This window comes from Plastoroseomonas hellenica, from assembly GCF_018129085.1.
Taxonomy (GTDB): domain Bacteria; phylum Pseudomonadota; class Alphaproteobacteria; order Acetobacterales; family Acetobacteraceae; genus Plastoroseomonas; species Plastoroseomonas hellenica.
In genome coordinates this window covers 167467-221784 of the sequence record NZ_JAAGBB010000003.1, presented here as the reverse complement: position 1 = coordinate 221784, position 54318 = coordinate 167467, and the positions used below count along the sequence as shown (strand labels likewise).

Below are 54318 nucleotides of genomic sequence, written 5' to 3'. Positions count from 1 at the left end.
AACACCAATGTCCACAAGGGCCTCGGCGTGCTGGGCTGCGTCACCTCCGGCTCGATCCGTGACCTCGACATGATCGCGCCGGGCTTCCAGCTCATCGCCGGCAGCATCAACCCGAGCCACGCGCATGTGCATGTTGTGGAGTTCGGCAAGCCGGTTACCATCCACGGCATGGCGACTGCCCATGACGACGTGGTGCATGCCGACCGTCACGGCGCTGTGGTGATCCCGGCGGCTTCGGTGAAGAAGATCCCGGCGGCGATCGAGCTGCTGACCCGCAAGGAGGCGGTGATCTTGGAGATGGCGAAGAAACCTGGCTTCAACGTGGAGATCCTGAAGGACGCGCTGCGCCGCGCCGACGACATCCACTGATGGGACGGCGCGGTGCCGTCCTTGTCCTCCTGCTGCTCGCGGCCCCGGCCCGGGCACAGGAGGACTGGACGGCGCTGCTGCCGGAGGCGGCGCGCGAATTGCGCGGCTGCCTGCTCGCGGAACGCGATGGTGCCATGGTGCTCGACCTGAAGCGGGACGGCCCGCTCTACGAAGCGCTGGTGCGCCGGGCGGATGGCAGCTTCACGCGCTGCCGGATTGCGCCCGGCGATGCCGCGCCGCGCACCAGGCTGCCGCTGGAAGGGGAGGCTCCGCCGCCCGGACCACGGGCCTTCGCCCTGGAGCGTGGCTGCGCCGATGCTCGGCGGATCGATGCGCCCGATGGGGCGCCGCTCGGCTGGCTCTCCTATCCGGATTGTCGGTGAGCGCTTCCCGGCGGCCATGCTGCGCGGCACAATCGGGGCCATGACCGACCTGACGCTCCTGACCCATGTGAAGCCCGAATGGGTCGACCACTACGGGCACATGAACCTCGCCTATTATCTCGTCGCCTTCGACATGGCGACCGATGTGCTCTGGCCGAAGCTCGGGCTCGGTCGCGCCTTCCGGGAACGCGGACTAGGTACCTTCGCTGCCGAATCCTGGCAGGGCTACACGCGGGAAGTGCTGGAGGGTGCGCCGCTCGCCGCCACCAGCGAAGTGCTGGCCCATGACGCGAAGCGCCTGCTCGCGCGTCATGTCCTGCTGCATGCCGAGGAAGGCTGGCAGGTCGCGGAGAACGAGGTGCTCTATCTCTGCATCGACCTGAACGCCCGACGCGTCACGGGCTGGCCGGAAGATGTCGCGGCGCTGATGGCCGCCGCTGCGACCGGCACGCCCGCCAAGCGCCTGGCGATCAGGTCGCGCGCACCGGCCGGTTGAGCAGCCAGATCCCGGCCGCCACCAGCGCCAGCGCAGCACCGAACACCGGCGTCACCGGGTCGCCCAGCAGCCATGCCCCAAAGCCCACACCGAAGACCGGCGTCAGGAAGGTGAAACCCGAAAGGCGGGAGGCGGCATAGCGCCGCACCAGCCCGAACCAGGCGAAGTAGCTGAGGAAGGTGACGATCACGATCTGGAAGGCGAGCGAACCTAGTGCGATCGGCCCGGGCGCGATCCGCCAATCCTCGCCGAGCGCCAGCGAGCCGAGCGGTATCAGCAGCGCCGACACTCCGATCTGCCAGAGCATGGTCTTCTCGGTGCGCGCCCGGGCGAGGGCGGTGCTGCCCTTGATGCAGAGCGTCGTCGCCGCCCAGAGTATCGCCGCCGCCAGGCAGAGCAGGTCGCCTGTGAGCTCCGTGCGCGAAGGCAGGCGCAGGCTGTCGAGGAAAGCGAGCAGCAGCCCCGCGAAGGCCGCCGCCAGGCCGAAGGCCTTGGCCCGCGTCATCCGGTCGCCGGGCAGCCAGAGATGCGCGCCGAGTGCCACGAAGACCGGCGTGGTGTAGAGGAAGACCACGCCGCGCGCGGCGGTGGTACGCGCCATGCCCTCATACAGCAGCATGAACTCCACGCTGAAGATCACGCCGACCAGCAGCCCGGCGCCGAGCGTGCCGTCCCGCGCCAGCAGCGGCACCCGCCTCCAGACGCACCAGCCGAGCAGCAGAAGCCCCCCGCCGATCGAGCGCAGCCCGGTCTGCAGCACCGGCGGGAAGCCGTCATTGCCGAGCTTGATCGCCACCTGATTGAGCGCCCAGACAGCGCAGAGCAGCACCATCATCACCGCTGCGCGCGGCGGCAGCGTGTCCTGTCGGGTGGCGGAGGTCATGGGGCGGTCGGGGTCAGCCCAGCCGGTCGCGAATCCGGGCGATGCCGGCCTCGGCGCATTGGTCATCGAGCAGCCCGCCCGGCGAGCCGTCCACGCCGATCGCGCCCACCACCTCGTCCCCGGTCCGGATCGGCAGCCCACCACCGACCACCAGGAAGCCTTCGACATCGGGCACGCGCGAAGCGCCGGGGTTGCTGCGCACCGTCTCCAGAAGCTGGGTGGTGCCGGTGCGGGTGGAGGCCGCCGTATAGGCTTTGGCGCGTGCGGCCGCAGCACTGTGCGGCCCGGCGCCGTCGGCCCGCAGCGCCGCCTTCAGGACGCCGGCGCGATCCACGACCACCGCCGTAACCCGATGCCCGCGCCCGGCACAGGCTTCGACGGCCGCGGCCACCGCCTCGGCTGCCAGGCCCGCGGTGATGCTGCGCTCCGTGTAGAGCCCGGCCGGCGGTGGCGGGGGCGTGGGGGTGGAGGTTGGCGCCGGCGGCGCGGCGGCCGGGGCAGGGGGTGCCGGCGCGGCCGGTTGCTGCTGTGCAAAAGCAGCGGTGCCCGCCAGGAAGGAGGCGGCAAGAAGCAGGGCGGCGCGGGGCATCGCGCGATCTCCGGCGGTGATGTCGCCGCAGGCTGCGGCGCCGATGGGCTTGGCGGGGCGCATCATGCGGCGGCGCGGCAGGGCGGGGAAAGGGGGCATGCGCGGAAATCGCGCAGGCTTTGCCCAGCGCTGCGGCGTGCCGCGCCTGCCCTGCCCGGACATTGTGCGTCAAGCAGTTGACGCGCTGCGACCCGCGGCGGAGCATCCGCCCCAGGAACATCCACCATCCCCGCAACATGATGGGAGCCCGCTTGCCATGAACATGCCCGTGCCGCAGGCCATCCGGGCCGGCATTTCGGAGGAGGAGTGGCAGGTCCGCTGCGAACTGGCCGCGCTCTATCGCCTGGTCGCGCATTTCCGGATGACCGACCTGATCTACACCCACATCAGCGCGCGGGTGCCGGGGCCGGAACACCACTTTCTCATCAATCGCTACGGCGTGCTGTTTCACGAGATGCGCGCCTCCGACCTCGTGAAGATCGACCTCGACGGCAATGTGGTCGAGGAGGCGCATTCATCGAAGCGCGTGAACGCCGCCGGCTTCACCATCCATTCCGCGATCCACATGGCGCGCGAGGACGCGATGGTGGTGGTCCATACCCATACCGCCGCCGGTATCGCCGTCTCCGCCCAGCGCCAGGGCCTGCTGCCGATCAGCCAGCACGCGCTCAAGTTCTATGGCCACCTCGCCTACCATGATTATGAGGGGATCGCGCTCGACCTCGATGAACGGGACCGGCTGGTGCGTGACCTCGGCACCCACAACGCCATGATCCTGCGCAACCACGGCCTGCTGGTCTGCGGCGCCTCACCGGCCCAGGCCTTCGATCAGATCTATTACCTGGAGCGTGCCTGCCAGGCGCAGATCGCCGCGCAATCCGGCGGTGCCGAGCTGGTGCTGCCGCCGGAATCGGTCCGCGTCCACACCGCCGCCCAGTTCAACCGGCCGAAGGCCAATCCCGGCTACAACCTCGCCTGGGAAGCCAGCCTGCGGCTGATCGAGAACGACAAGCCGGACTATCGCTCGTGACGGCTGCGCCGCTGCTCATTGCCGGCGGGCGCGTCTTCCGCGGGCTCGCCGGCGGCTTCGCCGAAGCGCTGCTCATCGCCGATGGCCGCATCGCTGTGGTCGGCACGGCGGCGGAGGTGGCGGCGGCGACGCCGGCCGGAACGCGGCGCCTCGATCTCGAGGGCCGTGTCGCCATCCCGGCTTTCAACGAAGCCCATATGCATCTGCTGCCCTATGGGCTCGGCCTCGCGCAGGTGAACCTGCGCGCGGAGGAAGTGACGACGCTGGACGAGGTGCTGCGCCGCATCGGCGCGGCCGCCGCGGCGGCGCCGAAAGGCAGTTGGATCCTGGGGCGCGGCTACGACCACGGCGCGCTCGATGTCGGGCGGCACCCGACGGCGGCGGAGCTGGATGCGGCGGCGCCCGACAACCCGGTCTTCATCGTGCGCACCTGCGGCCATATGGGCGTCGCGAACGGCGCGGCGCTGCGGCTCTGCGGCGTCGGGCACAACACGCCGGATCCTGAAGGCGGCGTGATCGAGCGGCGTGGCGGCAGCCTGACCGGGCTGTTCCAGGAACGCGCTATGCGCCTGATCCGGGACCATATCCCGCAGCCAGACCAGGCGCGGATGGTCGATGCGATCGAGGCCGCCTGCCTCGACCTCGCGGCGCGGGGCTTCGCCAGCGCCACCGACATGAATGTCGGCATGACCGCAGGGCTCGCCGAGATCGATGCCTACCGCGTGGCGCAGAAGGCGGGGCGCCTGCCGCTCCGCATGTGGCAGGTGCTGGCCGGCAATCCCGAGGGTATCGCCCAGGCCGCCTGGGATTCCGGCATGCGCCCGGGCGAGGGGGATGACGGGCTGCGGTGGGGTGCGGTGAAGGTCTTCGCCGACGGCTCTGCCGGCGGCCTGACCGCGGCCTTCTTCGAGCCCTATCTGATCGGGAACACGACAGGCGTCTTCACCTTCCCCGAGGAGAAGATTCACGCGCTGCTGAAGCTCTATCACGAGCAGGGCTGGCAGCTCGACATCCACGCCATCGGCGACGCGGCGATCGAGCAGGTGCTGCAGGGCATGGAAGCCGCTGATAGCGAGGCGCATCCCTTCGCCGGCCGCCGCCACCGCATCGAACATTGCGGCTTCCTGACACGCGACCAGCGCCGACGCATGAAGGCCCGCGGCATCCTGCCGGTGCCGCAGCCGGTGTTCATGTATGAGTTCGGCGATCTCTACGTGAAGAATCTCGGCCTGCCGCGCAGCGAGTTCGCCTATCCGATGAAGACATGGCTGGATGAGGGGCACCATCCGGCGGCGTCCTCGGATTGCCCGGTCTCGACCGTCGATCCCTTCATCAATCTCTACACCATGGTCACGCGCGCCACGAACAAGGGCACGGTGCTTGGCGCGTCGGAAGCGCTGACGGTCGCCGAGGCGGTGCATTGCTACACCTGGTGCGGCGCCTATACCCAGTTCGCGGAGGACCGGCGCGGCACGCTGGAGCCCGGCATGCTGGCCGATGTCGCCGTGCTGTCTGAGGACATCTTCGCCATCGAGCCCGGCACATTGCGCGGGGTGCAGGCCGACCTGACGCTGCGCGAGGGGACGCCGATCTTCGATCGCCACGCGGAGCTCGCCTGAGCCATGCTGCGCTACCTGATCCAGCGGCTGCTGCTGGCGATTCCCGTGATGCTCGGCGTGCTGCTGATCGGCTTCCTGCTGATGCAGGTGGTGCCGACCGATCCGGCGACGGTGCGCGCCGGACCTTCCGCCACCGCCGAGGTGGTGGCGGAGATCCGCCGCGACCTCGGTCTCGACCAGCCATTGACGACACAGTTCGGGCTCTATCTGTGGCGGCTGGCGCAGGGTGACCTCGGCGTCTCCATCATCAACAACGTGCCGGTGGTGCAGGAGCTCGGTGCCACCATTGGCCCGACATTGGAGCTGATGCTGTCGAGCCTCGTCTGGTCGATCCCGCTCGGCATCCTGCTCGGCACGCTCGGCGCCTATTACCGGGGGTCCCTGATCGATCGCGGCGTGATGGCGATCTCGGTCGCCGGCGTCTCGGTGCCGGTCTTCTTCCTCGGCCTGATCCTGATCTGGTTCGTCGGCTTCAAGTGGCAGTGGCTCCCCTTTACCGGCCGCGGCGGACCGCTCTGGACGCTGGAAGGGCTGCAATCCATCGCCTTGCCGGCGATCACGCTCGGCGGCGTCTTCGTCGGCCCCGTCGCGCGCATGACCCGGACCGCGGTGCTGGACGTGCTCTCCGCGGACCACGTCCGCACAGCCCGCGCCAAAGGCCTTTCGGAGCGGCTGGTCGTGCTGCGCCATGCGCTGCGCAACGCCATGGTACCGGTGGTGACACTGATCGGGCTGCAGATCGGCTTCCTGCTCGGCGGCGCGGTGGTGACCGAGACGGTCTTCACCTGGCCGGGCGTCGGTCGGCTGGCCGTGGGCGCCATCACCTCCTCCGACTTCCCGATGGCGCAGGGGACCATCATCGTGCTGTCGCTCGGCTTCATCATCGTGAACCTGATCGTCGATATGCTCTATGCGGCGCTCGATCCGCGGATGCGCGCGGCATGAGCGCGACCACGGCACCCGTCATCATCGCGCCGCCGCGCCCCGGCCTGCTGCGCCGCCTGACCCGCGATCCCGCGGCCGCGGCGGCCCTGGCTTTCGTGGTGCTGGTCATCCTGGCGGCGATCTTCGCGCCGCTGCTGGCGCCGACCGATCCCTTCGACAACGACCTATCCAGCGCCATGAAGCCGCCGGGCAGCGAAGGACTGCCGCTCGGCGCGGATGCGCAGGGGCGGGACCTGATCACCCGGCTGCTCTACGGCATGCGCATGTCGCTGCTGATGGGCTTCGCGGCGGTGATCCTGGGCGGCGGCATCGGCGCGATCCTCGGCTTCCTGGCCGCCTTCTACCAGCGCTGGCTGGATGCACCGATCATGCGGCTGGTCGACATCATGCTGTCCTTCCCGGCGATCCTGTTCGGCCTGGCGATCGCCGCCATCCTGGGCCCGGGGATCCTCGCCGTGGTGTTGGCGCTTTCGGTCGCGACGGTGCCGCTGATGGCGCGCATCGTGCGCGGCTCTGCACTGGTGGTGATGCGGCAGGACTATATCGAGGCGGCGCGCGCCACCGGCATGTCCGACCTCCGCCTCATCTGGCGGCATTTGGCGCCGAATTGCCTCTCCGCGATCTTCGTCTTCGCGACGCTGCGCTTCGGGCAGGTGATCCTGCTCGGCTCCGCGCTCTCCTTCCTCGGCCTCGGTGCCCAGCCGCCGATCCCGGAGCTGGGTGCGATGGCGAGCGAGGGTCGCACCTTCCTCTTTTTCGCGCCGCACATCGCGGTCATACCCTCGGTCGCCATCTTCCTGGTGGTGCTGGCTTTCAATCTGCTGGGGGACGCGCTGCGCGATGCGCTGGATCCAAGGCTGCGCGTATGACAGGGAACCGGGGGAGATCAGGAATATGAAGAAGCTGCTCGCGGGCGCGATGCTCGCATTGGCGGCCGCGTTGCCGGCCGGCGATGCGCTGGCCCAGGCGGCGCCGCGCAACACGCTGGTCGTGTTGCGTGAGATTGATGCCGACAACTACGACCCGATTCGCTCGACCGCGCGGGGCGCCGGCGAAGTCGTCTATATGATGTCCGATACGCTCGTCTCCCTCGACTGGGACATGCGCACCGTCCGCCCCGGCCTCGCCGAGCGCTGGGAGATCAGCCCGGACGGCAAGACCTATACCTTCCACCTGCGCCGCGACGTCACCTTCTGCGACGGCCGCCCGATGACCGCGCAGGACGTCGCCTATTCGATCATGCGCTGGGTCGACCCCGCGAACCGCAGCCCGGTGCGCTGGCGCGCCGGCCCGGTGCGGGAAGTGCGCGCGATCGACGACCACACCGTCGAGTACGAGCTCACCGAACCTTTCGGCGAGCTGCTCTATCAGCTCACCCTGTTCTTCGCCTCGATCGTCGATCGCAGCACGGTCGAGCGGCTGGGCCAGAATTTTGGCAGCCAGGGCTTCAACGGCACCGGTCCTTATTGCTGGGTGAGCTGGACGCCGCGGCAGGAGATGGTGCTGCAGCGCCATCCCAACTACACCTGGGGGCCGCCGATCTATCAGAACCGCTCGCCCCAGGTGGATCGCGTGATCTGGCGCGTGATCCCGGAGGCGAACACGCGCCTCGCCGCGCTGCAGACCGGGCAGGGCGACGTCACCCAGTACATCCCGAACATCGCGATCCAGCAGCTCCGCAACGTGCCGACCATCCGCATGACACGCCAGGAGAACTACTTCTGGGACTACTTCATGGGTTTCAAGGTCGACAAGCCGGTGGTCAGCGACCCGGCGGTCCGGCGTGCCATCAACTTGGCGGTGAACCGGGCGGCGATCGTACAGGCGGTGTGGTTCGGCAACGCCTCCCCTGCCACTGCCTATCTGAACCCGAACACCGCCGGCTACAGCGAAGAGGCTGCGCGGCTGGTGCCGCAATTCGATCCCGCCGCAGCCCGTCGGGTGCTGGACGAGGCCGGCTGGCGCGTCGGCCCCGACGGCGTCCGGGTAAAGGACGGGCAGCGCGCCAGCTTCCTGCTCTATGGGCTGCAGACCACGGAATCGCGCCAGTTCACCGAAGCGATCCAGGCCGATCTCCGCCGCGTCGGCATCGAGATGCGCATCCAGCTTTGGGATGCGACCGTCGGCTGGGGGCGGCTCGCCACCCAGGAATTCGATGCCTTCGTGATGTCCTACCCCTATATCTCTGCGACCGATGGCTTCGCGCTCTATTTCGACAGCCGCAACCGGCCGACGCCGAACCGGATGAACTGGTCGGATCCGCGCACCGACGCGGCGCTGAACACGGCAAAGACCGCGCTGGATGCGGCAACGCGTCAGGCAGCCATCGCCGAAGCACAGCGCATCATCGCGGAGAACAATGTCTGGCTGCCGATCGCGCGCGAGAATCTCTGGCTCGCCGCCAGCCAACGTACCGAGGGCGTCCGCGCGCATGGCATCTATGGTGTCGGGCTGTACAAGGGCCTCGACATCCGCCTGACACGCTGAAGCAATCATGGATGGCGCCGTCCGGGCCTGCTTCCGGAGGGCGCCACCGAGGGGAGGCACTGGGTATCATGACCACCACGCTGATCCGCAACGCCGACCTGGCGATCGCATGGGACGCAGCCGCGAAGGAACACGTCTATCTCTCGGATGCCGACGTCGCTTTTCGCGACGGCGTCCTCACCTTCGTCGGCCGCGGCTATGACGGTGCCGCCGATGCGGTGATCGATGGCAAGGGCCTGATGATCATGCCCGGCCTCGTGAACATCCATTCCCATCCGTCGAGCGAGCCCATGAACAAGGGCTTCACCGATGAGGTGGGGACGCCAGGCCTCTACAACTCCTCCCTTTACGAATACCTGCCGATCTTCCGCGCCGATGCCGACGCCGTGCCCTCCTGCGTCCGCGTCGCGATGAGCGAATTGCTGCTCTCCGGCGTCACCACCGTCGCCGACCTATCCATGGCCCATCCCGGCTGGCTCGACCTCCTGGCCGAAGCCGGCATGCGGGTCTGCATCGCGCCGATGTTCCGCTCCGCCCGCTGGTTCACGAAGAACGGCCATGTCGTCGAATATGAATGGGACGAGAAGGCCGGCGAGAAGGCGATGGCCGAGGCGCTGACCCTGATCGAGCGCGCCGAACAGCATGAATGCGGCCGCCTCTTCGGCATGGTCGTGCCGGCGCAAATCGACACATGTTCCGAAACGCTCCTGCGCGAGAGCCGGCAGGAGGCCAAGGCACGCGGCGTCTCCTGGCAGATCCACGCGGCGCAGTCGGTGGTCGAGTTCCATGAGATCACCCGCCGTCATGGCTATACCCCGATCGGTTGGCTCGACAGCATGGGTCTGCTGTCGGAGCGGGCGATCATCGGGCATGGCATCTTCCTCGACGATCACCCCTCCACGCCCTGGCACACCCGCACCGATCTGAACCGCCTGGCCGAGACCGGCACCACCGTCGCGCATTGTCCGACGGTCTTCGCGCGACGCGGCATCGCGCTGAAGGATATCGGCCGCTATCGGCGGGCGGGGGTGAATCTCGGCCTCGGCACCGACACCTACCCGCACAACATGCTGGATGAGATGCGGCTGGCGGCCTATATCGCCCGCACCCAGGCGACCGATCCGCGCACGCTCACCTCGGCGGACCTGTTCCATGCCGCGACCATCGGCGGTGCCGTGGCGCTCGGACGCGACGATATCGGCCGTCTCGCCGCCGGCTGCCGGGCCGATTTCTCCCTGGTGGACGTCACCCATCCGCGCATGCGCCCTGCCCGCGATCCGCTGCGGAGCCTGATCTATGCGGCGGGCGACGACGCGTTGAAAGCCGTCTATGTCGACGGCCGCAAGGTGGTCGAGAATGGTGAGGTGCTGACCATGGATTATCGCGCCGCGGCCGCGCATCTGCATGAGGCGCAGAAGCGCATCGAAGGCCAGGTGCCGCAGCGCGACTGGGCGCACCGCAGCGCCGAGCAGATCGCACCGACGACCTTCCGCTGGGCATGACGGAAGCGCTTCTGAGCATCGAGGGGCTGCGGACGGTCTTCCGCAGCGGCATGGGCGAGATCGCGGCGGTGGACGGCGTCTCGCTGTCGGTCCCGCGCGGCCGCACCCTCGGCATCGTGGGCGAGAGCGGCTGCGGCAAGTCGATGCTCTCACTCTCCGTCATGCGGCTGGTGCCGCCGCCCGGCCGCGTCGCCGCCGGGCGTGTGCTGCTGGAAGGGCGTGACCTGCTGACGCTGCCCAAGGCCGAGATGCGCGACGTGCGGGGCAGGGAGGTCGCGATGATCTTCCAGGAGCCGATGACCAGCCTCAATCCCGTGCACAGCATCGGCGACCAGATCATGGAAGCGATGCGCGCGCATGAGCCGCGCGCCGGCGCCGCCGAGCTGCGCGACCGCGCCATCGCGGCCCTGGCCCGGGTACGGATTCCGGCACCGGAGCGCCGCTTCACCGAATATCCGCACCAGCTCTCCGGCGGCATGCGCCAGCGTGTCATGATCGCGATGGCGCTTGCCTGCAGCCCGAAGCTGCTGATCGCGGATGAGCCGACGACGGCTCTCGACGTCACCGTGCAGGCCCAGATCCTCGACCTGCTGCGGGAATTGCAGTCCGAGACGGGGATGAGCATCATCCTCATCACCCACGACCTCGGCGTGGTCGCGGAAATGGCCGACGAGGTCGCGGTCATGTATGCCGGCCGCGTGGCGGAGCGCGGCCCGGCGCGCGCGATCTTCGAGGATCCGCAGCACCCCTATACGCTCGGCCTGCTCGGCTCCATCCCGCGCCTCGATGAGGAGCGGGAGACCTTGCTGGCCATCGAAGGCAGCGTGCCACCGCCCTTCGCGCTGCCGCCGGGCTGCCGCTTCGCGCCGCGCTGCCCTTTCGCCATCAGCCCCTGCAATGCCGCGCCGCCGCCGCTGCGCGACATCGCCGATGCGCATGAGGCCGCCTGCATTCGCGCGCCGATCGAGGCCTCCCTCGCGCTGGGCAATGCCGCATGACGCCGCTGCTGGAAGTCCGCGATCTCGCGAAGCATTACCCGGTGAAGAGCGGCATCGTCGTCGCCCGCCAGGTGGGAACGGTGCGCGCCGTCGACGGTGTCTCCTTCGCCGTGAACCGGGGCGAGACCCTGGCGCTGGTGGGCGAGTCCGGCTGCGGCAAATCCACCACGGCGCGGCTGGCGCTGCGTCTGATCGAGCCCTCCGCCGGATCGATCCACTTCGACGGCCGGGATGTCACGCGGATCGGCGGCGCGGCGCTGCGGGCGCTCCGCCGCCGCGCGCAGATCGTCTTCCAGGACCCCTATGCCAGCCTCAACCCGCGCCTGAATGTCGGCGACGCGATCGCGGAGCCCATGGCGGTACACGGCATCGGCAACGCCGCGTCCCGCCGTGCCCGGGTGGAGGAATTGCTGGGCCTGGTCGGCTTAGCGCCCTTCCACGCGGCGCGCTTCCCGCATGAGTTCAGCGGCGGGCAGCGCCAGCGCATCGGCATCGCCCGCGCGCTCAGCATGCAGCCGGAGCTGATCGTCTGCGACGAGCCTGTCTCGGCGCTCGACGTCTCGATCCAGGCGCAGGTGGTGAACCTGCTGAAGGATCTGCAGCGTCGCTTTGGGCTGGCCTACCTCTTCATCGCGCATGATCTGGCCGTGGTGAAGCACGTCGCAGACCGGGTCGCCGTGATGTATCTCGGCCGCATCTTGGAGGTGGCGTCGAAGCGCGCCCTCTTTGCCGCGCCGCGCCATCCCTATACGCGGGCGCTGCTGGCCGCGATCCCGCATCCCGATCCGCAGCGGCGCGGCCGCGTAACCCCGCTCGGCGGTGACGTGCCGAGCCCGATGGCGATCCCGCCCGGCTGCCGCTTCCATACCCGGTGTCCTGCCGCCCAGGCGATCTGCCGGGAACAGGACCCGGCGCTACGCCCCTTGGCGGATGGCCATCAGGTCGCCTGCCATCTGGCGGAGACCCTGCCGGAAGCGATCAGCGACACCGGTGCGGGCTTCGCACCGGCGGCGGCACGGCGCCTCGCGCTCTTTGCGAAGGCACGGGCGGCGGTGTAATCCGGCGGCGGAGGAGAACGCCCATGATCACCAGCTTCCAGTCCCCGCGCCTGCTGCTGATCGGTGGCGGTGCCGTCGCCAAGGCCGCGGAGGTGCTGGCGCAGTTCGGCCTCTCGCGCCCGCTCGTGGTCACCGACCCCTTCATGGTCTCTTCCGGCACTGTGGAGCGCGCGCTGGCGGCGCCGCTGCGCGCCGCGGGCATCGACCCGGTTCTCTTCTCCGACACGGTGCCGGATCCGACCGACACGGTGATCGAAGCCGGCGTCGCGATCCTGAAATCGGGCACATTCGACTGCCTGCTGGGCTTCGGCGGTGGCAGCCCGATGGACACCGCCAAGGCCATGGCGATCCTGGCCGCGGCACCCGCCGGCGCGAAGATGCGCGACTTCAAGGTGCCGGCGCAGGCCAATGCGGCGGCACTGCCGGTGATCTGCGTGCCGACCACGGCCGGGACGGGCAGCGAGGCGACGCGCTTCACCGTCATCACCGACACCGAGCGCGACGAGAAGATGCTGATCGCAGGGCTGGGGGCGCTGCCGCTCGCGGCCATCGTCGATTATGAGCTGACCTTCAGCGTACCGCCGCGCACCACGGCCGATACCGGCATCGACAGCCTGACCCATGCGCTGGAAGCCTTCGTCAGCAAGCGCGCCAATGACGAGAGCGACGAATACGCACTGCGCGCCATGCGCCTGATCGCGCCCAACCTGCGCACCGTCTATGCCGAGCCGCGCAACGCCATGGCACGGGCCACGATGATGAAGGGCGCGACCTTCGCGGGCCTCGCCTTCTCCAACAGCTCTGTCGCGCTGGTGCATGGCATGTCGCGGCCGATCGGGGCGCATTTCCATGTGCCGCACGGCCTCTCCAACGCCATGCTGCTGCCCGCCGTCACCGCCTTCGGCCTCAATGACGCGCTGCCGCGCTACGCCGAGGCCGCGCGTGCGATGGGTGTTGCCAGCGCCGCCGAGGGCGATCAGGCAGCCGGCGCCAAGCTGGTGGAAGAGCTGACCGCGCTCAACCGCGACCTGGCGGTGCCGACGCCGGAGCGTCACGGCATCGATGCCGCCAAATGGGATGGCCTGATCCCGACCATGGCGCAGCAGGCATTGGCCTCCGGCAGCCCGGCCAACAACCCGCGGGTGCCGGATGCGGCGGAGATCGAGGCGCTCTACCGCAAGGTCTACCGGTAGTCCGCCGACCACGCCCTATTGCGGCGGCCAGCGATAGGCGATCGGCTCGTAGCGAGCGGACGGGAAATTCGCGAATTTCACCTTGTCGTTCTGGCTACCGCCGAGCAACCGCACCTTGCTGGACTGCACCGAAGTCAGGAAGCCGACATGGAAGCCCGCGCCGCTGCCCGGCGCGGTGCGCAGCACTGTGACGGCACCGTAGCGCGGCTCGCAGGCCATGCCCCAACCGATCCAGCTCCGCGCTTCGGCGCTGCCGGTCCCGATATGGCCCGCCTTGCGTAGCACCCAGTTCACGAAGGCGGAGGACCATTCGGCCCCGTCGCCGCGTCCGGCCGCCTGGCGATAGGCTTCGATCTGCGCCGCATGGCTGCCCCTGCCGGTGGCTTCCGAGACCCCGATCTCGCCTTCCGCGATCGCCATCCAAACATGCGGCCCGCCGGCCTCCAGGGTTTCCTGGCTTCCCGGGGCCTCGTCCCAGCCGTCGGGGGCGCCGCTCCAGACATGGTCGCGGTGGAGGTGGGCATCGATCAGCGCGCCGTCGGTGCCCACGCGGGCACGGACCTCCTCATAGCGCTGCAAAGCCTCGCGGGTCTGTGGACCCATGACGCCGTCGAGAGCAAGATTCGGCGACGGCTGCAGCTTGCCGTTCAGGAATCGCTGAAGACTGACGATACTGTCGCTTCCGAAGGTCATGGGTCCTCGGCCGGGTCGCTCAGCCGAGGCGATGATACGCCAACGGAACCATGGCCGCTACTGGGGTTCGCGCGCCGGCGCTACCCGGCATCCGTCCGCTCAAGCCAGGCGATATGCCGTTCCATGGAGCGCGCGACGGCGGCCTCGCCGTCTTGTGTGATTACCCGGTCCCAGAAGGCGCCGTGGATGGCATCGTAGCGGAAGGGGGCTAGGCGGGCCGCCATGCCACGCAGCGCCGCAGCGCCGAGCGGGATCAGGTTGGGATAGGACCGCATGAAGCCGAGATGCCGGCGATCCGGCATGACCTGCAGCAGGTCGCCGCTCAGCAGCGCCCCCTTGCCGCCGGCGCCGGCTTCCCAATGCAGCACGGCGCCGCCCGGATAATGGCCGCCGGCCCGGACCAGGGTCACGCCCGGCGCCAGGGCCTTGCTGTCGCCTTCCCAGAGCACGACGCAGGGATCGGGCCACATGATCCATTCCCGGTCCGCCGCGTGCAGGTGCACGGGCACGCCGCCGAAGCGGCGGCTCCATTCCACCATCGTCGTGTAGTAGTGGGGGTGGGAGATCGCGATGGCGGCGAGGCCGCCGAGGCCCTGGATGATCGCGACCATGGCGTCATCGATCAAGCTGACGCAGTCCCACAGGATATTGCCCTGCGGCGTCCGCACCAGCAGCGCCCGCTGGCCGATGCCGAAATGCGGTGCCATGCCGATGCCGAGCAAGCCTGCCTCCTGCCGGAAGGTCGCCATGTGGCTGCGGCCCAGGCGGGCGAGGGTGGTCCAGCCCTGGCCAGAAGGCGGCACATATTGCCGCTCGTCCTCGCAGATGGCGCAGGCGGCCGGCGGCACCTCGCTCGGCGCGTGCTGGGTGCCGCAGGCGGTGCAGATGAAAGCATCCATGGCAGGCATCCTATGCGGTATCGCGCCCGATGCGGAACGCCGCGCGGTTCAGGCCGGCGTGAGGCCTAGCCGCTCGTCCCGCCGGCGCAGCCAATGGATCAGCGGCAGCGCCGCCAGCACCATCCAGGCCTTGCCGACGACCTGGCCCGGCAGATAGGCGAGGCTGGCGAAGGCCAACGTCAGGAAGACGATGCTGTCCACCACCAGCCCGGCGACGGAGGAGGCGAGGACCGCCAGCACCAGCCCACGCCGCTGCAAGGGGGTATAAACCGCGAGATCCGCGGTCTCGCTCACCAGGAAGGCGGCGGCGGAAGCCAGCACCAGCGCCGGCGGCGCCAGCAGTGCAGAGAGCGCGGTGCCGGCCACGACCGCCGCGAAAGCGAAGCGCAGCCCGAGCCGGCGCTGCACCAGGTCCCGCAGCACCAGTGCGAGCCCGATCATCAGCACGCCGGACGGCGCCACCAGCCCCGGTGCCACCGGGATCAGGCAGGGTCCGCCGGGCACGCAGACCGTGCCGGCATGCCCGATCAGCCAATTGGCGGCGGGGATGCAGAGCCCGAAGGCGATCAGGAAGAGCGCGCCTTCGCGGCGGCGGCGGTCATCCAGCATGGGCGGCCTTCCAGTTCTCCCAGCCCTTGCGCCTGAGATCGCAGGCCGGGCAGGTGGCGCAGCCATAGCCCCAGGGATGGCGGGTGCTGCGGTCGCCCAGGTAGCAGCTATGGGTATGCTCTTCCACCAGTGCGGTGAGGGTGCGCCCACCAAGGGCATCGGCCAGCACCCAGGTCGCCGGCTTGTCGCGCCACATCAGCGGTGTGTGCAGCAGCAGGCGGGATTCCATCCCGAGATTCAGCGCCACTTGCAGCGCTTTGATGGTGTCGTCGCGGCAATCGGGATAGCCGGAGTAATCGGTCTCGCAGACGCCCGCGACGATGTGCTTCAGCCCGCGGCGATAAGCCAGCGCCGCCGCGAAGGTCAGGAACAGCAGGTTGCGCCCGGGAACGAAGGTGTTGGGCAGCCCATTCGTCTGCATGGTGATCGCGGTGTCGCGGGTCAGCGCCGTGTCGGAGATCGCGCGCAGCGCATCGAGCGCCAGCACATGATCCTCACCGAGCTTCGCCGCCCAGCGAGGGAAGGCGTGGAGCAACTCGGCACGGAACGCATCGCGCACCGCGAGTTCCACCACGTGCCGCTGGCCGTAGTCGAAGCCGATAGTCTCGACCCGTGCGAAGCGGTCGAGCGCCCAGGCGAGGCAGGTCGCGCTGTCCTGGCCGCCGGAGAAGAGGACCAATGCGCCGTCACTCATGCAGGCAACCTTTCGACGGCCCAACGCGCGGCCTCCGCGACCACCGGATCGGGATCCTCGCACAGCGCCTGGGCATGCGGCCGCAATGCGGGAGAGGCAGAATTGCCGATCGCGATCATCACGTTGCGCAGGAAGCGGTCGCGCCCGATGCGCTTGATCGGGCTGCCGGAGAACAGCGCCCGGAAGCCCGCATCGTCCAATGCCGCGAAATCGGCCAGCAGCGGCGCGGTCAGGGTCGCGCGCGGCGCAAAATCCGGCTCCGCATGGGCCTGGGCGAACTTGTTCCAGGGGCAGACGGCCAGGCAGTCGTCGCAGCCATAGATGCGGTTGCCCATCGGCGCTCGGAACTCCTCCGGGATCGGATCACGGCTCTCGATGGTCAGGTAGGAGATGCAGCGCCGTGCATCCAGCCGGTAGGGTGCCGGAAAGGCCGCGGTCGGGCAGACATCGAGGCAGCGCCGGCAGGACCCGCAGTGATCCGTCTCCGCCGCGGCGGGCGTCAGCGCCAAGGTTGTGAAGATCTCGCCCAGGAACAGCCAGGACCCGTGCTCGCGGTTCACCAGGTTGGTGTGCTTGCCCTGCCAGCCGATGCCCGCCTGCTGCGCCAACGGCTTCTCCATCACCGGCGCGGTATCGACGAAGACCTTCACGCTGTCGTCGAGCCAGGTCTCGACGATCCAGCGCGCCAGCGCCTTCAGCCGCTTCTTCACGGTATCATGGTAGTCGCGATGGCGGGCATAGACGCTGATCGTCGCGCGGTCGCGCATCGGCAGGGAGGCGAGGGGATCGTCCTCCGGTGCATAGGACATGCCGAGCGAGATCACGCTCGCCGCGTCCGGCCAGAGCGCACGCGGGTCGCCGCGCTGCTCGCTGCGCGCCTCCATCCAGCCCATGCTGCCGTGCATGCCCTCGGCCAGGAAGCGCGCCAGGCGCTCCCGTGTCGCGTCGGACAGCGTCGCGCGGGCAAAGCCCACGGCATCGAAGCCGAGGGCGAGCGCCTTTTCCCGGATCCGCTCAGCCGCGTCCACGATAGGGTTCGACCTTCTGATCGGGGATCCAGACACCATCCGGCGCCGCGCCGCTCTGCCAGAAGACGTCGATCGGGATGCCGCCGCGCGGATACCAATAGCCGCCGATGCGCAGCCATTGCGGTGCCAGCAGCCCGACCAGGCGTTGGGCGATATCCAGCGTGCAGGCCTCATGGAAGGCGCCGTGGTTGCGGAAGGAAGCGAGGTAGAGCTTCAGCGACTTGCTCTCGACGATCCAGGCATCGGGCACGTAGTCGATCATCAGATGCGCGAAATCCGGCTGCCCCGTCAGCGGGCAGAGGCTGGTGAATTCGGGCGCCGTGAAGCGGATGCAATAGCGCAGTGAGGCATGCGGGTTCGCCACGCGTTCCAGCACCGCCTGGTCTGGGGAGGCGGGGAGGCGGCTCGGCTGGCCGAGCTGGGTCAGGCCGGAGACGTCGTGGGTCATTCTTCCTCCGTCATCGCCCAGCCGGCCTCGATGGCGGCGGCTTCTTCTTCGAAGCGGCCCTCGAGGATGGCGGAGCGCAGGCGCGCCATCAGGTCCTGATAGTACTGGATATTGTGCCAGGTGAGCAGCATCGGGCCGAGCATCTCGCCAGCTTTGAACAGATGGTGCAGATAGGCGCGGCTATGGCTGCGGCAGGCCGGGCAGGAGCATTCGGCGTCGAGCGGCCGCAGATCCTCGGCATGCCCTGCGTTGCGGATGTTGAGCACGCCGCGCCCCGTATAGGCCCGGCCGGTGCGGCCGGAGCGGGTCGGGATCACGCAATCGAACATGTCGATGCCGCGCCGGATGGCGCCGATGATGTCGGCCGGCGTGCCGACGCCCATCAGGTAGCGCGGGCGATCCGCCGGCAGCAGCGGCAAGGTTGCGTCGAGGGTCGCGAACATCGCCTCCTGCCCTTCGCCGACCGCGAGGCCGCCGATCGCATAGCCCTCGAAGCCGATGCCGATCAGCGCCGCGACACTCTCGGCACGGAGCTCCGGGAAGGTGCTGCCCTGCACGATGCCGAACAGCCCATGGCCGTCGCGCGGCAGGAAGGCCTCCCGGCAGCGCGCCGCCCAGCGCATGGAAAGCCGCATGGAGGCGGCCGCCTGCGCCTCGGTCGCCGGGAAGGGCGTGCATTCGTCGAAGCACATGGTGACGTCGGCGCCGAGCAGGCGCTGGATCTCGACGCTGCGTTCCGGCGTCAGGCGGTGCTTGGAGCCGTCGATATGGCTCTGGAAGGTGACGCCATCGGCATCCATCTTCCTGAGCGCCGCCAGCGACATCACCTGGAAGCCGCCGGAATCGGTCAGGATCGGACCGCGCCAATCGGCGAGGCGATGCAGTCCGCCGAGCCGCGCCACGCGCTCCGCTCCCGGCCGCAGCATCAGATGGTAGGTATTCCCCAGGATCATCCGTGCGCCGGTCGCGCGCACCGCATCGGCGGTCATCGCCTTCACAGTGCCGGCGGTGCCGACCGGCATGAAGACCGGCGTCGGCACCTCGCCATGCGCGGTGCGCAGCGTGCCGGCGCGGGCGGCGCCGTCACGGCCACTCGGTGTCCAGTGCAACGTCATGCGGCGCGTTCCAGCAGGGAGGCATCGCCATAGGAGTAGAAGCGGTAGCGCTCCGCGATGGCATGCGTATAGGCGGCCTGCATCCGCGCCATGCCGGCAAAGGCCGCGACCAGCATGAAGAGCGTGCTGCGCGGCAGGTGGAAATTGGTCATCAGCAGATCCGCGCTGCGGAAGCGGTGGCCCGGCAGGATGTAGATATCGGTCAACCCCTTGAACGGCGCGATGCCGGCATCGGTCGCGGCGCTCTCCAGCAGCCGCAATGCCGTGGTGCCGATGGCGATGACGCGCCCGCCTGCTGTGCGTGCGGCATTGATGGCGGCGGCGGCCTCCGCACTTACCTCACCCCATTCGGCATGCATGCGGTGCGCGCGCACATCGTCATCCCGCAAGGGCAGGAAGGTGCCGGCACCGACATGCAGCGTCACCGTCGCGCGCGTGACGCCCCGGGCCGCGACGGCGTCCAGGAGTGCCGGCGTGAAATGCAGGCTCGCGGTCGGTGCGGCGACAGCGCCGGGCCGCTTGGCAAAAATGGTCTGGTAGTCCTGCCGGTCCGCATCGCTCGGCCCTTCCGGGCGCGCGATATAGGGCGGCAGCGGCACTTCCCCGGCGCGGTCGAGCGCGGTGGCGAGCAGGCCCTGGTCCGGTCCGAAATCCAGCAGCACCGCGCCGCCCTCCAGCCGTTCCAGCACCCGGCAGGGCAGTTCCGGTGCGCCGTCGATGGCCAGGGCGTCGCCGGCGCGCAGCCGCCGCGCGTTGCGGGCCAGCGCGTGCCACAGCCCGCCGCCCTCGGCCCGGTTCAGCATCAGCTCGACCGCCGCCTCGCCGCGATGGGCCCGCAGCCGCGCCGGAATGACCCGTGTATCGTTCACGACCATGATGTCGCCGGGCCGGAACAGCGCCGGCAGGTCGCGCACCGCCCGGTCCACCAGCCCCTTCCGCCCGACATGCAGCAGGCGCGCGGCATCGCGCGGCCTCGCCGGGGCCTGGGCGATCAGGCCGTCGGGCAACGCGAAGTCGAAATCCTCGATGCGGAGGGGGGGCGGGGTCTCGGCCACGCGGGGCGGGTAGCGCCTGCGCCGCGGCGGCGCAAGCCTTCACGGGCCTGCGGTAGCAAGCGCCGTCATGCCAGGCTAGCCGGTCCGGCGATGGAGGCCCCGAGATGCGATCCCTGCTCTGCCTGTTCCTGCTGCTGGCGCCGGCCGCCGCCCGTGCCGAAGCCTTCGAGTTCCTGGCCTTCGGCGACATGCCGTATTGCAGCCAGAACGAGACGCCTTGTGCGGACGAGCAGCGTCTCAACGTCCTGATAGACCGTATGAATGCCGCCCAGCCGGCCTTTTCGGTCTTCGTCGGCGACACCAAGGCGGGGGCCGAGCATTGCACCGATGCCGTGGTGGCGGACCGCACGCGCCGCTGGTTCGCCCGCTTCGAGCATCCGCTGATCTACACCCCCGGCGACAATGAATGGACGGATTGCTGGCAGGACCGCGCCGGCCGCTTCGATCCGCGGGAGCGGCTGGCGCTGCTCCGCCGCGAATTCTTCCCCGGCCCCGAGAGCCTCGGCCGCGTGACCCTGCCGCTGGAGCGCCAGGCCGACCTCGACCCCGGCCGGCGCGATTTCGTGGAGAATGCCCGCTGGACCTACCAGGGCGTCGTCTTCGCGACTGTCCATGCGGTAGGGTCCGACAACAACCGCCCGCCCCTGCAGGGGCCGCAGCCGCCTGGCGCCGCGCAGGAGTTCCCGCCGCGGGATGCCGCCAATACCGTCTGGATCGAGGCCGCCTTCGCCGAGGCCGAGCGCAACCGGGCGCCCGCCCTGGTTTTCCTCTTCCAGGCCGACATCTTCTTCCGCGACCGCTGCGGCTTCGGCGAGTACGAGGGCCATGTTGCGACCCGCGCCGCGCTGCTCGAAGGCGCCCGGCGCTATGGTCGCCCGGTGCTGCTGATCCATGGCGACAGCCATTTCTTCCTGGTCGACCTGCCGCTCCGCGGCCCGGACGACCGCACCCTCGGCAACGTCACCCGCATGATGGTGCCGGGTGCGGAGGACATCCGGGCGGTCCGGGTGCGGGTCGACCCGGAGGCCGACCAGCCCTTCGGCTTCGCGCTGCTGGGCGATCCCGCGCGGGCGCGCGGCCCTTCCTGCCCCTGAACAGGCAGTATTGCTGTTCCGGACGGCAGAATCGGTGCCAAGCCATCGGCTTGGCCAGCGATGCCCGATTGCGTGTCCCGGGCTGCCCATGCAGCATTGCCGCCATATGAAGGGGGCTTCAAGAATGCTGCGTCCGATCACCCTGGCGCTCGGGCTGGCCCTGGCCGCGCCCGCCGTCGCCCAGATGCCCGCGAGCCTGCCTGCCGGGCCGCGCGTTCCGATCGTCGCCGTTACCCAGCCTTTGCCGACCCAGCCGCAATACACCCGCGTCGATGTGCCCTACCTGCGGGAGATGATGGCGAGCCGCACCGGCGGCCGCATCGAGGTCAACCTCTCGACCCATGCCGAACGGAACTTGGGGGGCGCCGAGATCGTCCGCCTCGTCCGCTCCGGCCAGGCCGATATCGGCGGCGGCACGCTGACGACGCTGTCGGGCGATGTGCCGATCCTGGACGGCATCGACCTGGCCGGCCTCGCCCCTGACATGGCCGTGGCGCGCCAGATCGCCGAAGCGGTGATGCCGGTCGCCAATCGCGACCTGGAGCGCTTCGGTGCGCGCCTGGTGCTGATCTACCCCTTCCCAGCACAGGTGCTGTTCTGCCGCCAGCCGTTCACCAGCCTCGCAGATCTTCGTGGGCGCCGGATCCGCACCTTCGGCAATTCCCTGGTGGACATGGTCGGCGCGATCGGCGGCCAGCCGGTCTCGATCGGCTTCCCCGAGGTCTATTCGGCGTTGGAGCGCGGCGTTGTCGACTGCGCCATCACCGGCACCGGCAGCGGCGCCTCCGCCCGCTGGCCGGAGGTCTCGACCCATATCTCCGACCTGCCGCTTTCCTGGGCGGTCGCCGGCTATCTCGTGAACGTCGCCTGGTGGAACCGGCTCGATCCGCAGGTACGCGCCTTCCTCGAGGGCACGTTCCGGGAGATGCAGGACAAGCTCTGGGAACTCGGTGCCGCCGCGACCCGCGATGGCATCGACTGCAATATCGGCCGCGCCGAGCTTTGCCGCATCCATAATGTCGCGGCACGCCCGATGACCGAGGTGCGCGCGACCGAGGCCGATCGCACGCAGATCCGCCAGATCTTCGAGCAGACGGTGCTGCCCGGCTGGGTGCGCCGCTGCGGCGCGCGCTGCGGGGAGATCTACAACCAGGTGATCGCGCCGCTCTCCGGCATCCGCTTCGGCGGGTGAGGGCGCTCACGGCCGCCCGCCGGGGCGCCGCCGCCCTGGCGGCGCTGATGGCGTATGTCGCAGGCTGGAACTACATCCTCTGCGCGCTATTCATCACCTTCGACGTGGTGGCGCGCAGCCTCTTCGGCTTCTCCTCCCAGGCGACGGTGGAGATGACGGGCTACATGCTGGCGGCCGGCATCGCCTGGGCGCTGGCCCATACCCTGGCCGCGCGTGCGCATATCCGGGTCGACGTGCTGGTGAACCGCCTGGCGCCCCGCCGCCGCGCCTGGCTGCACCTGCTGTCGCTCACGCTGCTGCTCGGCCTCGGCGCCTTCATCGCCTGGGCGGCCTGGGAGCTGGTGGATGAGAGTGCGCTGTTCCAGGCGCATGACAACTCCGCCTGGCATGTCGCGATGGTGGTGCCGCAGGGCATCTGGGCCTTCGGCATCTGCACCTTCGTCGTGATGGCAGCCTTGCTGCTGGCCGAGGGCACGCTCGCCGCGCTGACCGGCCAGCCCGAACTGGTGGACGGGCTGCTCGGTGCCCGCACGATCGAGGACGAGACCGCGGAGGCGCTGGAAGCCGTCGCCATGGCGCATGAAGGTGAGCCCGTACAGTGATCGCCATCGCCTTCCTGCTGATCCTGCTTGCGGCCTCGATCATCGGCGCCGCGGCCACCGGGCAGTCGCTGCCGGTCGCCGAGATCACCGCCCTGGTCGCGGTCTTCCTCGTGTTCTTCGGTGCCGGCGTCTATATCGCGGCCGTGCTCGGCGTGCTCGCGGTGCTGACCGGGCTGATGTTTTCCGACCGACCCTGGTGGGCCTTCGCCGGCCAGACGCTCTGGGCGCCGTCGAGCAACTTCGTCCTGGTCGCGGTGCCGCTCTTCCTGCTGATGGGGGAGATCCTGCTGCGCGCCGGCCTGTCGGAGCGGCTGTTCCGCGCGCTCAATGTCTGGCTGAACCGGTTGCCGGGCGGGCTGCTGCATACCAACATCGCGAGCTGCGCCGTCTTCTCCGCGATCAGCGGCAGCAGCGTCGCGACCGCGGCGACCATGGGCTCGGTCGCGCTGCCCTTCTTCGCGGGCACGAAATACAGCCCGCGCATGGTGCTGGGCTCGCTTGCCGCCGGCGGCGCGCTCGGAAACCTCATTCCGCCGGGCATCACCTTCATCATCTACGGCCTGATCACGGAGACCAGCGTCGGCGCCCTCTATGTCGCGGCGATTCTGCCCTCGCTCCTGGTCACCGGCCTGTTCCTGCTGGTCATCGTCCTGCACGGGCTGCGGAGCCCCATGGAGAAGCCGCCGGCGGTGCCGCTCGGCGAGAAGCTGCGCGCCTTGCTCGACCTGATCCCGACCATGCTGCTGATCCTGCTGGTGCTGGGCTCGATCTATGGCGGCCTGGCGACGCCGACCGAGGCGGCGGCGCTCGGTGTGGTCGGCGCCGGCTTCTTCGCCGCCGTCGAAGGCAAGCTTACCTTTCGTATGCTGAATGCCTCCGCCGAGGCGACGGCGCGCAACACCGCGCTGCTCGGGCTGATCCTGTTCGGCGCCTATCTGCTGAACTACCTGCTGACCACGATCAATGTGCCGCAGACGCTCTCCGCCTTCATTGCCGGGCTGCCGCTGCCGCCCTGGGCGATCATGCTGGCGATCATCGGCCTCTATGTCGCGCTCGGCACCTTCATGGAGGGCTTCTCCATGATCATCACCACCGTGCCCGTGATCTTCCCGATCGTCATCGCCCTCGGCTACGACCCGATCTGGTTCGGGGTGATCGTCACCATGCTGGTGGAGATCGCCCAGATCAGCCCGCCGGACGGCACGGTGATGTATGTGCTGCAGGGGATGCGGCGCGACCGCGGCCCGATCACCGATGTCTTCGCGGGCGTCATGCCCTTTCTGGCGGCCTATCTCCTGGCCGTCGCCCTGCTCATGGTCTTCCCCGGCATCGCGCTTTGGCTGCCGAAGGTCATGGGCTGAGGCATGATGCGCTCGCGTTCGTTCGCGATCATGCTTCAGCGATTTCGTTTGATCGCATGATTCGGGCTTTTCGGCTACTTCAGCCTCAAATCATCATGCTCTGACAGGATCCCGCCGCGTGGCCGAGAAGCCCATCCGCATCGCCGTCGATATCGGCGGCACCTTCACCGACCTGCAGATCCTGGATGCCCGCGATGGCGCGGTGCATGCCTGGAAGACGCCGACGACGCCGGACGATCCCTCGATCGGCCTGCTGACCGGCGTGACCGAGGCGGCCGCGCGCTTCGGCTTCGCCTTGGCCGAGGTCGGGCTGCTGCTGCACGGCACCACCATCGCGACCAATGCGGTGCTGGAGCGGAAGCTCGCCCGCGCCGCGCTGATCACCACCGCCGGCTTCGAGGATGTGCTGGAGATCAACCGGCATGTCCGCCGCGACATCTACGGTCTCGCGCCCGATCCCAATCCGGTGCTGGTGCCGCGCGATGCCCGCCTTGGCATCGCCGAGCGGATGCGTGCCGATGGCAGCGTCGAGACGCCGCTGGACGAGGCCGCGATCCCGGCGCTTCTGGCGCGCATCGATGCACTTGGCGCTGAATGCGTGGCGGTCACGCTGCTCAACAGCTACGCCAATCCGGCGCATGAGCGGCGCATCGCGGCACTGATCGCGGCGGCGCGCCCGGGCCTTCCGGTCTCGCTCTCCTGCGAGATCAGCCCGGAGATCCGCGAATACGAACGCACCTCCACGACCGTCCTGAACGCGGTGCTGGTGCCGGTGGTGAAGGCCTATCTCGACCGGCTGGAGCACCGGCTGGGCGAGGGCGGCTTCCACCCGCTGGTCTTCCTCGTGCAGTCGAATGGCGGCGTCTGTTCGCTGCGGCTGGCGGCCGAGCAGCCGGCACGGCTGCTGCTCTCCGGCCCCTCCGGCGGCGCGCTCGCTGCCGGGCGGCTGGCGCAGCTCCTGTCGCGACCGAACCTGGTCGCCGTCGACATGGGCGGCACCAGCTTCGATGTCTCCGTGGTGCAGGGTGGCCGCGTCTCGGTCATCACCCAGGGCGAGATCGATCGCCTGCCGGTGCGCCTGCCGATGGTCGAGATGCGCACCATCGGCGCCGGCGGTGGCTCCATCGCTGCGGTCGATGCCGGCGGCCGGCTGACCGTCGGCCCGCGCAGCGCCGGTGCCAAGCCCGGCCCCGTCGCCTATGGCCGCGGCGGCGTGGAGCCGACAGTGACCGATGCCAATCTCACCCTCGGCCGCCTCGACCCGGATTTCTTCCTGGGCGGCCTCATGAAGCTCGACATGCCCGCGACGAAGCGCGCCATGGAGACGCGCATCGGCGCCCCGCTCGGCCTCACGGCGGAGCAGGCGGCGGAGGGCATCCTGACCGTCACCAATGCCAATCTCGGGGCCGCGATCCGGCTTTCCCTGTTCGAGAAGGGGCTCGATCCGCGCGATTTCTGCCTGCTTTCCTTTGGCGGCGCCGGCGGATTGCACGCGATCGACGTCGCGGCCGAGATCGGCATGGCAGAGGTCGCGTTGCCGCGGGAGCCCGGTACGCTCTCCGCCTACGGCATCCTCTTCTCCGACCTCGTGCAGGACATGGCGCGCAGCGTCGTGCTCCGCGTGGAGGCGGCGTCGCTGCCGCGTCTCGGCGAAGCCATCGCCGCGCTCCGCGCCGATGCGGATGCGCGGCTCGCCGCCGATGGCGTGCCCGAGGCCGCGCGGCGCATCGAGATCGCGGCCGATATGCGCTACCAGGGCCAGGCCTTCGAGCTGCTGATCCCTTGGGGCGAAGTCACGGCGCCGGATGCCGCAGCACTGGCCGCACTGGAAGCAGGGTTCCACGCCACCCACCGGCAGCGCTTCAGCTACGCCAATCCCGGCGATCCCGTGGAGATCGTGACCTTGCGCGCCATCGCGACGGGGCTGCTGCCGAAGCCCGCGGTCGGCGACCCGATCCCCGCCGCGCGCCCGGCCCGCAAGGGCGCCCGCCGTGTCTTCACCAGCGGCGCCTGGCAGGAGGTCGCGGTCTGGGACCGCGAAGCGCTGACGCCCGCTGACATCATCGAAGGTCCAGCCCTGCTGGAAGAAGCCTTCTCCACCCACTGGATCGCCGATGGCTGGACCGCGCGCCTCGGTGCCGCCGGCGCGGTGATCGCCGTGAGGACCGCCCCATGACGCTTGGACCCATCGAGATCGAGGTCATCCGCAACGCGCTGACCGCCGCCGCCGCCGAGATGGACGTCACCATCTGGCGCACCAGCCGCAGCACCGTGGTGCGGGAGCTGCTGGACTACTCCACGGCGGTCTTCGATGCCGAGGGCAACAACCTCGCGCAATCGGCGCGCATCCCGCAGCACCTGAACAGCATGGGGGCGGCGCTGCGAACCCTGCTCGATCGCTTCGTCGATGCCGCCACCTGGGCGGAAGACGATGTCGTCGTCACCAATGACCCCTATTGCGGCGCCCAGCATCTGAACGACGTCCTGGTCTTCAAGCCGGTCTTCCATGATGGCGTGCGCATCGCCTATGTCGGCGCACTCTGCCACCATATCGACATGGGCGGCATGGCCCCCGGCAGTTACGCCGCGACCGCGACCGAGGTGTTCCAGGAAGGCGTGCGCATTCCGCCGCTGAAGCTGATCGAGAAGGGCGTCCTCAACCAGGCGGTCTGGGCGATGATCGGCCAGAACGTGCGCAAGCCCGTGCTCATGCTGGGCGACCTGCAGAGCCAGCTCGCCAGCCTCGATGTCGCCGCCGTTTCCATCAAGCGCCTCGCTGCCCGCTACGGGTCCGCCGGCATCCTGGAGGCGAGCGCCCGCATCCTCGACATGAGCGAGGCCGCGATGCGCGCCGCCATTCGGGCCATGCCCGACGGACGCTACGAGTTCGAGGATTTCCTCGACGAGGACGGGGTCAGCGGCGAGCCGGTGCGGCTGCATGCGGCGCTGACCATCGCCGGCGATGAGATCAGCGTCGATCTCACCGGCTGCGCCGATCAGCAGCGCGGGCCGATCAACTGCACCCCGGCGATGTCCAACTGCGCCGTCTTCTACTCGGTGATCGCCGCGACCGACGGCGCCATGCCGGCCAATGCCGGCTGCTACCGCCCGATCAGCATCATCCATCGCGAGGGCAGCGTCACCAATTGCCAGGCGCCGGCCTCCGTCGCGCATCGGGTCGCAGTCTCCCATCGGCTGGCCAACGTCATGTTCGGCTGCCTGCACCAAGCAGTTCCGGACCGCATGCCGGCGGCCTATTACGGTGGCAGCTATGTCGCGACCTTCCAGACCATCGCGGAGGACAACCATCGGGAGGTACTGGTCGAGATCGAGATCGGCGGCACCGGTGCAGCGCCGGCGAAGGATGGCGTCAATGCCTGGTCCTTCGGCATGCACAACAACAGCAACATCCCCGTCGAGATGATCGAGAGCGGCATGCCGCTGACGATCACCCGCTACGGCCTGATCCCCGGTTCCGGTGGGGCAGGGCGGTATCGTGGCGGGCTCGGCCTCTATCGCGAATGGCGGGTGGAGTGCCCGAGCGCCGTCTTCACCGCGAACATGGACCGCTTCCGCTTCGCGCCCTATGGCCTTGCCGGCGGCGGCCCAGGCAGCCTCGGGAAGCTGCTGCGCATCCGTGACGGGGTCGCGACGCCGATCGCCCCGAAATCCGATGGCGTCATGCTGAAGCGTGGCGATATCGTGCGGCTGGAAACCTCGGGTGGCGGTGGCTTCGGCGATGCCGGGCAGCGCGCGCCGGATGCCGTCGCCCGCGACAACGCCCTCGGCTACGCGTGACGGGTTTCGACCCCCGGGCGCACCGCATGGTGCCCGAGCAGCGCTGGTTCGAGGATTTCGCCCTCGGCGAGCGTTTCGTGCTGCCCAGCCGCACCATGACCGACGCGCTCTTCGCGGCCTTCCAACTGGCGTCGGGCGACAATCACCCGGTGCATTATGACGTGGAATACTGCCGCTCACATGGCATGCCGGGAATGCTGGCGCATGGCTATCAGATCCTGATCCAGACGGCCGCCGGTGCCGGGCTGTTCCCGCATCTCGTCGAGCGATCGCTGAAGGGCTTCCTCGACCAGTCCAGCCGCTTCCTGCACCCGGTCTTCGCCGGCGACACGCTCTACGCGGCGCTCACCGTCGATGAACTGTCGCCGAACCGCACCACCGGCGTCGTCGGCCTCGCCAGCACGGTCCACAATCAGAGAGGCGTGCTGGTGATGGAAGGGCGCCAGCGGTATCTCCTGCGGAGGCGCCCGGCCCAATCCTGATCGACGGCATTCGGGCGCAATCGAACTGTCACGCGTACCTTAACGCGGAGCAAACAGAACGGTGGTAGCGATCACTCCAGCATGATCGAGCCGCTGGAGGCCAGCCTATGCAAGCGTTGAGTCCATTGGCCGATCAGCCCCGAGCGCAATGCCTGACCCATGATATCCGTGACGCGTTTGCCTCGGTTGCCACCAGCGCGGGCGAGGCGTTCCTTGACCAAGCCGATCGCCAGTTGAGTTGCGTGCTGCAGCCGATCGTCGAGTGCCATACCGGCACCCTCTACGGCGTCGAGGCACTGACACGAGGGTTCGAGGGGCTATCCCTGGGCGCGCCCGCCGTGCTGCTGGATCGCGCGGCCGAACTTGGGGTGCTCTGCGAGCTGGAGCGCCTGCTGCACCGGAAGGCGATCGCCGCCTTCTGTTGCCTGCCGGATCCGCAGCAGCGCCGCCTTTTCCTCAATCTCGACGGGCGCACCCTTGCCCTGACCGCGGGCCTGCAGGTGCTTGAGGGAGCCGCCGACGAGTTGCGGCGCCATGGCCTGCCGGCCTCCAATCTCTGCATTGAGCTGTCCGAGCGCCATGAGACGGTCTCGCTGCCGGGCTTTCGGCGGACGCTGCTGCAATGCCGGAAGCGAGGAATGCTGTTTGCCGCCGATGATTTCGGGCGCGGCCATTCCGAGATCCGCCTGCTGTTCGATGGCGGAATCGACTACATCAAGATCGACCACTTCCTGATCGAGAACCTCTCGAAGGATCCGCGCAAGCGGCTGTTCGTCGGGCGGATCGCCGGCTTCGCGCATACGCTCGGCCTCATGGTCATCGCCGAGGGCGTTGAGACGGAGGCGGATTTCCTGGCGGCGCGCGAGCTCGGCTGCGACCTGATCCAGGGCCACTACGTCGCCTGGCCATGCACCATGCCGGACACCGTGCTGCCGATCTATCCGGCGCTGGTCTCGGCCGTTGGCAAGGAGCGTCGCCGCCGCTCGGAGGCCGGTGACAGCGAGTTGCTGCTCGCGGCGATCGAACATCTGGAGACGGTCGAGCGCGATGATCACATCGAAAGGGCCTTCGAGATATTCCGCCGCAGCGGTGATCAGTCGGTCATCCCGGTCGTCGACAGGGTCGGTGCACCCAAGGGGCTGGTCCGGGAACGCGACCTGCGCGCCTTCATCTATGGCCGCTTCGGGCGGGATCTGCTGCAGAATCCAAACACGCAGAACACCGTCGCCAAGTTCCTGGTGGAATGCCCGGTCGCGAGTGTCCATGCGGATGCCGATGCTCTGCTCGGGATCTTCGGTGCCGCGCCCCCCGGTTGCGACGGCCTGCTGCTGCACGATGCCGGGCGCTATGTCGGCTTCGTATCGGCCGGCGCTCTGGTCGGCCTCCTGCATGAGAAGCGGCTGCGGCTGGCGCTCGACCAGAATCCCTTGACCCGCCTGCCCGGCAACCTCTCGGTCGCCGCCCACGCCGCGGACGCGTCGATCCGGTCAGATCAGGCTCGTCACCTCTGCTATCTCGACTTCGATCACTTCAAACCATTCAACGATCGCTACGGCTTCCGCGTCGGCGACCGCGCCATCATCCTCTTCGCCGAGGCGATGCGGCGCCATTTCCCGGAACGCGACGGTGTCTTCCTCGGCCATATCGGCGGCGACGATTTCTTCATCGGCGTCCATGGCCTGGAGGGTGCCGAGTTCGAGGCGCGCATCCGCGCCCTTCTCGAGGATTTCGCGGGCTCCGCCGCCATGTTCTACGAAACGCACGAGCGCAGCGAGGGCAGGGTGCCCGGCAAGGACCGGGAAGGCCGGGAGCGCTCCTTTCCGCTGCTCCGCTGCTCGGCCGCGGTGCTGGAGATCTCGGCGCGGCAGCCGGGTTGTGATCCGGACAAGCTGCTGACCGAGGTGGCCCGCCTGAAGTCGATCGCCAAGGCGTCGGATGACGGGGTGGCATGGTCGATCCTGGAATTGCCGCAGGTGCCGACGCGGCGCTCACCCGAGGATGATGCCCTGGACGAGCCGTCCAGGATGCGCGCAGCCGCGGCGAAGTAGCCTCAGGAGCGGTCGGCGCCCACCTTCCACGGGCGCGCTCCCTGGCCCAGAGTATCGGCAAGGTGGCCACCCCAACCCCGGCCGCCGCGAGGAAACGGACCGCATGGCGCGCATCCCCTATGCCGACCCCGATCGACCCGAGCACCGGGAGGCCGCGGCGCATATCCGCGCCTCCCGCAAGTCGATCGGCCACCTGCACCGGATGCTGCTGCACGCGCCCCCGATCGCCGCCGGCTGGATCGACATGTACGATGCCGTGCGCTTCAATTCGACGCTCTCCGGCAAGCTGCGCGAGCTGGTGATCCTGCGCATCGCCGCGATCAATGGCGCACCTTATGAATGGAATGCGCATGCCCCGATCGGCCTCGCCGAGGGCATGACCCAGGCGCAGCTCGACGCCGTGCCGGAGTGGGAGACGGCGAGCGTCTTCGATGCGACCGAGCGCGCGGCGCTCGCCTATGCCGATGCCATGACCCGGCATGTGCATGTGCCCGATGATGTGGCGGCTGCGGTGCGGGAACGGCTTTCGCCACGGGAGCTGGTGGAGCTCACGGTGACGGTCGCCGGCTACAACTGCGTGTCCCGCGTGCTGGAAGCCTTGGTGATCCGCGGCGACGATCCGCTGCCACCGGGCTGACGCCCATGCCCTTGCCGCACCGCGCGGTGCGGTGCAGCCTGCGCGCAGGATTAAGGGAGAGAAGCGCATGGCGGCAACCGGCGCCGAATGGCTGGCGCAGAGCCTCGCGGCCTCAGGCCAGACGCATGTGTTCTTCGTGGATGCCGTGCTGCGGCGGACCTTGCTCGGGCTCAGCGCCGCCGGGGTGAAGCCGGTGCTGGCGCATACCGAGAAGGCGGCCGTCTACATGGCCGATGGCTATGCGCGGATCAGCGGCAGGCCGGGCGTGGTCGCGGCGCAGTCGGTCGGTGCGGCGAACCTGGCCGCCGGCCTTCAGGACGCCTGGCTCCATCGCACGCCGATCGTCGCCATGACCGGCCGCAAGGTGCCGGCGCACCAGCACCGGAATGCCTACCAGGAGCTGGAGCATGCGCCGCTTTTCGCGCCGGTCACCAAGCTCTCGACCGATGTCGCCGATGCTGCCGACCTGCCGCGCGTGCTGCGTCAGGCCTTCGCCACGGCGGTCGCCATGCCGCCGCGCCCGGTGCATCTCGACCTCTTCGGCCTGCAGGCGGAGGTGATCGAAAGCGGCAGCGTTGCCGCCCCGCCTGCCGACCTCTCCGCCTTCCGTATCCCGATGCATCGGCCGGAACCCGATCCTGCCGCCATCGCCGCCGCGGCGAAGGCATTGCTGGCCGTGGGCAAGGTCGCGATCGTGGCTGGCGACGCCGCCGCACTCTCCGGCTGCGGGGAGGAGCTGATCGCGGTGGCGGAGGCGCTGGCGGCTCCCATCGCGACGGCACTCGGCGCCCGCAACATCATCGACACGCGGCATCCGCTGCATATCGGCGTCGCCGGCGCCTATGCCGGCCCGGCAACGAACCGCATCCTGGCCGATGCCGAGCTCATCCTCTTCGTCGGCGCCGATACCGGTGACATGCTGACCAACTATTGGCGTACGCCGAAGGCGGGCAGCGCCATCGTGCAGATCGATGCCGATCCCAGCGAGTTCGACCGCTCCTACCCCGCCACCGTCGCGGTGCAGGCCGACCCGAAGGCCGGGCTCAAGGCGTTGGCCGCGGCGCTCGGCCGGCCGGCACGTGACGGGGACTACCTGGCCGTGGCGCAGGCGACGATCGCCGGCTGGCGCGCCGAATGGGCGAGCCGCAAGACCCAGCCCGGCCAGGCGATCGATCCCGCCGATCTCGGCCGCGCGATCACGGAGGCGCTGCCGGCGGATGGCATCCTCGTCGCCGACACCGGTTATTCCGGCATCTGGACCGGCAACTGCATCGAGCTTTCCCCAGGCCAGACCTATCTGCGTGCCGCAGGCTCGCTCGGCTGGTCCTTCCCCGCCGCGCTCGGCGCCAAATGCGCGGCCCCCGACCGCGCGGTCCTCTGCTGGTCCGGCGACGGCGCGCTCTACTATCACCTCGCGGAGCTGGAGACGGCGCGGCGACGCGGCATCGCCGTGGTGCTCGTGGTGAACAACAATTCCGGCTTCGGGCAGGGTTGGCCGAACCTCGTGCGCAATGCCGGCAACCGGCCGGACGCCGCCGCCGAGCTGTTGCGCTTCGGCCCCACCGACTTCACCGCCGTCGCGCGCAGCTTCGGCCTCACCGGCATCCGCGTGGAGCGGCCGGAGGAGCTTGTCCCGGCGCTGAAGCGCGCCATCGCAGCCAAGGAGACCGTCGTCGTGGACGTGGTGACCGATATCGAAGCGCGCGCCCCCGCGCCCTGGACCCCGGAGATCTGACCCCATGACCAATGTCGCGGTACTTGGCGCCGGCACCATGGGCCATGCGTTGGCCCTGGTCTTCGCCCTTGGCGGCCACAAGGTGCGGCTGACCGACAGCAACCCGGCGACGCTCGCGCGTGCCCAGGGCCTGATGGAGAAAGCGCTGGAGACGCTGGTCGCGGCGGGGGAGGCGCCGGATGGCTGGACCTCAGCGCATCTCGCCCAGGCCCTGACCCGCCACGCGGATCTCGCGGAGACGGTCGATGGTGCCGAGCTCATCGTCGAGGCGATCGTCGAGAAGCCGGATGCGAAGCGCACGCTCTACGCGCAGCTCGATGCGGTGGCGCCGAAGGATGCGATCATCGCCTCCAACACCTCCTATCTCGACATCTTCCCGCTGATGCCGTCGGCACGCCAGAAGCGCACCCTGATCGCGCATTGGTACACGCCGCCCTACCTCGTCGACCTCGTCGATATCGTGGGCGGACCGGAGACCGACCCCGCCTGCATCGAGACGGTGCGCGCCATCTGCGCCGCGATGGGCAAGCAGCCGATCGTCATGCGGAAATTCGTCCCCGGCTATATCGCCAACCGGCTGCAGAGCGCGATCGGCCTCGAGGTGCAGAAGCTGCTCGACGACGGCGTGGCGACGGCGGAGGAGATCGACGCCGCCATCATCCATGGCATCGCGCTGCGCCTGCCGATCCTCGGCGTGCTGGCCAAGGCCGATTTCACGGGCTTGCCGATGATGCAGGATGCGCTGCGCAACAAGATGTACACGCCGCCCGAGGTGCGTGGGCAATCCGACGCGCTCGACGCCGCGGTCGCCGCCGGGCGCACCGGCGTGATGGCGGGTGCGGGATTCTATGACTGGAAGGGCGCCGATCCAGCCGCGCTGTTCGAAGCGCGCGACCGCCGGCTGCTCGCCCTCAAACAGGCGCTGCGGCGCATCGGCACCATGGCAGGGATGGAACGCGAGCTATGAGCATCCGCTACGACCTCAAAGGCAGTACGGCGCTGGTCACCGGCGGCGCTTCCGGCATCGGCCTCGCGACCGTCGAGATGCTGGCCCGCAATGGCTGCCGCGTCGCGATCAACCACCTCGCGGGCGACGCCCGCGGCGCCGAGCAGGTGGCGCGGCTCGCCGCCGAAGGCTTCGATGTCATCGCAGCACCCGGCAATGTCGGCGACGCCGTGGATGGGCCGCGCATGGTGGAGAAGGCGGTCGCCGATCTCGGCCGCCTCGACTACCTCGTGAACAATGCCGGCACCCCCGGCACTACCTCCATGATCCGCCCTGCGGAGCTGGAGCGTCTGACCGAGGAGCTCTGGAGCACCGTGCTGCAGGTGAACCTGCTCGGCGTCTTCCGCTGCACCAAGGCGGCAGCACCGGCGCTCCGCGCTGCGAAGGGCGCGGTGGTGTCCGTCGCCTCCATCGCCGGCCTCGATTCCCCCGGCTCCTCGATGGCTTATGGCGCCACCAAGGCCGGCGTGATCTCGCTGACCAAGAATCTGGCGCGCAGCCTGGCGCCGGAGGTGCGCGTCAACGCCATCGCGCCCGGCGCCGTCGATTCCTCCTGGATGGTCGAATGGACGGAGGAGCGGCGGAAGGCTTCGGCCGAGAAGGCGCTGCTCAAGCGGCGCTGCCAGCCGGAGGACCTGGCCGAAGTCATGGTCTTCCTGCTGGCCGGCGCCGCCATGGTCACGGGTCAGACCGTCGTCGTCGATGGCGGTCTGACTCTGGAGAGCCGCTGAGACGCGTACTGCGTCGCTGTCCTCAGGCGAGGACAGCGACGCATTCGATCTCCAGCAGGAAATTCGGCCGCGGCAGCGAATAGACGATCGCCGTGGTCCGCGCCGGGTATTTCCCGTCCGGGAAGTAGGAGGCGTAGATCCGGTTCATCTCCTCGAAATCCTCGCGCCGCGTGAGCAGGACGTTCACCTTCGCGACCCGGTCCCAGCCTGCCCCGGCGGTCTTCAGGATGCCGGTGATGCTCTCCATCACCTGCCGCATCTGTGCAGGAAAATCTCCGATGGCGAGCTTGCCCTCCGCGTCATAGGCGGGGATGCCCGAGACATAGAGGAGGTTGCCCACCTTCACGGCCGGCGACAGCGGCGCCGCGACCTTGAACTGGCCTTCGGGAAAGATGTGCTCCAGCGGGGTCATCGCATGATCTCCTCAATCTGTCCGTACATTGGCGGCCCGGATCACCTCCGCATAGGTCGCGAAGTCGCGGCGCATGCGGGCACCGAAGGCGTCCGCGCCGACACCGAGGATGCTGAAGGCCTGATCGGTCAGCCGCGCCGCCACCTCCTGCTTCGCCAGCGCCGCGAGCCAGGCCGCGCTCAGCCGCGCCGCGATCGGCGCGGGCACCGCTGCCGGCGCCACCACGCCGAACCAGGTGTCCGAGAGCACCTGCCCGAAGCCGAGCTCGGCAAGCGTCGGCACCTCCGACATGCGGGACGAACGCTGCGGCGCCGCGATGGCCAGGGGCCGGATCTGCCCGGCCCGAGTCGGTTGCGCCACGTCCGGCTCATTCATGAACATGAACTCCACGCGGCCAGCGAAGAGGTCGGTATAGGCCTGCGCGGCGCCGCGGTAGGGCACATGGGTCGCGTTAAGCCGTGCCAGGATCTTGAGCTGCTCGGCGCCCAGATGGTTGGAGGTGCCGTTGCCGTAGGATCCGAAGGACAGCCCCGGACCCGGCCGCCGCGCGGCCGCGAGGAAGCCCGTGAAATCCTGCGCGACCGCAGGCGCCACCACCAGCACATGCGGCACCACCGTCAGCAGCGCGATCGGCCGGAAGTCGCGGAGCGGGTCGTAGGTGAGGTTGGGCTGCATCGAGCCATTGATCAGGAATGAATTGGCGACCATCAACGTGGTCTGTCCGTCCGGCGCGGCGCGGGAGACAGCCTCCGTCCCGATCACCGTGCCGCCGCCGGGCCGATTCTCGATCACCACCGTCCGCCCGATCTCGGCCTGCACCGCCGGCGCCATCTGGCGCGCGACATTGTCCATGGTGCCGCCGGGCGGGAAGGGGATCACCAGCCGATGCGTGCCCGCGCCCTGGGCGGCCGCAGGCCTCGTCAAAATAGAGCTGGCGCTGAGGGCGAGTACGGCACGGCGGCTCGGCATCCTGGGGCTCCCAGTGCTTCCGCACGCAACATAACGCCATCGTGAGGCCGCGCCACCCATTGCTGCACATGCGAGAAACGATCAGCATGATTCCCGCTGCGCAGAGGGGATTTCATCGTGCCGATCGTCGATACCGCCCGCTTCCTCCAGGATCTCCACGAGCTCCGCCAGATCGGCAAGTTCAAGACCGGCGTGCACCGCCCGACCTTCTCGCCGCAGGACATGGAAAGCCGGCGCTGGCTGATGCAGCGCATGGCGGAAATCGGGCTCGAACCTTCGATCGACGGCATCGGCAATGTCTTCGGCCGCCACAAGGGCGACGGCCCGCACCTCCTCTCGGGCTCCCATATCGAGAGCCAGAACGAGGCCGGCTGGCTCGACGGCGCGCTCGGTGTCATCGGCGCGCTGGCGCTGGCCCGCAGCGGGCTGCCGGTCGATGTCTGCGCCTTCGCCGATGAGGAAGGCCATTTCCAGATCGGCTTCCCGGGCAGCCGGTCGATCGTCGGCGACCTCACCGAGGAGGAGATGGACGGCAGCCGCGATCGGACCAGCGGCACCCCGCTTCGCGAGGCGATCGCCAATGCTGGGCTCGCCGGCATCCCGCGCATGCGCCTCGACCCCGGCCGCTACAAAGGCTTCTTCGAGATGCATATCGAGCAGGGAACCCAGCTCGAGAATGCCGGCCTACGCCTCGGCGTCGTTACCGGCATCGTCGCCATCTGGCAGTGGCGCATCGTCATCGAAGGCCAGCAGGACCATGCGGGCGGCACCACCATGGCAGAGCGCCGCGACGCCGGCCTCACCGCCGTGCGCCTGCTCGCGGAGATCGACCGCCACTTCCCGATGCTGTCAGGCGAGCGCACCGTCTGGACCACCGGCCGCATCGCGCTGGACCCCGGCGCGCCCTCCATCATTCCCGGCAAGGCCGACATCTTCTTCCAGTTCCGCGACATCGACATGGTCGTGCTGAAGCGGCTGGAGACCGGGCTGCGCGCGCTGATCCAGGAAAGCAACCGGCGGGAGCGCTGCAAGGCGACGTTGCATGCGCTTCGCCTCGACACGCCGGCGCTCTGCGATCCCCGCATGCAGGACGCACTGAAGGCCGCCGCCGAGCAGCACGCGCCAGGCCTCTGGCAGAGCATGCCCTCGGGCGCCGGGCACGATGCGCAGATCATCAGCCAGAAGCTGCCGGTCGCGATGCTCTTCGTCCCCTCCATCGGCGGCATCAGCCACCACTGGGCCGAAGACACCAAGGAAGAAGACCTGGCCCTCGGCGCCCAGGTGCTGGCGGATGCGGCTGAGCGGTTCCTGGTGATGTGACGCTGTCCCGGGCAGGGCTCTGCCCTCTCCGGACCTCACCCGCAAGGAGCCTGGAGGCTCCTTGACCTGCTTCACTTGGTGGCCCGATAGCGAAGGGGTGTCCGGCAGATGGCCGGACGCCCCTTCGCTATCGGGGCTCTAAAATGATCCGGGTGCAGGGGCCTGCAGGCTCCTGCTGGGTGGGGTCTGGGGAGGGCAAAGCCCTCCCCAGGGCAACATCACACCAACAGGGCCGCGGCCGCCCGCAGCAGCATGCCGTTCGGTTGGCGGAAGGCTTCCAGGACGCGAAAGTGGTCGGCGCCGGGGATCGGGATGAGTGGTCCCGGGGCCTGGGCGGCGGCGCGCATCGCGTGGAAGTCGCGGCTCTGCCGGCAGAGCTCCGGCAACTCGGCCGCGCCATAGGCGATGGCGATCGGCTTCTGCACCACCGGGCGGCGCATCGGCGACAGGTCCGCGATTTCGGTGTCACTCAATTGCAGGGCGGTGTTGAGGTAGGTGTCGCGGATCGGCGCCAGCTCATAGATGCCGGAAATCGCCAGCGCCGCCGTCACCGCCGGATGCTCGGCGGCGAGCGCCGCGAGATGCCCGCCCGCCGACCAGCCGGAGGCGATGATCGGCCCCGCCGCGCCGTGCTCCGCGCCATGCGCGGAGAGCCAGTCGAGCGCTGCGTGAATCTGCCAGGCGATCTGCGTCAGGCTGCCTTCGGGCGCCAGGGAGTAGCCGTTCATCGCGACCGACCAGCCCATGGCATTGGCGCCTTCGGCGAGGGCCGCGAAATCCTCACGCCGGTTGCGCTGCCAATAGCCGCCATGGATGAAGACCATCACCGGGGCATCGGCATCCGGTCCCGGATAGATGTCCCAGGCCTCGCGCTCGCTGTCGCCGAAGCGCAGGTCGAGATGCTGGATGCGCGCCGCGCGATAGGGCGCGCTCGCCGCATTGCGTTCGGCGATCAGCGCGGCGGCATCGGGGACGGCATTGTTGTTGTTAAAGGCAGCGTCGCGCGCCGCCTGGTCCAGCGTGTCCCAACCGGGGGGAAGGTGGCTCATGGTTCCATCACCCGCACCGGGTGTCCCGCTTCGAAGGCGTTGATCGCTTCCACGGCGCCGGTGAAATAGGCGCGGTAATTCTGTTCCGACACATAACCCAGATGCGGCGTCAGCACGGTGTTCGGTGCCGAGAGGATCGGATGCCCGGGCCTCAGCGGTTCCTCGTCGAAGACGTCGAGGCCGGCGCCGGCGATGCGGCCTTCCTTCAGCGCTGCGATCAGCGCTGGCTGATCGATCAGCGGCCCGCGGCTGGTGTTCACGACGAAGGTTGTCTTCTTCATCCGCGCCAGGTCGGCCGCGCCAATGATTCCCCGCGAGCGTTCCGAGAGCACGACATGCAAGGTGATGATATCAGCCTCAGCCAGCAGCACATCCTTGTCGACCCTGATGGCGCCGACTTCCGCCGCGCGCTCGGCGGTCAGGTTCTGGCTCCAGGCGATGACCTTCATGCCGAAGGCCGCGCCCACCCGCGCGACGCGGGCGCCGAGCTTGCCGAGGCCGATGACGCCGAGCGTTTTGCCCTCAAGCCCGATGCCGACGCTGGTCTGCCAATGCCCGGCGCGCAGGCTGTCCTGCTGGCGCGGGATGTCGCGCGCGAGGCTGAGGATCAGCCCCCAGGCGAGGTCGACGGTCGGCGCCCCGAAATCGGGCGTGCCGCAGACGGTGATGCCATGCTCCACGCAGGCGGCGATATCGAAGGATCGGTTGCGCCGTGCCGTGCTCATCAGCAGCCTGAGGTTCGGCAGGCGCTCGATCAGCGCACGCGGGAAGGGCGTGCGCTCGCGCATCGCCAGGATGGCGTCGAAGGGCGCCAGGCGCTCCACCAGCGCATCGCGATCATGCAGCGTGTCGCGGAAGACGGTGATGTCGAGCGATTTCGGCAGATCATCCCAGGGGCCCAGCGACAGCGTCACGCCCTGGTAGTCATCGAGGATCGCGAGGCGCCGCAGCGGTGCGAATTTGGTCATGGAGGGCTCCTTTTGCGCGGCAGTCTCGCGGCTTCGCGAGACCCGCGCAACGGGTCAGGGGGTAATCGCCAGGGCGGTCAGGGCGCTGCGCAGCCGTTCCGGCATCGGGATCGGCGTCTTCTGGGTGGCGCGGTCCACATAGACATGGATGAAGTGCCCCTCCGCGCATGCCTGGTCCTCCCCGTTGCGGAAAATGCCGATCTCGTAGCGGACGGAGGAGGTGCCGATCCGCCCGCAGCGCAGGCCGCAGGTGATGGCATCCGGAAAGGCGATCGGCGCGAAGTAGCGGCACTTCGTCTCCACCACCAGGCCGACCACGGGACTGGTCGCAATGTCGAGCACGCCCTCGGCGATCAGGAAATGCGCGACCGCGGTGTCGAAGTAGGAATAGTAGACGACGTTGTTGACGTGCCCGTAGACGTCGTTGTCCATCCAGCGGGTGTCGAGCGTGATGAAGCGCCGGTAGTCGGCGCGGGTGCCGATCGCGGCCTTCATGCGGCGAGCGCGCGATCAACGATCGCCTCGTCCACGCATTCCTCGAAGCTCGGCAGGCGGGGGAGCTGGCCGGCGCTCGCCATCGAATCCCTGAGGCGGTCGAAGGCGATGCGCGGGAAGCGCGGATCGGTGGCCCAAAGCTGCTTCGCCTTGTAGCGCGTCAATGCGCGGCTCAGCAGCGGGAAGGGCAGGTCCGGGAAAAGCGGCGCGATCGTTGCCGCGATCTCCGCCGGCTCCGCGCTCGCGATCCAGGCCAGTGCCTCGCCGATCGCGCGGATCATCGCGGCGAATTCATCGCCCCGCTCGGCGATGCGCGCCTCGGTAGCGTAGAGCGCGGTATAGGCGGTCGGTCCGCGGTCCGCCGCCGCCTGCCAGACTGCGCCGCCGGCCGCTTCCACCTGGCTCGCGAAGGGCTCGAACATTTGCGCGACATCGAGCCTGCCGTCCCGCAGCGCCGCCGCATTCTCGGCCATGGAGGGGCCGAGCGTCACCGCCAGCGCTTCCGGATCGAGCCCGGCCTCCCGGATATCGTGCTGCAGGCACCACCAGGGCGTCGGCACTTCCGCCACCGCGCCAAGGCGCAGGTTCTCGAGGTCGCGGGTCGTGAAGCCGGGGCGTGGGGCGGCGCCCATCAGGTAGAAGGGGTCCTTCATCACCACGGCGGCGAAGCTCTTGAGCGGGCAGGCGGCGTCGCGGGCATGCAGCAGCATCACCCGCATCGGCCCCGACCAGGCGATGTCGGCGCGTCCGGCCAGCAGGTTGTCGGCGGCCTTGGAGGGGTCGCCGGCGGTGTCCCGCCGGACCTCGATCCCCTGCCGCGCATAGAGGCCGCGCCGTTCCGCGACATAGAAGGGGGCGTAGAAGACGGCCCGGAAGGGCTCGTTCAGGATAATGGGCTGCAAGGCGCGCTCCCGCTCGGACGCCTGACTATGGGCGTGCCGTTGCGGGTGCGGAAGACCGGGGCCCCACCATTTCCGGCGATCCGGGCTTCGCCCGGCAGCCAGTGGCCGCTATAGCTTCCTGCTACGCTCAGCGCTGTCGGGGCCACCCGATTCGCGTCCTGCCACGCCAGACAGAGGATTTCCCGGGCCCATCATGTCCGCTGTGCCCCAGCCCCGCATCGAGCCTTTCCGTCTGCGTGGCGCCAATTTCAACCTGCTGGTGTTGCGCCTGCTCGATTCCCGGATCGATCAGGTGGTGCCGGCGCTCGGCGACCAGTTCCGCCGCGCGCCTGGCTTCCTGCGCTTCGCTCCCCTGGTGGTTGGGCTTGCGGATCTTTCGGTGCCCGCCGCGGAGATGGATTTCGCCGGCCTCGTGACAGCGCTGCGGGCGCTCGAGATCGTGCCCATCGGCACTACCGGCGGAACGCCGGAGCTGCGCCAGGCGGCGATCGCCGCCGGCCTGCCGCCGCTTCGCCAGTCCGGCAGCGACGAGCCGCGGGACCCCGCGCCGGCGCCGGCCGCAGCAGCCGAGGCCGCGCCCGCGCCACCACCGGCCGCGGCAGCCCCATCGCCGCCAGCCTCGGGCGCCCAGCGCCCGACCATGATCGTCGACCAGCCGGTGCGCGCCGGGCAGCGGGTCTGGGCGCAGGGCGCCGACCTGATCGTGACCGGCACCGTGAATGCGGGGGCGGAGGTGATCGCCGACGGCAACCTGCACGTCTATGGCACCTTGCGCGGCCGCGCGATCGCCGGCGGCGCCGAGAATACCGAGGCGCGGATCTTCGCGCAGAATTTCGACCCGGAACTCGTCTCCATCGCTGGCTACTACGCGGTGCGCGAGGGGCTGGCCGCCGCGCCCATCGGGCGCGCGGTGCAGGTCCGCCTCGCAGGCGAGAGCCTCCGCTTCGACCCCATCGGGTCCGGCGGGGGCGGGTAGGCACAGGAGGAGCCCCAGGCATGGCAAAGGTCGTCGTCGTCACCTCCGGCAAGGGAGGCGTGGGCAAGACCACCAGCTCCGCCGCCTTCGCAACCGGCCTCGCGCAGCGCGGCAAGAAGACGGTGGTGATCGATTTCGACGTGGGCCTGCGCAACCTCGACCTCATCATGGGCGTCGAGCGGCGGGTCGTCTTCGACATCGTGAACGTGATCCAGGGCGAGGCGAAGCTCAACCAGGCGCTGATCCGCGACAAGCGCGTGGACACCCTGGCGATCCTTCCGGCCTCGCAGACCCGCGACAAGGACGCACTGACCAAGGACGGCGTCGCTGGGATCATCGAGGAGCTGTCGAAGGACTACGACTATATCCTCTGCGACAGCCCGGCGGGCATCGAGAAGGGCGCGCTGCTGGCGCTCTACTTCGCCGACGAGGCGATCGTGGTGACCAATCCGGAAGTCTCCTCGGTCCGCGACTCCGACCGCATTCTGGGCGTGCTGCAGTCGAAGTCGAAGCGCGCCGAGGAGAAGAAGGACGCGGTGAAGGAGCATCTGCTCGTCACCCGCTACGACCCCGCCCGCGTCGAGCGCGGGGAGATGCTGAAGCTCGAGGATATCCGGGAGATCCTGGCGATCCCGCTGCTCGGCGTGGTGCCGGAAAGCGAGAGCGTGCTGCGCGCGTCCAACACCGGAACGCCGGTGATTTTGGATGCGGAAAGCGTGGCGGGACAGGCCTATGCTGATTCCGTGGCGCGGTTCCTGGGGGAGGAACGGCCGCACCGCTTTTTGGACCCTGAGAAGAAGGGTCTATTCAAGCGCCTGTTCGGGGGGAGGGCTGCCTGATGGGATGGCTCGATATCTTCCGTGCCCGCAAGCCGGAAGGGGGGAGTACGGCGACCGCGGCGAAGGAGCGGCTGCAGATCGTGCTGGCGCATGAGCGGGTGAGCCGCACGCGCGAGGATTTCCTGCCGAAGCTGCAGCAGGAGCTGGTCGCGGTGGTCGCGCGCTATGTGTCGATCGATCCCGGCAAGGTCGCGGTCAACCTCGACCGCGGCGGCGACATGTCGACGCTCGCGATCGAGATAGAGTTGCCGGGACCGAAGGTCGCCGTCGCGCGCTAGAGTCAGGCCAGCGCCGCTTCGGTCACCTCTTCGGCCACCAGCCCTGCGAAACCCGGCGTCCGAGAGATCGCGCCGGCTGACAGCATCGCTGTCTCCAGTCGCGCCAGAGCCTCCGGCGGGAAGCGTGGCGTCTCCGTCCAGATGCCGAGCGACCGGTAGCGCCCGATGCAGCGAGCCAGCAAGCTGGGCACCATGTCGGGGAAGAAGATCGCGATCTCCCGCGCGCATTCTTCATCGCTCGCATCCACGAACCAGGCGAGCGTCGTCGCCAGCCCCCGCACCATCGCCTCGAATTCCCGCCGCCGCGCCGCGATGATGTCGGTGCGTGCGTAGAAGGCGGTGTAGCTGGTCGGTCCACGCGACGCCTGTGCATACCAGACCGCGCAGCCCGCATCCTCGAGCCGCGTGGCATAGGGCTCGAAGAGCTGGGCGCAGTCGATGGTGCCGGCAAGCAGCGCCGCGGCATTCGCATCCATCCCCGCATCGGCCACCCGCCGGATGCTGTCGGGATCGAGCCCGGCGCGGCGGATGTCGTCCTGCAGGGTCCACCAGGGCGTCGGCACCTCGCTCACCGTTCCGAAGGTCAATGCCGCCAGGTCGGTCAGGGCGAAGTCCGGACGCGGGGCACGGCCGAGGATGAGGAAGGGGTCGCCCATCACCACCGCACCGAACAGCCGCAGCCGGCAGGCGGGATCCTTGTCATGCGCCAGCAGCAGGCGCATCGGGCCGCCCCAGGCGAGATCGGCTTCCCCGCCCAGCACGACATCCTTGGCCAGTGACGGCACGGCGCCGGACAGCAGCCGTACCTCCACTCCCTCCGCCGCATAGGCGCCGCGTGCCAGTGCTGCGTAGAAGGGCGCGTAGAACACCGCCCGGAAGGGCTCCTGCAGGGTAACGGGGTGCATCGCGTCGGCTCCGATGTATGCTGGCATACAGCTTGCCCATACAGCTTGCCTGAGCCGCGCGACGCCGCAAACTGCCCGGAGCCCCCGCCGATGCTCGCCCGCCGCCAATTGCTTGTCGCCGCCCCGGCCCTGATGGCGCTGCCCGCCGCTGCCCAGGATCGCTACCCGTCGCGGCCGATCCGCATGATGGTCCCGGTCGGCGTCGGCGGTGTCACCGATGTGGTGGGCCGCATCCTGGGCGACGGCATGAGTGCGATCCTCGGGCGCCCGGTCGTCGCCGAGAACCTGCCCGGCGCCGGCAGCACGGTCGGCGCCGCGGCGTTCCAGCGCACCCCGGCGGATGGGTACTCGATCCTGATCGTCACCAACAATCATCCGGTGATGCGGGCGGTCTATCCCAACTTCCCCTACGACCCGGTCGCAGATTTCCTGCCGCTCGCGCTGGTCGCGCGCCAGCCCTTCGTGCTGGCGGTGCACCCGAGCGTGCCGGCACAGGATGTCGCGGGGCTGCTCGTCTGGTTGCGGCAGCGGGGCGAAGCGGCAAATTACGGCGCCACCAACCCGGGTGCCACCAATCATCTGGCGGGCGAGCTGTTCAAGCAGATCACCGGCGGCAGCTTCACCATCGTGCCCTACCGCACCGCGGCCAATGCGGTGCAGGACCTGGTGGCCGGCCGCATGAACTTCACCATCGACAGCCCGACCATGCTGACGCCATTGATTCGTGACGGGCTGGTGCGCGGCCTCGCCGTCTCCTCGCCTGACCCTTCGGCGCTGGTGCCGGGCCTGCCGAGCCTCGCGCGGTCCGGCGTCGCGGATTACGACCTGACCGCCTGGCAAGCGCTCTACGCCAAGCCCGGCACGCCGCCCGAGATCGCCGCCATGCTGTCCGCTACGGCGCGCCGGGTGCTCGCCGATCCGGCGATCCAGCAGCGGCTGGCGACCGCCGGCGTCGAAGTCTGGCCGGACACCTCCCCGGAGGCCGCCACCGCGCATGTCCGGGCGGAGGTGGCGCGCTGGGCCCCGATCGTCAGCCGCATGAACCTGGGAAGCAACTGATGTACCCGATGCCCCGCGCTTTTCGACCGTTGATCATGGGCCGCCATGGCGCGGTCGCCACCAACCACCCGGTCGCGACCCAGGCCGGGCTCGACGTGCTGCGCGCCGGCGGCAATGCCGCCGATGCCGCAGTCGCGGTGGCGCTGACGCTCGGCGTGGTGGAGCCGCATATGTCCGGCCTCGGCGGTGACGGCTTCTACCATGTCTGGGATGCGGCGCAGGGCAGGGGCCGCGTCTTCAACGGTTCCGGCGCGGCGCCCATGCAGGCCACGGCCGCGCATTACCGTGCACGCGGCGGCATTCCGCTGCACGGGCCGCTCTCGGTCTCCGTCCCCGGCATGTATGCCGGCATCTCCTTGCTGCACGCGAGCTGCGGCCAGGCGCGGCGCGCGACGCTGTTCGGCGCCGCCATCGAAGCGGCACGCGACGGCTTCGCCGCGACTCATGCGCTGCGTCACTTCATCGATGCGCAGCGGGCGCGCCTGCCGGCCGGGTCGCACTCCGCCGCGATCTTCCTGCCGGATGGGGAGCCGCCCGCGCTGGGTGGCGTGCTGCGCCAGGAAGCCCTGGCCGCCGCGCTCGCTGCCCTGTCGGAAGGGGCGGATTTCGCCGGCCTGCTGGCGCGCGGCGCCGCCGCTGCCGATGTGCCGCTGACCGAAGCCGACCTCGCCGACATGCGCGCGGAGGAGGTCGATCCGATCGCCGTGCCCTATCGCGGCTTCACCATCGCGCAGACGCCACCCAACTCGACCGGCTTCACGATGCTGCAGATGCTGCGCATCCTCGACCGCTTCGATCTCGCCGCACTCGGCTGGGACAGCGCGGCGCTGATCCATCTCATGGTGGAAGCCAAGAAGCGCGTCTTCCTCGACCGGGAGGCGCATGGCGCCGATCCGCGCGGCCGCGACATCCCGCTCGCCATGCTCCTCTCCGAAGCGCGCGCCGCCGAACATGCCGCCGCCATCGACCGGGACCATGCCGCCCATCTGCCGCTGAAACCGGAGCAGGGTACCGGCGACACGACCTATTTCTGCACCGTCGATGCCGCGGGCAATGCAGTCTCCGCGATCCAGAGCCTCAATTCTCCCTTCGGCTCCGGCGTCATCGCCGGCGAATCCGGCGTGTTGCTCAACAACCGCATGAGCTACTGGCATCTGGAGGAGGGCCATCCGAACCTGCTCACTCCGGGCCGCCGCGTGCGGCACACCATGAACGCCCCGATGGTGCTGAAGGATGGCCGCCCCTGGTGCGTCATCGGCACGCCGGGCGCCGACAACCAGGTGCAGGTCAACACCCAGGCGATCGTGGCGCTCTGCGATTTCGGCTTCGATCCGCAGCAGGCGGTGGAGCTGCCGCGCTGGAGCTCCTCGCAATATGGCCAGCCGGCCAATTACCCGCATGATGGCGACGACACCCTGACCATCGAGGAAGGGCTGGCGCGGCACGCGCCGGCGCTCGAAGCGCTTGGCCATCGCGTGAAGGTGGTGGCGCCGCTCGAAGGTCCCTGCAGCCTGGAGGCGATCCGCATCCTGGAGAATGGCGTGCGCATGGCCGCCTCCGATCCGCGCCGCGACGGCTGGGCGGGCGCCTACTGAGCCGGGCCGGATGGAAGGCGGGCTGGCCGCGGCGGCGAGGGGCATCCGTGGAAGCCGGCCTCTGGCGTAGACAGGCTTCGTCGGTCACAGCCGTAGCGGTCCGTCCTGCCCGCTGCGGGTGCGCTCAGCAAATCTGAGATCCCGTGTCGGATTGGCGCAGTCCCGTTCGTCCTTGGGGCATGGATCGGCAATGAGAGCCCGTGGACGTCACTCTGGTTCTGCCGATACCGGATCTGTTCCGTCAATTCATGAGGATGAACGAAGATGCCCAGCACCATACGCCTGCACCGCGTTCTCGCGACCAGCCCGGAGAAGGTCTATCGCGCGTTCCTCGAAGCGGACGCGCTCGCGAAATGGCTTCCGCCCAACGGCTTTGCCTGCACCGTGCACCACCTGGAACCGAAGGTCGGCGGCACGTTCAAGATGTCCTTCCGGAACTTCACGACGGGCCAGAGCCACGCATTCGGCGGTGAATATGTCGAGCTCGTCCCGAGCGAACGCCTGCGCTACACGGACAAGTTCGACGATCCCAATCTGCCCGGCGAGATGCAGGTGACCGTGATCTTGAAGAAGGTGTCGGTCGGCACCGAGCTGGATATCGAGCAGGCGGGCGTCCCGGACGCCATTCCACCCGAGGCTTGTTACCTCGGGTGGCAGGACTCGCTTCGGAACCTGGCAAGGCTTGTCGAGCCGGAGATCAATCAGTAGCGCATCGGGATCGAGCGAAGGCCGCGGGAGCTCGACGCGTGGGTTCACGCTACGCCGGCGCGGCGAGGATCGCCTCCACCACCTGCTGCACCTCGAAGGCCTCGCGCAGCGTCGCGAGGCCTTGCGCCTCGCCGCGGGTCATGGCCGCGACCTTGTCGAGTTGGCCCTTCAGCACCAGCGGCCGCATGCGCTCGTTCGGCAATGCGTCCGGCGCCTGCTGCCAAGTGCCGTCGGGAGCACGCCGCTCGGCGAATGACCAGTCGCGCAGGCGGACCGCACCACCCGGCGCATCCAGCGTCCAAGTGTTGTGGTCATCCTTCAGCGTGACGCCGACGCCGCCGGCCAAGGCCACCGCGACGCCCCCCGCCGTCAGCCGCGCCGCGGTCGCCGTCTCGGCGCGGCCAGGCGCGTCGAAGCGGGTGCGCGCTTCCTCGAGCGCCAGCGGCCCGAGCTGGCGCCGGGTCAGGAACAGGAAGTGCGACACAACCTCCCGCGTGAAGCCGCCCTGGGCCGGCTTGTCGAGCCAGCCATGCGCGTCCCGCTGCCAACCGCGGGGCCAGGCCGCGAAGAAGCATTCGATGGCGAGCGAGCGCGGCACGCCGATCGTCTCCCGCCAGGCCGCGAGTTGCGCGACGGCGGGGGAGGAGGCCATCGGGAAGTTCACTGCTGCGCGGGCAGCACTGCGTTCCGCCTCCGCGACGAAGACTTCCGCATCCGCGGGGTTCGTGGAGAGGGGCTTCTCCAGGAAGGCCGCGCGCCCGGCCGCCAAGGCAGCGCGTGCATGCTCCAGGTGGCTGGCGGGCGGGGAGGCGATATAGAGGCAGTCGCAGGCGGTGATCACCGCGGCGGCGCTGCCCAGCATCGGCACGCCGGGCGCGATGGCGGCGAGCCGCGCCGCGGCCTCCGGCGCCGGATCCCAGACCGCGACCGGGCGGAGGGTCGCCGGATCGTGGTTGAGCGCGGCGCGCAGCAGGCGCTCGCCCATGATGCCGAAGCCGATGATGCCGAGTGCGACGCTCATTCTCTGGTCCCCCATAGCGAGGCCTCTCTAGCGTGGTATCCGCCGGCGCGACAGGATGCGGCGAAACACGGAGGAATGCCCGATGGCCGAGGATGACCCGCTGCTGCGCTCGCGTGAGGGTGCGGTGCTGCGCGCCACCTTCAACCGGCCCGCGCGCCGGAATGCGCTGAACGGCGCCCTGTTCGGCGCCCTGGAAGACCTGATCGCCGATTGCGCGGCGGATCGCTCGATCCGCGCCGTGGTGCTCGCGGGTGCCGGCGGCCATTTCTGCGCCGGCCTCGACCTGACCGAGCTCGCGGAAGGGGAAGCCGCGCTGGCCCGCAACCGACGCATGGGGGCGATCCTCGCCGGGCTTTCCGGCCTGCCGCAGGTGGTGGTCGCCGCGGTGGAGGGCGCGGCGCATGCCGGCGGCCTCGGTCTCGCCTGTGCCGCCGACCTGGTCTTCGCCGCGGCCGACGCCCGCTTCGCGGCACCGGAGACGCGGCGGGGGCTAGTGGCGGCTCAGATCCTCCCCTGGATCGCTCGCCGCACCGGCCGCAGCGAGGCCGCGCGGCTTGTGCTGCAGGCGCATGTCGTCGATGCGGCCGAGGCGGCGCGCATCGGCCTCGTGCATGGCGTCGCGCCGGATGCGAAGGCGCTTTCGGCCCTGGTCGGCGCGGTGCTGCGCGACGTGCAGCAAGGTGCGCCCGAAGCACTGGCCGAGACCAAGGCGCTGCTCGCAGCCCTCGGTCCCGTGGTGCCGGATGGCTATGCCGAAGCCGGCGCCCAGGCCTTCGCGCGCTGCGCTGCCGGCAGTGAGGCAGCGGAGGGCATCGCAGCCTTCCGCGCCAAGCGCCTACCCGTCTGGGCGAGCTGAAGCCCGGCAGCACACGGCCGCAGGCCGCCAACCAGTTCCTGCGGAGCGCGACCAACAGCCGACGCCAGTACAGCCCTGACAGCGCGCGCGCCAAGCGCGTGGATGCGCGCGCCGGCGCTTGAGGCTGGCAATACGCCTCGGCTTGCCAGCGCCCTGGCGCGCACCGAAGATGATCCGCATCAACACAAGGGGAGGGATGCCGTCATGGCTTCCGACGCCGCACCCGCCACGATCGGGTTCATCGGCCTGGGCATGATGGGCCTGCCCATGGCCCGCTGCCTTCTGGCCAAGGGCTTTTCCCTGGTCGCCTGCGACAGCGCCGAGGCGGCGCGCGCGGCACTCGCGGAAGATGCGCCGGAAGGACGCCTGGCCTTCGCGCCTTCGCCATCCGGCGTTGCCGAGCTCTGCAACCTCACCCTGCTCATGCTGCCGAACAGCGACATCGTCGCCCAGGTGGCGGAAGGCGAGGGCGGCCTGCTGCCGGCGCTGCGCGAGGGCAGCGTGGTGGTGGACATGGGCTCCTCCATCCCGGCGGAGACGCGGCGCCTCGCCCAGGTCGCGGCCGCCCGCGGCGCCTCGCTGATCGATGCGCCGGTCTCCGGCAGTGTCATCAAGGCGCGTGCCGGCACGCTCGCCATCATGATCGGCGGTGACGACGCCGCCTTCGCGGCCGCTGAGGCGGCGATGCGCGCGATGGGCGAGAAGATCATCCGCACCGGCCCGGTCGGCAGCGCCCATGCCATGAAGGCGCTGAACAATTACGTCTACGCCGCCGGCCTGCTGGCCGCGACCGAGGCGCTGCAGATGGCGGACAAGCTCGGCCTCGACCTCAAGGTCTTCACCGATGTCCTGAACGCCTCCTCTGGCCGTAACGTGGCGACCGAGACCAAGCTCCGGCAGGAGATCATCTCCGGCCGCTATGCCGGTGGCTTCCAGCTCGGCCTCATGCGCAAGGACCTGGAGACGGCGGGCGCCATCGCCGCGGAAACCGGCATCGATGCCGAGGCTCTGGCGCTCTGCCGCCGCATCTGGGAAGCGGCGCTCGGCGAACTCGGCCCCAAGGCCGACAACACGGAACTGCACCGCTTCCTGGAGCGTGATCGCTTGAGGCCTTAGGCCGAAAGCGTGAATCACGCGACCGAACAAGGAGCTGGGGCATGACCCACGAGCGTCAGCGAACGGATCACGCCCCAGCGGGCAAGGGAGAGAAAGTGACCTCATGATCGGGACCATCACCCGGCGCACCACGCTGGCGACGCCCTTCCTGCTGGCCGCGACGGGAGCCAAGGCCGCCTGGCCGGATCGCCCGATTCGCATCGTCGTCGCCTTCCCGGCCGGCAGCGTCACCGACAGCCTGATGCGGCTGGTGGCGGAGCCGCTCTCGCGCGAGCTCGGCCAGGCGGTGGTGGTGGACAACCGCCCCGGCGGCAGCGGCGTGATCGGCACGGAATCTGTCGCGCGCAGCGCCGCCGACGGCCATACCATGGCGATCCTCTCGGTCACCAACGGGGCGCTCAACCCTTATCTGATCCGCCGCCTGTCCTATGATCCGATCCGCGATTTCGCGCAGATCGGCTTCCTGGCCGAGGCGCCTTATCTGCTCGTCGTGCCGAACAGCTCCCCGGCGCGCAGCGTCGCCGAATTGATCGAGCTGGCGAAGGCGCGGCCCGGCGCGCTGACCTTCAGTCATGGCAATGCCAGTTCGCTGATCGGCAGCGAATCGATCAACCGTCTGGCCGGCGTGCAGATGACGCCGATCCCCTATCGCGGCGGGCCGGAAGCCCTGACCGACGTGATGGCCGGCCGCGTCGACAGCACCCTGACCGATTTCGCCAATGGCCTGGCCCAGGTGCGCGAAGGCCGGGTGCGGGCGCTCGGCGTCACCACGCCGGAGCCTTTCCCGCTGGCGCCCGAGATCCCGCCGATCGGCGCGACGGTGCGCGGCTTCGAGCTGATCGTCTGGTTCGGCCTGGCCGCCCCGGCCGCGACGCCGCAACCGGTGATCGCCCGTGCCAACGAGGCGTTGAACAAGGTCCTGGCGCAGCCCGACCTGCGGGAGCGTCTCGGGCGGCTCGGCTTCAGCCCGCGCGGCAGCACTCCGCAAGAATTCGAGAGCTTCCTGCGGGGACAGATCGAGACCCTGGGGAGGCGCGCCCGGGAGGTCGGATTGGAGCCGCAATAGCCGGCCGATGCCGGGCCAGGGTTAATACAGGTTGGTTGAACGACCGGCGGCGAAGTGGCATTCGCTGCCGCCATGATGCAAGCACCCCCCATCCCCCGCCGCCTGCTGCTCGCCGCAGCCCTGGCGACCCCCAGCGTCGCGCGTGCCCAGGCCTGGGCACCGTCGCGCCCCATCCGCCTGGTCGTGCCGATCGCGGCCGGCGGCGCCATGGACCTAACGGCCCGCATGCTGGGCGAGCGGCTGCAGCCGATCCTCGGCCAGACCATCGTGGTCGAGAACCGCGCCGGCGCGGGTGGCAATATCGGGGCCGAATCCGTGGTGCGGGCCGAGAAGGATGGCCACACCATCATGATCGCGGCCGCCAATACGCTCGCGGCCAACAAGTTCCTCTATGGCACGCGTATGAGCTTCGATCCGCTGCGCGACCTGGCACCGATCAGCCGCGTCTCTTCCGGTACCATCCTGCTGGTGGTCAACGCGCAACGCCCCTGGCGGAGCTTCCAGGAATTGGTGGCCCATGCCCGCGCCAATCCCGGCGTCATTACCATGGGCAGCAGCGGCACCGGCACCACCAGCCATCTCGCCATCGAGAAACTGAAGCGTGTCCTCGGTATCGACATCACCCATGTGCCCTATCGCGGCGGCGGACCGGCCATCCAGGACCTCGTTGCCGGCAATATCGACATGATGTTCGACGTGATGCCGGCGTTGATGCCGCATGTGCGCGAAGGCCGTTTCCGCGCGCTGGCGGTCGGCTCCGCCGGCCGCGTCACCTATGTGCCGGGCGTCGAGACCATTCCCTCGATGGATGAGCTGGCGCCGGGCAAGGGGATGAACGCATCGGTCTGGTACGCGGTAGTGACGCCGACCGGCCTCGCCCCCGCGGTCACCCAGACCCTGTTCGACGCCATCACCCGCGTGGTGCGCGCACCCGATTTCGGCGCCCGCCTGTCGCCGCTCGGCTTCGAAGCGGTCACCGACGAAAGCCCGGCCGCCTTCGGCGCCTTTTGGCGTTCGGAAGAAGCAGTCTGGCGCGAGCTGGTCGAGATCAGCGGCGCCCGCGCGGACTGACAGGCCCGCGCCTTGCCGGCCTCTCTGGCGTGGCGCAGGATCGCGCCACGCCAGGAGGGAAACGCACCATGATCCACGTGCTCGCCATCATCACCGCCAAACCCGGCAAGCGCGAGGAGATCCTCGGGCATTTCCGCGCCAACATGCCGGCGGTCCATGCCGAGGATGGCTGCATCGAATATGGCCCGGCGGTCGATGTGCCCGAATTCGGCGCGATCCAGACCGCCTTCGGGCCGGACACCTTCGTCGTCATCGAGAAATGGGCTGATGAGGCCGCGCTGAAGGCGCATGGCGCCGCGCCGCATATGGCCGCCTATGCCGCGAAAACGCGTCCCTTGATCGAGACCCGCGTCATCCATGTGCTGAAGCCGGCTGCCTGATGGCGGCGCCGCTCCGCGTCCTGACGACGCTCGGCCTGCAGAAGGTCATCGAAGGCGTGCTGCCGCAGCTCGAAGCCGCCGCCGGACGGCCGCTCGAGCTCGGCTTCGGCCCGACCCAGGTGCAGCTCCAGCGCCTGGCCGAAGGCGCCGCGGCCGATGTCGTCATCGTCACCGAAGCCGGCATCGCCGGGCTTGCCGCCAAGGGCCTGGTCGATCCCGCGAGCCGGGTCGATCTCGCACGGTCCGCGGTCGGCGCGGCGGTGCGCGCCAAGGCGCCGAAGCCGGACATCGGCAGCGTCGAGGCCCTGGTCGCGACGCTGCGCGCGGTGCCGTCCATCGTCTATTCGAAGCAGGGCGCCAGCGGCATCTTCTTCGCCGGCCTGATCGAACGTCTTGGCATCGCTGATCTCGTCAACGCGAAGGCGACCATCATCCCGCAAGGCTTCACCGCCGCGCTGGTGGCGCGCGGGGAGGCGGCGCTCGCCATCCAGCAGATGAGCGAGCTGATGGCCGTCGAAGGGGTCGACATCGTCGGGCCGCTGCCGGACGCGGTGCAGGAGAAACTGGTCTTCTCCGGCGCGGTGACGACGGCCAGCGAGGCGCCAGAGGCCGGGTACGCCCTGCTCGCGGCGCTGGCCTCTGCCTGCACACCGGAACGGCTCGGTGCCAGTGGGCTGCGACCGGTCTGACCAGACCACGCGGCCGCAGGTTGCCATCGGCTCCGGCGGCGCGAGGCAAGCCGACGCCCGAGACCGCGAATGCAGCCGCCGGCGCCTGATGCCTAGATAAACCCCAGCGACAACGGCGCGATGGCATCACCGTCGCGGCCGCGATAATCATGGCCGGCGGCGTCGCGCAGCATCTTCGCCTGGCTCTGGGCCAGGATGCCCGCCGCCTCGCTGACGTCCAGCCCGACCGGCCTGCCATTCGCATAGATCGCGTTGCCGCCGACGAAGACATGGCGCACGGCGCGGTCGGCGGCGTGGAAGACCAGGCTGCGCAGGGGATCACGCGGCGGCGCCATCAGCGGATGGCCGAGATCGACCAGCACGCAATCCGCCTTGGCGCCGACCGCGAGCCGACCGAGATCGCTCCGCCCCAGCGCGTCCGCCCCACCCACGGTCCCGGCATGAAAGACGCTCGCGGTATCGGCGGTGCTGAGGTCATGGGCGGCATTGCGTGCCAGCAGGAGGGCCAGCCGCATCTCCTCGATCAGGTTATGGGGCGCGACATCTGTGCCGAGCGCCATGCGCACGCCGGCGTCGCCATAGCGCCCGAAATGCTTCAGATGCTCGCCATAGCGCGCGAAGGGGGAAGGGCAATGCGCCACCGCCGCGCCACGCTCGGCCATCAGCGCCACGTCGCGGCTGCCATGCCAGCCGATCGAGGGATGGTCGTCGGTGAAGATCGCATGGCCCAGGATGCTGCGCGGCGTCAGCAGCCCGAGACCGCCAGCCCATTGAATCGGCGTGGTGCCGTGCCGGCGGATCATCTCCCGGACCTCGACCACCGCCTGCGCGATATGCGTGGTGAAGGGGCGTCCGGTCGCTTCCG

General features: G+C 69.4%; 57 protein-coding genes (2 of these 57 cut by a window edge). 37 read left to right on the top strand and 20 right to left on the bottom strand.

From position 1 onward, the window contains the following. The 3 genes in view from GXW71_RS03895 to GXW71_RS03885 are tightly spaced (at most 40 nt apart) and all read left to right on the top strand, a layout consistent with a single transcriptional unit that may run on beyond the window. On the top strand, positions 1-369 hold the 3' portion of the coding sequence (locus tag GXW71_RS03895; protein WP_211851077.1) for an RraA family protein. 339 nt of this gene lie to the left of the window's left edge; the window shows 369 of its 708 coding nt (coding positions 340-708); the start codon falls outside the window, past its left edge; the stop codon is at positions 367-369. Continuing rightward, complete coding sequence (locus tag GXW71_RS03890; RefSeq protein ID WP_211851076.1) at positions 369-752, top strand: hypothetical protein; 384 nt, start codon at positions 369-371, stop codon at positions 750-752. Before GXW71_RS03895 ends, GXW71_RS03890 begins: the two co-directional genes overlap by 1 nt. 40 nt (positions 753-792) lie before the next feature. Continuing rightward, complete coding sequence (locus tag GXW71_RS03885) at positions 793-1248, top strand: thioesterase family protein (RefSeq protein ID WP_211851075.1); 456 nt, start codon at positions 793-795, stop codon at positions 1246-1248. Here GXW71_RS03885 and GXW71_RS03880 read toward each other — a convergent pair. Beyond that, positions 1223-2131 (bottom strand): DMT family transporter, encoded by a 909-nt coding sequence (locus tag GXW71_RS03880; protein ID WP_246526243.1) that lies wholly within the window; start codon positions 2129-2131, stop codon positions 1223-1225. The genes GXW71_RS03885 and GXW71_RS03880 overlap by 26 nt on opposite strands. A gap of 13 nt (positions 2132-2144) precedes the next feature. Next, the gene (locus GXW71_RS03875) at positions 2145-2819 is read right to left on the bottom strand and encodes a GlcG/HbpS family heme-binding protein (protein ID WP_211851074.1); all 675 of its coding nucleotides are present in this window, start codon (positions 2817-2819) and stop codon (positions 2145-2147) included. A 157-nt stretch (positions 2820-2976) separates the two neighbouring features. On the opposite strand from GXW71_RS03875, the gene GXW71_RS03870 reads away from it, so the two are divergent. The 9 genes from GXW71_RS03870 (at position 2977) to GXW71_RS03830 (ending at position 13552) form a co-directional block, all read left to right on the top strand. Then, a complete protein-coding gene (locus GXW71_RS03870) occupies positions 2977-3750 on the top strand; it encodes a class II aldolase/adducin family protein (protein WP_246526242.1) in 774 nt (257 codons plus the stop codon). Then, positions 3747-5369 carry an amidohydrolase gene (locus tag GXW71_RS03865; protein WP_211851073.1) on the top strand — a complete coding sequence of 541 codons (1623 nt, stop codon included), beginning with the start codon at positions 3747-3749 and terminating at the stop codon, positions 5367-5369. The genes GXW71_RS03870 and GXW71_RS03865 overlap by 4 nt, the downstream gene beginning before the upstream one ends. A gap of 3 nt (positions 5370-5372) precedes the next feature. After that, positions 5373-6314, top strand: a complete 942-nt coding sequence (locus GXW71_RS03860) for an ABC transporter permease (protein WP_211851072.1) — start codon at positions 5373-5375, stop codon at positions 6312-6314. Continuing rightward, positions 6311-7183: an ABC transporter permease gene (locus GXW71_RS03855; RefSeq protein ID WP_211851071.1), complete on the top strand. Its 873-nt coding sequence runs from the start codon at positions 6311-6313 to the stop codon at positions 7181-7183. Before GXW71_RS03860 ends, GXW71_RS03855 begins: the two co-directional genes overlap by 4 nt. A gap of 25 nt (positions 7184-7208) precedes the next feature. After that, entirely contained in the window at positions 7209-8801 is a 1593-nt protein-coding gene (locus GXW71_RS03850) for an ABC transporter substrate-binding protein (protein ID WP_211851070.1), read from the top strand. 68 nt (positions 8802-8869) lie between these two features. Then, the gene (locus tag GXW71_RS03845) at positions 8870-10303 is read left to right on the top strand and encodes an amidohydrolase family protein (protein ID WP_211851069.1); all 1434 of its coding nucleotides are present in this window, start codon (positions 8870-8872) and stop codon (positions 10301-10303) included. Continuing rightward, the gene (locus GXW71_RS03840; protein ID WP_211851068.1) at positions 10300-11301 is read left to right on the top strand and encodes an ABC transporter ATP-binding protein; all 1002 of its coding nucleotides are present in this window, start codon (positions 10300-10302) and stop codon (positions 11299-11301) included. Before GXW71_RS03845 ends, GXW71_RS03840 begins: the two co-directional genes overlap by 4 nt. Continuing rightward, positions 11298-12359, top strand: a complete 1062-nt coding sequence (locus tag GXW71_RS03835; RefSeq protein WP_211851067.1) for an ABC transporter ATP-binding protein — start codon at positions 11298-11300, stop codon at positions 12357-12359. The genes GXW71_RS03840 and GXW71_RS03835 overlap by 4 nt, the downstream gene beginning before the upstream one ends. Before the next feature lie 23 nt (positions 12360-12382). Then, positions 12383-13552 (top strand): iron-containing alcohol dehydrogenase, encoded by a 1170-nt coding sequence (locus GXW71_RS03830; protein WP_211851066.1) that lies wholly within the window; start codon positions 12383-12385, stop codon positions 13550-13552. Positions 13553-13567: 15 nt separating this feature from the next. On the opposite strand, the gene GXW71_RS03825 is transcribed toward GXW71_RS03830, so the two are convergent. From GXW71_RS03825 to queA, 8 genes are all read right to left on the bottom strand, one after another. Next, a complete protein-coding gene (locus GXW71_RS03825) occupies positions 13568-14245 on the bottom strand; it encodes a TIGR02594 family protein (RefSeq protein WP_211851065.1) in 678 nt (225 codons plus the stop codon). 80 nt (positions 14246-14325) lie between these two features. Continuing rightward, positions 14326-15144, bottom strand: a complete 819-nt coding sequence (locus GXW71_RS03820; RefSeq protein WP_211851064.1) for an MBL fold metallo-hydrolase — start codon at positions 15142-15144, stop codon at positions 14326-14328. 48 nt (positions 15145-15192) lie between these two features. Then, positions 15193-15753 (bottom strand): VUT family protein, encoded by a 561-nt coding sequence (locus GXW71_RS03815; RefSeq protein ID WP_211851063.1) that lies wholly within the window; start codon positions 15751-15753, stop codon positions 15193-15195. Further along, positions 15743-16447 (bottom strand): 7-cyano-7-deazaguanine synthase QueC, encoded by a 705-nt coding sequence (gene queC, locus GXW71_RS03810; RefSeq protein ID WP_211851062.1) that lies wholly within the window; start codon positions 16445-16447, stop codon positions 15743-15745. The genes GXW71_RS03815 and queC overlap by 11 nt, the downstream gene beginning before the upstream one ends. Next, entirely contained in the window at positions 16444-17514 is a 1071-nt protein-coding gene (gene queG / locus GXW71_RS03805; RefSeq protein ID WP_211851061.1) for a tRNA epoxyqueuosine(34) reductase QueG, read from the bottom strand. Before queG ends, queC begins: the two co-directional genes overlap by 4 nt. Further along, on the bottom strand, positions 17462-17923 hold the full coding sequence (gene queF / locus GXW71_RS03800) for a preQ(1) synthase (RefSeq protein WP_211851060.1): 462 nt from the start codon (positions 17921-17923) through the stop codon (positions 17462-17464). The genes queG and queF overlap by 53 nt, the downstream gene beginning before the upstream one ends. Then, entirely contained in the window at positions 17920-19038 is a 1119-nt protein-coding gene (gene tgt, locus GXW71_RS03795; protein WP_211851059.1) for a tRNA guanosine(34) transglycosylase Tgt, read from the bottom strand. Before tgt ends, queF begins: the two co-directional genes overlap by 4 nt. Continuing rightward, positions 19035-20093, bottom strand: coding sequence for a tRNA preQ1(34) S-adenosylmethionine ribosyltransferase-isomerase QueA (queA, locus tag GXW71_RS03790; protein WP_211851058.1), 1059 nt, complete (start codon positions 20091-20093; stop codon positions 19035-19037). The genes tgt and queA overlap by 4 nt, the downstream gene beginning before the upstream one ends. Positions 20094-20197: 104 nt before the next feature. On the opposite strand from queA, the gene GXW71_RS03785 reads away from it, so the two are divergent. From GXW71_RS03785 to GXW71_RS03755, 7 genes are all read left to right on the top strand, one after another. Then, on the top strand, positions 20198-21187 hold the full coding sequence (locus GXW71_RS03785; protein ID WP_211851057.1) for a hypothetical protein: 990 nt from the start codon (positions 20198-20200) through the stop codon (positions 21185-21187). Positions 21188-21311: 124 nt separating this feature from the next. After that, positions 21312-22379: a TRAP transporter substrate-binding protein gene (locus tag GXW71_RS03780; RefSeq protein ID WP_211851056.1), complete on the top strand. Its 1068-nt coding sequence runs from the start codon at positions 21312-21314 to the stop codon at positions 22377-22379. A 47-nt stretch (positions 22380-22426) separates the two neighbouring features. After that, positions 22427-22981: a TRAP transporter small permease subunit gene (locus GXW71_RS03775; protein WP_211851055.1), complete on the top strand. Its 555-nt coding sequence runs from the start codon at positions 22427-22429 to the stop codon at positions 22979-22981. Then, positions 22978-24342, top strand: a complete 1365-nt coding sequence (locus tag GXW71_RS03770) for a TRAP transporter large permease (RefSeq protein ID WP_211851054.1) — start codon at positions 22978-22980, stop codon at positions 24340-24342. Before GXW71_RS03775 ends, GXW71_RS03770 begins: the two co-directional genes overlap by 4 nt. A 118-nt stretch (positions 24343-24460) precedes the next feature. Beyond that, on the top strand, positions 24461-26518 hold the full coding sequence (locus GXW71_RS03765; RefSeq protein WP_211851053.1) for a hydantoinase/oxoprolinase family protein: 2058 nt from the start codon (positions 24461-24463) through the stop codon (positions 26516-26518). After that, positions 26515-28140, top strand: a complete 1626-nt coding sequence (locus GXW71_RS03760) for a hydantoinase B/oxoprolinase family protein (protein ID WP_211851052.1) — start codon at positions 26515-26517, stop codon at positions 28138-28140. The genes GXW71_RS03765 and GXW71_RS03760 overlap by 4 nt, the downstream gene beginning before the upstream one ends. Further along, positions 28137-28622, top strand: a complete 486-nt coding sequence (locus GXW71_RS03755) for a MaoC family dehydratase (RefSeq protein ID WP_367617240.1) — start codon at positions 28137-28139, stop codon at positions 28620-28622. The genes GXW71_RS03760 and GXW71_RS03755 overlap by 4 nt, the downstream gene beginning before the upstream one ends. Positions 28623-28693: 71 nt before the next feature. Here the strand turns inward: GXW71_RS03755 and GXW71_RS03750 are convergent, their stop codons facing one another. Further along, entirely contained in the window at positions 28694-28891 is a 198-nt protein-coding gene (locus tag GXW71_RS03750; RefSeq protein ID WP_211851051.1) for a hypothetical protein, read from the bottom strand. On the opposite strand from GXW71_RS03750, the gene GXW71_RS03745 reads away from it, so the two are divergent. From GXW71_RS03745 to GXW71_RS03725, 5 genes are all read left to right on the top strand, one after another. Continuing rightward, positions 28865-30670: an EAL domain-containing protein gene (locus GXW71_RS03745; protein WP_211851050.1), complete on the top strand. Its 1806-nt coding sequence runs from the start codon at positions 28865-28867 to the stop codon at positions 30668-30670. The genes GXW71_RS03750 and GXW71_RS03745 overlap by 27 nt on opposite strands. Positions 30671-30773: 103 nt before the next feature. Then, entirely contained in the window at positions 30774-31307 is a 534-nt protein-coding gene (locus GXW71_RS03740; protein WP_211851049.1) for a carboxymuconolactone decarboxylase family protein, read from the top strand. A 67-nt stretch (positions 31308-31374) separates the two neighbouring features. Continuing rightward, positions 31375-33042 carry a thiamine pyrophosphate-binding protein gene (locus tag GXW71_RS03735; RefSeq protein WP_211851048.1) on the top strand — a complete coding sequence of 556 codons (1668 nt, stop codon included), beginning with the start codon at positions 31375-31377 and terminating at the stop codon, positions 33040-33042. Between the two features lie 4 nt (positions 33043-33046). Next, complete coding sequence (locus GXW71_RS03730; protein WP_211851047.1) at positions 33047-34009, top strand: 3-hydroxyacyl-CoA dehydrogenase family protein; 963 nt, start codon at positions 33047-33049, stop codon at positions 34007-34009. Beyond that, on the top strand, positions 34006-34779 hold the full coding sequence (locus GXW71_RS03725; RefSeq protein ID WP_211851046.1) for an SDR family NAD(P)-dependent oxidoreductase: 774 nt from the start codon (positions 34006-34008) through the stop codon (positions 34777-34779). Before GXW71_RS03730 ends, GXW71_RS03725 begins: the two co-directional genes overlap by 4 nt. Positions 34780-34801: 22 nt before the next feature. Here GXW71_RS03725 and GXW71_RS03720 read toward each other — a convergent pair whose 3' ends face one another. Beyond that, on the bottom strand, positions 34802-35191 hold the full coding sequence (locus GXW71_RS03720) for a RidA family protein (protein ID WP_211851045.1): 390 nt from the start codon (positions 35189-35191) through the stop codon (positions 34802-34804). 12 nt (positions 35192-35203) lie between these two features. Continuing rightward, complete coding sequence (locus GXW71_RS03715) at positions 35204-36160, bottom strand: Bug family tripartite tricarboxylate transporter substrate binding protein (protein ID WP_211851044.1); 957 nt, start codon at positions 36158-36160, stop codon at positions 35204-35206. A 117-nt stretch (positions 36161-36277) separates the two neighbouring features. Here GXW71_RS03715 and GXW71_RS03710 point away from each other — a divergent pair, with 117 nt between their 5' ends. After that, positions 36278-37480, top strand: a complete 1203-nt coding sequence (locus GXW71_RS03710; RefSeq protein ID WP_211851043.1) for a Zn-dependent hydrolase — start codon at positions 36278-36280, stop codon at positions 37478-37480. A 218-nt stretch (positions 37481-37698) separates the two neighbouring features. Here GXW71_RS03710 and GXW71_RS03705 read toward each other — a convergent pair whose 3' ends face one another. The 4 genes from GXW71_RS03705 to GXW71_RS03690 are packed head-to-tail and all read right to left on the bottom strand — an operon-like array spanning position 37699 to position 40894. Then, the gene (locus GXW71_RS03705; protein WP_211851042.1) at positions 37699-38529 is read right to left on the bottom strand and encodes an alpha/beta hydrolase; all 831 of its coding nucleotides are present in this window, start codon (positions 38527-38529) and stop codon (positions 37699-37701) included. Continuing rightward, on the bottom strand, positions 38526-39497 hold the full coding sequence (locus GXW71_RS03700) for a D-2-hydroxyacid dehydrogenase family protein (RefSeq protein ID WP_211851041.1): 972 nt from the start codon (positions 39495-39497) through the stop codon (positions 38526-38528). The genes GXW71_RS03705 and GXW71_RS03700 overlap by 4 nt, the downstream gene beginning before the upstream one ends. 54 nt (positions 39498-39551) lie before the next feature. Continuing rightward, positions 39552-39992 (bottom strand): acyl-CoA thioesterase, encoded by a 441-nt coding sequence (locus GXW71_RS03695; protein WP_211851040.1) that lies wholly within the window; start codon positions 39990-39992, stop codon positions 39552-39554. Beyond that, positions 39989-40894 (bottom strand): ABC transporter substrate-binding protein, encoded by a 906-nt coding sequence (locus GXW71_RS03690; protein WP_211851039.1) that lies wholly within the window; start codon positions 40892-40894, stop codon positions 39989-39991. Before GXW71_RS03690 ends, GXW71_RS03695 begins: the two co-directional genes overlap by 4 nt. Positions 40895-41087: 193 nt before the next feature. On the opposite strand from GXW71_RS03690, the gene minC reads away from it, so the two are divergent. The 3 genes from minC to minE are packed head-to-tail and all read left to right on the top strand — an operon-like array spanning position 41088 to position 42987. Then, entirely contained in the window at positions 41088-41870 is a 783-nt protein-coding gene (minC, locus tag GXW71_RS03685) for a septum site-determining protein MinC (RefSeq protein ID WP_211851038.1), read from the top strand. A gap of 20 nt (positions 41871-41890) precedes the next feature. After that, positions 41891-42709, top strand: coding sequence for a septum site-determining protein MinD (gene minD / locus GXW71_RS03680; protein WP_211851037.1), 819 nt, complete (start codon positions 41891-41893; stop codon positions 42707-42709). Next, the gene (minE, locus tag GXW71_RS03675; RefSeq protein WP_211851036.1) at positions 42709-42987 is read left to right on the top strand and encodes a cell division topological specificity factor MinE; all 279 of its coding nucleotides are present in this window, start codon (positions 42709-42711) and stop codon (positions 42985-42987) included. Before minD ends, minE begins: the two co-directional genes overlap by 1 nt. Before the next feature lie 2 nt (positions 42988-42989). On the opposite strand, the gene GXW71_RS03670 is transcribed toward minE, so the two are convergent. After that, the gene (locus GXW71_RS03670; RefSeq protein WP_211851035.1) at positions 42990-43892 is read right to left on the bottom strand and encodes an ABC transporter substrate-binding protein; all 903 of its coding nucleotides are present in this window, start codon (positions 43890-43892) and stop codon (positions 42990-42992) included. A 90-nt stretch (positions 43893-43982) separates the two neighbouring features. On the opposite strand from GXW71_RS03670, the gene GXW71_RS03665 reads away from it, so the two are divergent. The 3 genes from GXW71_RS03665 (at position 43983) to GXW71_RS03655 (ending at position 47254) form a co-directional block, all read left to right on the top strand. Then, positions 43983-44951, top strand: a complete 969-nt coding sequence (locus GXW71_RS03665; RefSeq protein WP_211851034.1) for a Bug family tripartite tricarboxylate transporter substrate binding protein — start codon at positions 43983-43985, stop codon at positions 44949-44951. Continuing rightward, positions 44951-46546 (top strand): gamma-glutamyltransferase family protein, encoded by a 1596-nt coding sequence (locus tag GXW71_RS03660; RefSeq protein WP_211851033.1) that lies wholly within the window; start codon positions 44951-44953, stop codon positions 46544-46546. The genes GXW71_RS03665 and GXW71_RS03660 overlap by 1 nt, the downstream gene beginning before the upstream one ends. Positions 46547-46810: 264 nt before the next feature. Then, positions 46811-47254, top strand: a complete 444-nt coding sequence (locus tag GXW71_RS03655; protein WP_211851032.1) for an SRPBCC family protein — start codon at positions 46811-46813, stop codon at positions 47252-47254. Positions 47255-47303: 49 nt separating this feature from the next. Here GXW71_RS03655 and GXW71_RS03650 read toward each other — a convergent pair whose 3' ends face one another. Next, positions 47304-48275 (bottom strand): Gfo/Idh/MocA family oxidoreductase, encoded by a 972-nt coding sequence (locus tag GXW71_RS03650; protein WP_211851031.1) that lies wholly within the window; start codon positions 48273-48275, stop codon positions 47304-47306. A gap of 82 nt (positions 48276-48357) precedes the next feature. Between GXW71_RS03650 and GXW71_RS03645 the strand changes: the two genes are divergently transcribed. The 6 genes from GXW71_RS03645 (at position 48358) to GXW71_RS03620 (ending at position 53453) form a co-directional block, all read left to right on the top strand. Next, positions 48358-49131: an enoyl-CoA hydratase/isomerase family protein gene (locus tag GXW71_RS03645; protein WP_211851030.1), complete on the top strand. Its 774-nt coding sequence runs from the start codon at positions 48358-48360 to the stop codon at positions 49129-49131. 204 nt (positions 49132-49335) lie between these two features. Next, positions 49336-50247, top strand: a complete 912-nt coding sequence (locus GXW71_RS03640; protein WP_211851029.1) for an NAD(P)-dependent oxidoreductase — start codon at positions 49336-49338, stop codon at positions 50245-50247. A 103-nt stretch (positions 50248-50350) separates the two neighbouring features. Next, positions 50351-51313: a Bug family tripartite tricarboxylate transporter substrate binding protein gene (locus GXW71_RS03635; RefSeq protein WP_211851028.1), complete on the top strand. Its 963-nt coding sequence runs from the start codon at positions 50351-50353 to the stop codon at positions 51311-51313. Between the two features lie 72 nt (positions 51314-51385). Further along, on the top strand, positions 51386-52384 hold the full coding sequence (locus tag GXW71_RS03630; RefSeq protein WP_211851027.1) for a Bug family tripartite tricarboxylate transporter substrate binding protein: 999 nt from the start codon (positions 51386-51388) through the stop codon (positions 52382-52384). Positions 52385-52452: 68 nt separating this feature from the next. Further along, positions 52453-52764, top strand: a complete 312-nt coding sequence (locus GXW71_RS03625) for a putative quinol monooxygenase (protein WP_211851026.1) — start codon at positions 52453-52455, stop codon at positions 52762-52764. Further along, positions 52764-53453, top strand: a complete 690-nt coding sequence (locus tag GXW71_RS03620; protein ID WP_211851025.1) for a molybdate ABC transporter substrate-binding protein — start codon at positions 52764-52766, stop codon at positions 53451-53453. Before GXW71_RS03625 ends, GXW71_RS03620 begins: the two co-directional genes overlap by 1 nt. 92 nt (positions 53454-53545) lie before the next feature. On the opposite strand, the gene GXW71_RS03615 is transcribed toward GXW71_RS03620, so the two are convergent. Next, positions 53546-54318 carry the 3' portion of an amidohydrolase family protein gene (locus GXW71_RS03615; protein ID WP_211851024.1) on the bottom strand. 670 nt of this gene lie beyond the right edge of the window, so the window shows 773 of its 1443 coding nt (coding positions 671-1443); its start codon lies beyond the right edge, outside the window; it ends in the stop codon at positions 53546-53548.

What these genes read in the sequence shown, in the direction of transcription:
- GXW71_RS03890 (WP_211851076.1), top strand. Translation starts at nt 369, where the DNA reads ATGGGACGGCGCGGTGCCGTCCTTGTCCTCCTGCTGCTCGCGGCCCCG.
- GXW71_RS03885 (WP_211851075.1), top strand. Translation starts at nt 793, where the DNA reads ATGACCGACCTGACGCTCCTGACCCATGTGAAGCCCGAATGGGTCGAC.
- GXW71_RS03880 (WP_246526243.1), bottom strand. Translation starts at nt 2,131, where the DNA reads ATGACCTCCGCCACCCGACAGGACACGCTGCCGCCGCGCGCAGCGGTG.
- GXW71_RS03875 (WP_211851074.1), bottom strand. Translation starts at nt 2,819, where the DNA reads ATGCCCCCTTTCCCCGCCCTGCCGCGCCGCCGCATGATGCGCCCCGCC.
- GXW71_RS03870 (WP_246526242.1), top strand. Translation starts at nt 2,977, where the DNA reads ATGAACATGCCCGTGCCGCAGGCCATCCGGGCCGGCATTTCGGAGGAG.
- GXW71_RS03860 (WP_211851072.1), top strand. Translation starts at nt 5,373, where the DNA reads ATGCTGCGCTACCTGATCCAGCGGCTGCTGCTGGCGATTCCCGTGATG.
- GXW71_RS03855 (WP_211851071.1), top strand. Translation starts at nt 6,311, where the DNA reads ATGAGCGCGACCACGGCACCCGTCATCATCGCGCCGCCGCGCCCCGGC.
- GXW71_RS03850 (WP_211851070.1), top strand. Translation starts at nt 7,209, where the DNA reads ATGAAGAAGCTGCTCGCGGGCGCGATGCTCGCATTGGCGGCCGCGTTG.
- GXW71_RS03845 (WP_211851069.1), top strand. Translation starts at nt 8,870, where the DNA reads ATGACCACCACGCTGATCCGCAACGCCGACCTGGCGATCGCATGGGAC.
- GXW71_RS03840 (WP_211851068.1), top strand. Translation starts at nt 10,300, where the DNA reads ATGACGGAAGCGCTTCTGAGCATCGAGGGGCTGCGGACGGTCTTCCGC.
- GXW71_RS03835 (WP_211851067.1), top strand. Translation starts at nt 11,298, where the DNA reads ATGACGCCGCTGCTGGAAGTCCGCGATCTCGCGAAGCATTACCCGGTG.
- GXW71_RS03830 (WP_211851066.1), top strand. Translation starts at nt 12,383, where the DNA reads ATGATCACCAGCTTCCAGTCCCCGCGCCTGCTGCTGATCGGTGGCGGT.
- GXW71_RS03825 (WP_211851065.1), bottom strand. Translation starts at nt 14,245, where the DNA reads ATGACCTTCGGAAGCGACAGTATCGTCAGTCTTCAGCGATTCCTGAAC.
- GXW71_RS03820 (WP_211851064.1), bottom strand. Translation starts at nt 15,144, where the DNA reads ATGGATGCTTTCATCTGCACCGCCTGCGGCACCCAGCACGCGCCGAGC.
- GXW71_RS03815 (WP_211851063.1), bottom strand. Translation starts at nt 15,753, where the DNA reads ATGCTGGATGACCGCCGCCGCCGCGAAGGCGCGCTCTTCCTGATCGCC.
- queC (WP_211851062.1), bottom strand. Translation starts at nt 16,447, where the DNA reads ATGAGTGACGGCGCATTGGTCCTCTTCTCCGGCGGCCAGGACAGCGCG.
- queG (WP_211851061.1), bottom strand. Translation starts at nt 17,514, where the DNA reads ATGGTGTCTGGATCCCCGATCAGAAGGTCGAACCCTATCGTGGACGCG.
- queF (WP_211851060.1), bottom strand. Translation starts at nt 17,923, where the DNA reads ATGACCCACGACGTCTCCGGCCTGACCCAGCTCGGCCAGCCGAGCCGC.
- tgt (WP_211851059.1), bottom strand. Translation starts at nt 19,038, where the DNA reads ATGACGTTGCACTGGACACCGAGTGGCCGTGACGGCGCCGCCCGCGCC.
- GXW71_RS03785 (WP_211851057.1), top strand. Translation starts at nt 20,198, where the DNA reads ATGCGATCCCTGCTCTGCCTGTTCCTGCTGCTGGCGCCGGCCGCCGCC.
- GXW71_RS03780 (WP_211851056.1), top strand. Translation starts at nt 21,312, where the DNA reads ATGCTGCGTCCGATCACCCTGGCGCTCGGGCTGGCCCTGGCCGCGCCC.
- GXW71_RS03775 (WP_211851055.1), top strand. Translation starts at nt 22,427, where the DNA reads ATGGCGTATGTCGCAGGCTGGAACTACATCCTCTGCGCGCTATTCATC.
- GXW71_RS03760 (WP_211851052.1), top strand. Translation starts at nt 26,515, where the DNA reads ATGACGCTTGGACCCATCGAGATCGAGGTCATCCGCAACGCGCTGACC.
- GXW71_RS03750 (WP_211851051.1), bottom strand. Translation starts at nt 28,891, where the DNA reads ATGGCACTCGACGATCGGCTGCAGCACGCAACTCAACTGGCGATCGGC.
- GXW71_RS03740 (WP_211851049.1), top strand. Translation starts at nt 30,774, where the DNA reads ATGGCGCGCATCCCCTATGCCGACCCCGATCGACCCGAGCACCGGGAG.
- GXW71_RS03735 (WP_211851048.1), top strand. Translation starts at nt 31,375, where the DNA reads ATGGCGGCAACCGGCGCCGAATGGCTGGCGCAGAGCCTCGCGGCCTCA.
- GXW71_RS03730 (WP_211851047.1), top strand. Translation starts at nt 33,047, where the DNA reads ATGACCAATGTCGCGGTACTTGGCGCCGGCACCATGGGCCATGCGTTG.
- GXW71_RS03725 (WP_211851046.1), top strand. Translation starts at nt 34,006, where the DNA reads ATGAGCATCCGCTACGACCTCAAAGGCAGTACGGCGCTGGTCACCGGC.
- GXW71_RS03720 (WP_211851045.1), bottom strand. Translation starts at nt 35,191, where the DNA reads ATGACCCCGCTGGAGCACATCTTTCCCGAAGGCCAGTTCAAGGTCGCG.
- GXW71_RS03715 (WP_211851044.1), bottom strand. Translation starts at nt 36,160, where the DNA reads ATGCCGAGCCGCCGTGCCGTACTCGCCCTCAGCGCCAGCTCTATTTTG.
- GXW71_RS03705 (WP_211851042.1), bottom strand. Translation starts at nt 38,529, where the DNA reads ATGAGCCACCTTCCCCCCGGTTGGGACACGCTGGACCAGGCGGCGCGC.
- GXW71_RS03700 (WP_211851041.1), bottom strand. Translation starts at nt 39,497, where the DNA reads ATGACCAAATTCGCACCGCTGCGGCGCCTCGCGATCCTCGATGACTAC.
- GXW71_RS03695 (WP_211851040.1), bottom strand. Translation starts at nt 39,992, where the DNA reads ATGAAGGCCGCGATCGGCACCCGCGCCGACTACCGGCGCTTCATCACG.
- minC (WP_211851038.1), top strand. Translation starts at nt 41,088, where the DNA reads ATGTCCGCTGTGCCCCAGCCCCGCATCGAGCCTTTCCGTCTGCGTGGC.
- minD (WP_211851037.1), top strand. Translation starts at nt 41,891, where the DNA reads ATGGCAAAGGTCGTCGTCGTCACCTCCGGCAAGGGAGGCGTGGGCAAG.
- minE (WP_211851036.1), top strand. Translation starts at nt 42,709, where the DNA reads ATGGGATGGCTCGATATCTTCCGTGCCCGCAAGCCGGAAGGGGGGAGT.
- GXW71_RS03670 (WP_211851035.1), bottom strand. Translation starts at nt 43,892, where the DNA reads ATGCACCCCGTTACCCTGCAGGAGCCCTTCCGGGCGGTGTTCTACGCG.
- GXW71_RS03665 (WP_211851034.1), top strand. Translation starts at nt 43,983, where the DNA reads ATGCTCGCCCGCCGCCAATTGCTTGTCGCCGCCCCGGCCCTGATGGCG.
- GXW71_RS03660 (WP_211851033.1), top strand. Translation starts at nt 44,951, where the DNA reads ATGTACCCGATGCCCCGCGCTTTTCGACCGTTGATCATGGGCCGCCAT.
- GXW71_RS03655 (WP_211851032.1), top strand. Translation starts at nt 46,811, where the DNA reads ATGCCCAGCACCATACGCCTGCACCGCGTTCTCGCGACCAGCCCGGAG.
- GXW71_RS03650 (WP_211851031.1), bottom strand. Translation starts at nt 48,275, where the DNA reads ATGAGCGTCGCACTCGGCATCATCGGCTTCGGCATCATGGGCGAGCGC.
- GXW71_RS03645 (WP_211851030.1), top strand. Translation starts at nt 48,358, where the DNA reads ATGGCCGAGGATGACCCGCTGCTGCGCTCGCGTGAGGGTGCGGTGCTG.
- GXW71_RS03640 (WP_211851029.1), top strand. Translation starts at nt 49,336, where the DNA reads ATGGCTTCCGACGCCGCACCCGCCACGATCGGGTTCATCGGCCTGGGC.
- GXW71_RS03635 (WP_211851028.1), top strand. Translation starts at nt 50,351, where the DNA reads ATGATCGGGACCATCACCCGGCGCACCACGCTGGCGACGCCCTTCCTG.
- GXW71_RS03630 (WP_211851027.1), top strand. Translation starts at nt 51,386, where the DNA reads ATGATGCAAGCACCCCCCATCCCCCGCCGCCTGCTGCTCGCCGCAGCC.
- GXW71_RS03625 (WP_211851026.1), top strand. Translation starts at nt 52,453, where the DNA reads ATGATCCACGTGCTCGCCATCATCACCGCCAAACCCGGCAAGCGCGAG.
- GXW71_RS03620 (WP_211851025.1), top strand. Translation starts at nt 52,764, where the DNA reads ATGGCGGCGCCGCTCCGCGTCCTGACGACGCTCGGCCTGCAGAAGGTC.